At 61.8% G+C, this 55,534-nt stretch carries 53 protein-coding genes and 1 pseudogene (1 of these 54 cut by a window edge); 30 read left to right on the forward strand and 24 right to left on the reverse strand.

What is annotated here, in order from left to right:
• Window positions 1-94: 94 nt before the first annotated feature.
• From SOP85_RS20330 to SOP85_RS20345, 4 genes are all read left to right on the forward strand, one after another.
• A complete protein-coding gene (locus SOP85_RS20330) occupies window positions 95-1,543 on the forward strand; it encodes a HAMP domain-containing sensor histidine kinase (protein ID WP_323628037.1) in 1,449 nt (482 codons plus the stop codon).
• Window positions 1,544-1,728: 185 nt separating this feature from the next.
• Window positions 1,729-2,805: an SCO family protein gene (locus SOP85_RS20335; protein ID WP_323628038.1), complete on the forward strand. Its 1,077-nt coding sequence runs from the start codon at window positions 1,729-1,731 to the stop codon at window positions 2,803-2,805.
• A 100-nt stretch (window positions 2,806-2,905) separates the two neighbouring features.
• Window positions 2,906-4,387 (forward strand): sensor histidine kinase, encoded by a 1,482-nt coding sequence (locus SOP85_RS20340; RefSeq protein ID WP_323609232.1) that lies wholly within the window; start codon window positions 2,906-2,908, stop codon window positions 4,385-4,387.
• Entirely contained in the window at window positions 4,356-5,786 is a 1,431-nt protein-coding gene (locus SOP85_RS20345) for a sigma-54-dependent transcriptional regulator (RefSeq protein WP_274076857.1), read from the forward strand. Before SOP85_RS20340 ends, SOP85_RS20345 begins: the two co-directional genes overlap by 32 nt.
• A gap of 39 nt (window positions 5,787-5,825) precedes the next feature.
• On the opposite strand, the gene SOP85_RS20350 is transcribed toward SOP85_RS20345, so the two are convergent.
• The 4 genes from SOP85_RS20350 to SOP85_RS20365 form a co-directional block, all read right to left on the reverse strand.
• Window positions 5,826-6,206, reverse strand: a complete 381-nt coding sequence (locus tag SOP85_RS20350) for a hypothetical protein (RefSeq protein ID WP_323628039.1) — start codon at window positions 6,204-6,206, stop codon at window positions 5,826-5,828.
• Window positions 6,207-6,426: 220 nt separating this feature from the next.
• On the reverse strand, window positions 6,427-7,008 hold the full coding sequence (locus tag SOP85_RS20355; protein WP_323628040.1) for a hypothetical protein: 582 nt from the start codon (window positions 7,006-7,008) through the stop codon (window positions 6,427-6,429).
• A 114-nt stretch (window positions 7,009-7,122) separates the two neighbouring features.
• The gene (locus SOP85_RS20360; protein WP_274076860.1) at window positions 7,123-7,527 is read right to left on the reverse strand and encodes a hypothetical protein; all 405 of its coding nucleotides are present in this window, start codon (window positions 7,525-7,527) and stop codon (window positions 7,123-7,125) included.
• A gap of 83 nt (window positions 7,528-7,610) precedes the next feature.
• Window positions 7,611-8,663 carry an AraC family transcriptional regulator ligand-binding domain-containing protein gene (locus tag SOP85_RS20365; RefSeq protein WP_323628041.1) on the reverse strand — a complete coding sequence of 351 codons (1,053 nt, stop codon included), beginning with the start codon at window positions 8,661-8,663 and terminating at the stop codon, window positions 7,611-7,613.
• Window positions 8,664-8,734: 71 nt separating this feature from the next.
• Here SOP85_RS20365 and SOP85_RS20370 point away from each other — a divergent pair, with 71 nt between their 5' ends.
• Window positions 8,735-9,658 carry a LysR family transcriptional regulator gene (locus SOP85_RS20370; protein ID WP_323628042.1) on the forward strand — a complete coding sequence of 308 codons (924 nt, stop codon included), beginning with the start codon at window positions 8,735-8,737 and terminating at the stop codon, window positions 9,656-9,658.
• A gap of 6 nt (window positions 9,659-9,664) precedes the next feature.
• On the opposite strand, the gene SOP85_RS20375 is transcribed toward SOP85_RS20370, so the two are convergent.
• Window positions 9,665-10,588 carry a LysR family transcriptional regulator gene (locus tag SOP85_RS20375; RefSeq protein WP_323628043.1) on the reverse strand — a complete coding sequence of 308 codons (924 nt, stop codon included), beginning with the start codon at window positions 10,586-10,588 and terminating at the stop codon, window positions 9,665-9,667.
• Between the two features lie 97 nt (window positions 10,589-10,685).
• Here SOP85_RS20375 and SOP85_RS20380 point away from each other — a divergent pair, with 97 nt between their 5' ends.
• The 5 genes from SOP85_RS20380 to SOP85_RS20400 all read left to right on the forward strand — a co-directional run bounded on the left by SOP85_RS20380 (window position 10,686) and on the right by SOP85_RS20400 (window position 17,888).
• Window positions 10,686-11,525 carry an AraC family transcriptional regulator gene (locus SOP85_RS20380; protein ID WP_323628044.1) on the forward strand — a complete coding sequence of 280 codons (840 nt, stop codon included), beginning with the start codon at window positions 10,686-10,688 and terminating at the stop codon, window positions 11,523-11,525.
• A 300-nt stretch (window positions 11,526-11,825) separates the two neighbouring features.
• Window positions 11,826-13,652, forward strand: coding sequence for a DUF1302 domain-containing protein (locus tag SOP85_RS20385; RefSeq protein ID WP_323628045.1), 1,827 nt, complete (start codon window positions 11,826-11,828; stop codon window positions 13,650-13,652).
• An 11-nt stretch (window positions 13,653-13,663) separates the two neighbouring features.
• Window positions 13,664-15,001, forward strand: coding sequence for a DUF1329 domain-containing protein (locus tag SOP85_RS20390; RefSeq protein ID WP_274076866.1), 1,338 nt, complete (start codon window positions 13,664-13,666; stop codon window positions 14,999-15,001).
• 155 nt (window positions 15,002-15,156) lie between these two features.
• Complete coding sequence (locus SOP85_RS20395; RefSeq protein ID WP_323628046.1) at window positions 15,157-16,506, forward strand: DUF1254 domain-containing protein; 1,350 nt, start codon at window positions 15,157-15,159, stop codon at window positions 16,504-16,506.
• Window positions 16,503-17,888 carry a DUF1254 domain-containing protein gene (locus SOP85_RS20400; RefSeq protein WP_323628047.1) on the forward strand — a complete coding sequence of 462 codons (1,386 nt, stop codon included), beginning with the start codon at window positions 16,503-16,505 and terminating at the stop codon, window positions 17,886-17,888. The genes SOP85_RS20395 and SOP85_RS20400 overlap by 4 nt, the downstream gene beginning before the upstream one ends.
• Before the next feature lie 104 nt (window positions 17,889-17,992).
• Here the strand turns inward: SOP85_RS20400 and SOP85_RS31435 are convergent, their stop codons facing one another.
• Window positions 17,993-18,046, reverse strand: coding sequence for a hypothetical protein (locus SOP85_RS31435; protein ID WP_442967931.1), 54 nt, complete (start codon window positions 18,044-18,046; stop codon window positions 17,993-17,995).
• A 204-nt stretch (window positions 18,047-18,250) separates the two neighbouring features.
• Here SOP85_RS31435 and SOP85_RS20405 point away from each other — a divergent pair, with 204 nt between their 5' ends.
• From SOP85_RS20405 to SOP85_RS20435, 7 genes are all read left to right on the forward strand, one after another.
• Window positions 18,251-18,919: an ABC transporter ATP-binding protein gene (locus SOP85_RS20405; protein WP_274076872.1), complete on the forward strand. Its 669-nt coding sequence runs from the start codon at window positions 18,251-18,253 to the stop codon at window positions 18,917-18,919.
• A gap of 1 nt (window position 18,920) precedes the next feature.
• A complete protein-coding gene (locus tag SOP85_RS20410; protein ID WP_323628048.1) occupies window positions 18,921-21,392 on the forward strand; it encodes an ABC transporter permease in 2,472 nt (823 codons plus the stop codon).
• Window positions 21,382-22,455 carry a lipocalin-like domain-containing protein gene (locus SOP85_RS20415; protein WP_323628049.1) on the forward strand — a complete coding sequence of 358 codons (1,074 nt, stop codon included), beginning with the start codon at window positions 21,382-21,384 and terminating at the stop codon, window positions 22,453-22,455. Before SOP85_RS20410 ends, SOP85_RS20415 begins: the two co-directional genes overlap by 11 nt.
• 115 nt (window positions 22,456-22,570) lie before the next feature.
• Complete coding sequence (locus SOP85_RS20420; RefSeq protein WP_323609245.1) at window positions 22,571-22,813, forward strand: hypothetical protein; 243 nt, start codon at window positions 22,571-22,573, stop codon at window positions 22,811-22,813.
• Between the two features lie 10 nt (window positions 22,814-22,823).
• Window positions 22,824-22,991 carry a hypothetical protein gene (locus tag SOP85_RS20425; RefSeq protein WP_274076876.1) on the forward strand — a complete coding sequence of 56 codons (168 nt, stop codon included), beginning with the start codon at window positions 22,824-22,826 and terminating at the stop codon, window positions 22,989-22,991.
• A gap of 86 nt (window positions 22,992-23,077) precedes the next feature.
• Window positions 23,078-23,659, forward strand: coding sequence for a hypothetical protein (locus tag SOP85_RS20430; RefSeq protein WP_323628050.1), 582 nt, complete (start codon window positions 23,078-23,080; stop codon window positions 23,657-23,659).
• A 388-nt stretch (window positions 23,660-24,047) separates the two neighbouring features.
• The gene (locus tag SOP85_RS20435) at window positions 24,048-24,725 is read left to right on the forward strand and encodes a type 1 glutamine amidotransferase domain-containing protein (RefSeq protein ID WP_323628051.1); all 678 of its coding nucleotides are present in this window, start codon (window positions 24,048-24,050) and stop codon (window positions 24,723-24,725) included.
• A gap of 102 nt (window positions 24,726-24,827) precedes the next feature.
• On the opposite strand, the gene hglS is transcribed toward SOP85_RS20435, so the two are convergent.
• From hglS to SOP85_RS20450, 3 genes are all read right to left on the reverse strand, one after another.
• Window positions 24,828-26,207, reverse strand: coding sequence for a 2-oxoadipate dioxygenase/decarboxylase HglS (hglS, locus tag SOP85_RS20440; RefSeq protein ID WP_323628052.1), 1,380 nt, complete (start codon window positions 26,205-26,207; stop codon window positions 24,828-24,830).
• Between the two features lie 111 nt (window positions 26,208-26,318).
• Window positions 26,319-27,275, reverse strand: a complete 957-nt coding sequence (locus SOP85_RS20445) for an alpha/beta fold hydrolase (protein WP_274076880.1) — start codon at window positions 27,273-27,275, stop codon at window positions 26,319-26,321.
• 22 nt (window positions 27,276-27,297) lie between these two features.
• The gene (locus SOP85_RS20450; protein ID WP_323628053.1) at window positions 27,298-28,749 is read right to left on the reverse strand and encodes a flavin-containing monooxygenase; all 1,452 of its coding nucleotides are present in this window, start codon (window positions 28,747-28,749) and stop codon (window positions 27,298-27,300) included.
• Between the two features lie 192 nt (window positions 28,750-28,941).
• On the opposite strand from SOP85_RS20450, the gene SOP85_RS20455 reads away from it, so the two are divergent.
• Together SOP85_RS20455 and SOP85_RS20460 are read left to right on the forward strand one after the other, a co-directional pair.
• Window positions 28,942-30,015 (forward strand): diguanylate cyclase, encoded by a 1,074-nt coding sequence (locus SOP85_RS20455; protein ID WP_274076883.1) that lies wholly within the window; start codon window positions 28,942-28,944, stop codon window positions 30,013-30,015.
• A 149-nt stretch (window positions 30,016-30,164) separates the two neighbouring features.
• Window positions 30,165-31,400 (forward strand): M20/M25/M40 family metallo-hydrolase, encoded by a 1,236-nt coding sequence (locus SOP85_RS20460; RefSeq protein WP_323609250.1) that lies wholly within the window; start codon window positions 30,165-30,167, stop codon window positions 31,398-31,400.
• 522 nt (window positions 31,401-31,922) lie between these two features.
• Here the strand turns inward: SOP85_RS20460 and SOP85_RS20465 are convergent.
• From SOP85_RS20465 to SOP85_RS20475, 3 genes are all read right to left on the reverse strand, one after another.
• Complete coding sequence (locus SOP85_RS20465; protein ID WP_274076886.1) at window positions 31,923-32,792, reverse strand: isocitrate lyase/PEP mutase family protein; 870 nt, start codon at window positions 32,790-32,792, stop codon at window positions 31,923-31,925.
• 149 nt (window positions 32,793-32,941) lie between these two features.
• Entirely contained in the window at window positions 32,942-33,973 is a 1,032-nt protein-coding gene (astA, locus tag SOP85_RS20470) for an arginine N-succinyltransferase (RefSeq protein WP_323628054.1), read from the reverse strand.
• Window positions 33,974-34,034: 61 nt separating this feature from the next.
• Window positions 34,035-35,051, reverse strand: a complete 1,017-nt coding sequence (locus SOP85_RS20475) for an arginine N-succinyltransferase (RefSeq protein ID WP_274076888.1) — start codon at window positions 35,049-35,051, stop codon at window positions 34,035-34,037.
• A gap of 343 nt (window positions 35,052-35,394) precedes the next feature.
• On the opposite strand from SOP85_RS20475, the gene SOP85_RS20480 reads away from it, so the two are divergent.
• Entirely contained in the window at window positions 35,395-35,967 is a 573-nt protein-coding gene (locus tag SOP85_RS20480) for a histidine phosphatase family protein (RefSeq protein WP_323607991.1), read from the forward strand.
• On the forward strand, window positions 35,967-36,722 hold the full coding sequence (gene cobF, locus SOP85_RS20485) for a precorrin-6A synthase (deacetylating) (protein ID WP_323628055.1): 756 nt from the start codon (window positions 35,967-35,969) through the stop codon (window positions 36,720-36,722). Before SOP85_RS20480 ends, cobF begins: the two co-directional genes overlap by 1 nt.
• Here the strand turns inward: cobF and ftrA are convergent.
• Window positions 36,705-37,685 carry a transcriptional regulator FtrA gene (gene ftrA / locus SOP85_RS20490; RefSeq protein ID WP_323628056.1) on the reverse strand — a complete coding sequence of 327 codons (981 nt, stop codon included), beginning with the start codon at window positions 37,683-37,685 and terminating at the stop codon, window positions 36,705-36,707. The genes cobF and ftrA overlap by 18 nt on opposite strands.
• A 101-nt stretch (window positions 37,686-37,786) precedes the next feature.
• On the opposite strand from ftrA, the gene SOP85_RS20495 reads away from it, so the two are divergent.
• The 3 genes from SOP85_RS20495 to SOP85_RS20505 all read left to right on the forward strand — a co-directional run bounded on the left by SOP85_RS20495 (window position 37,787) and on the right by SOP85_RS20505 (window position 40,648).
• Window positions 37,787-38,206, forward strand: a complete 420-nt coding sequence (locus SOP85_RS20495; RefSeq protein ID WP_274076892.1) for a rhodanese-like domain-containing protein — start codon at window positions 37,787-37,789, stop codon at window positions 38,204-38,206.
• A gap of 360 nt (window positions 38,207-38,566) precedes the next feature.
• Window positions 38,567-39,346 (forward strand): ABC transporter substrate-binding protein, encoded by a 780-nt coding sequence (locus SOP85_RS20500; RefSeq protein ID WP_323628057.1) that lies wholly within the window; start codon window positions 38,567-38,569, stop codon window positions 39,344-39,346.
• 189 nt (window positions 39,347-39,535) lie between these two features.
• Window positions 39,536-40,648, forward strand: coding sequence for a succinylglutamate desuccinylase/aspartoacylase family protein (locus SOP85_RS20505; protein ID WP_323628058.1), 1,113 nt, complete (start codon window positions 39,536-39,538; stop codon window positions 40,646-40,648).
• Window positions 40,649-40,660: 12 nt separating this feature from the next.
• Here SOP85_RS20505 and SOP85_RS20510 read toward each other — a convergent pair whose 3' ends face one another.
• Complete coding sequence (locus SOP85_RS20510) at window positions 40,661-41,278, reverse strand: hypothetical protein (protein ID WP_323628059.1); 618 nt, start codon at window positions 41,276-41,278, stop codon at window positions 40,661-40,663.
• 30 nt (window positions 41,279-41,308) lie between these two features.
• On the opposite strand from SOP85_RS20510, the gene SOP85_RS31440 reads away from it, so the two are divergent.
• Together SOP85_RS31440 and SOP85_RS20520 are read left to right on the forward strand one after the other, a co-directional pair.
• Window positions 41,309-41,680, forward strand: a complete 372-nt coding sequence (locus tag SOP85_RS31440; RefSeq protein ID WP_442967930.1) for a DUF2515 family protein — start codon at window positions 41,309-41,311, stop codon at window positions 41,678-41,680.
• Between the two features lie 295 nt (window positions 41,681-41,975).
• Entirely contained in the window at window positions 41,976-42,692 is a 717-nt protein-coding gene (locus SOP85_RS20520) for an alpha/beta hydrolase (protein ID WP_323628060.1), read from the forward strand.
• Window positions 42,693-42,695: 3 nt separating this feature from the next.
• Here SOP85_RS20520 and SOP85_RS20525 read toward each other — a convergent pair whose 3' ends face one another.
• From SOP85_RS20525 to SOP85_RS20555, 7 genes and pseudogenes are all read right to left on the reverse strand, one after another.
• Window positions 42,696-43,268 (reverse strand): hypothetical protein, encoded by a 573-nt coding sequence (locus tag SOP85_RS20525; RefSeq protein WP_274076898.1) that lies wholly within the window; start codon window positions 43,266-43,268, stop codon window positions 42,696-42,698.
• A 100-nt stretch (window positions 43,269-43,368) separates the two neighbouring features.
• Window positions 43,369-43,638, reverse strand: a pseudogene (locus SOP85_RS20530) (type II toxin-antitoxin system RelE/ParE family toxin).
• Window positions 43,628-43,804 carry a type II toxin-antitoxin system RelB family antitoxin gene (gene relB / locus SOP85_RS20535; RefSeq protein ID WP_406592310.1) on the reverse strand — a complete coding sequence of 59 codons (177 nt, stop codon included), beginning with the start codon at window positions 43,802-43,804 and terminating at the stop codon, window positions 43,628-43,630. Before relB ends, SOP85_RS20530 begins: the two are co-directional and overlap by 11 nt.
• 73 nt (window positions 43,805-43,877) lie before the next feature.
• Entirely contained in the window at window positions 43,878-44,666 is a 789-nt protein-coding gene (locus tag SOP85_RS20540; protein WP_274076899.1) for a hypothetical protein, read from the reverse strand.
• A 336-nt stretch (window positions 44,667-45,002) separates the two neighbouring features.
• On the reverse strand, window positions 45,003-46,184 hold the full coding sequence (locus SOP85_RS20545; RefSeq protein ID WP_323628062.1) for an acetyl-CoA C-acetyltransferase: 1,182 nt from the start codon (window positions 46,182-46,184) through the stop codon (window positions 45,003-45,005).
• Window positions 46,185-46,195: 11 nt separating this feature from the next.
• The gene (locus tag SOP85_RS20550; RefSeq protein WP_027925229.1) at window positions 46,196-46,861 is read right to left on the reverse strand and encodes a CoA transferase subunit B; all 666 of its coding nucleotides are present in this window, start codon (window positions 46,859-46,861) and stop codon (window positions 46,196-46,198) included.
• A gap of 36 nt (window positions 46,862-46,897) precedes the next feature.
• The gene (locus SOP85_RS20555) at window positions 46,898-47,596 is read right to left on the reverse strand and encodes a CoA transferase subunit A (protein ID WP_274076901.1); all 699 of its coding nucleotides are present in this window, start codon (window positions 47,594-47,596) and stop codon (window positions 46,898-46,900) included.
• 175 nt (window positions 47,597-47,771) lie between these two features.
• Here SOP85_RS20555 and SOP85_RS20560 point away from each other — a divergent pair, with 175 nt between their 5' ends.
• A complete protein-coding gene (locus SOP85_RS20560) occupies window positions 47,772-48,674 on the forward strand; it encodes a LysR family transcriptional regulator (protein ID WP_274076902.1) in 903 nt (300 codons plus the stop codon).
• Between the two features lie 120 nt (window positions 48,675-48,794).
• Here the strand turns inward: SOP85_RS20560 and SOP85_RS20565 are convergent, their stop codons facing one another.
• On the reverse strand, window positions 48,795-49,637 hold the full coding sequence (locus SOP85_RS20565; RefSeq protein ID WP_274076945.1) for an NAD-dependent protein deacetylase: 843 nt from the start codon (window positions 49,635-49,637) through the stop codon (window positions 48,795-48,797).
• 130 nt (window positions 49,638-49,767) lie between these two features.
• Window positions 49,768-50,814, reverse strand: a complete 1,047-nt coding sequence (locus SOP85_RS20570) for a class I SAM-dependent methyltransferase (protein WP_274076903.1) — start codon at window positions 50,812-50,814, stop codon at window positions 49,768-49,770.
• 415 nt (window positions 50,815-51,229) lie between these two features.
• Here SOP85_RS20570 and SOP85_RS20575 point away from each other — a divergent pair, with 415 nt between their 5' ends.
• The 3 genes from SOP85_RS20575 (at window position 51,230) to SOP85_RS20585 (ending at window position 54,289) form a co-directional block, all read left to right on the forward strand.
• Entirely contained in the window at window positions 51,230-52,564 is a 1,335-nt protein-coding gene (locus SOP85_RS20575; RefSeq protein ID WP_323607978.1) for an acetamidase/formamidase family protein, read from the forward strand.
• 143 nt (window positions 52,565-52,707) lie between these two features.
• Window positions 52,708-53,547 carry an HvfB family MNIO-type RiPP peptide maturase gene (locus SOP85_RS20580; protein WP_323628064.1) on the forward strand — a complete coding sequence of 280 codons (840 nt, stop codon included), beginning with the start codon at window positions 52,708-52,710 and terminating at the stop codon, window positions 53,545-53,547.
• Window positions 53,540-54,289 carry an HvfC family RiPP maturation protein gene (locus SOP85_RS20585; RefSeq protein ID WP_323628066.1) on the forward strand — a complete coding sequence of 250 codons (750 nt, stop codon included), beginning with the start codon at window positions 53,540-53,542 and terminating at the stop codon, window positions 54,287-54,289. Before SOP85_RS20580 ends, SOP85_RS20585 begins: the two co-directional genes overlap by 8 nt.
• A 44-nt stretch (window positions 54,290-54,333) precedes the next feature.
• Here SOP85_RS20585 and SOP85_RS20590 read toward each other — a convergent pair whose 3' ends face one another.
• A protein-coding gene (locus SOP85_RS20590; RefSeq protein WP_274076907.1) for an ATP-binding protein crosses the window boundary here: on the reverse strand, window positions 54,334-55,534 show its 3' portion. 110 nt of this gene lie beyond the right edge of the window; only the last 1,201 of its 1,311 coding nucleotides appear in the window; the start codon falls outside the window, past its right edge; its stop codon occupies window positions 54,334-54,336.

Genomic DNA, 55,534 nt, shown 5'->3' on the forward strand with positions numbered 1-55,534 from the left:
GTGGTGGGGAATAGGGGGAGGGGCAGGACCCGGGAACGGGCAAACGGCGAGTAGTGCGCTATAAACCTATAGGGGTTTTGCGGGAACACTGTCCATGACCATGCTTGCAAAGACACTGGCGTCCGACCAGGGCGAGATTCGCTTGAGCTCACGCAAACAGCCGTTCAATCTGCTGCGCTGGTTTTCGCTCATCAGCATGGCGGTGATCGGCACGGTGGCGGTGGCGCTGGGCTCGGTGTCGACCAAATTCGTGATTACCGAAAGCGTGCAGCGCGATGCCCTGCTGACTTCGCAATTCATCCAGGCGATTGCCTCCGCCGAGGTGCGGCATGTGTCGATTCCCAATGTGCGGACCATGGGCGAGCTGCTCGACCCGCGCAAGGACCGGGAATTTCCCGACGTCGACCCGCTGGCGCGGGCCAACGCCCGGGGCGAGTTCCTCGATCACATCGAACATTTGCCGGATGTGATCCTGGCCAACATCTACGCCCCCGACCGCATGATCATCTGGTCGACCAACCCGGCCCTGATGGGCACCACGATTCACGCCGACGAAGACCTCGACCAGGCCTTCGCCTCGAAGACCCCCGTGTCGGCCAGCTATCACGATGTCGACCAGGCTCGCATGGAACAGAAGTTCATCACGCCGCCGGAATACATCTTCATCGAAAACTACATTCCGCTGTTCGATGCCGAAGGCAAGAACGTCACGGCGATGGTCGAGATCTACAAGGAACCCAAGGACCTGATCAACCGCATGGAACGCGGCCTGGTGCTGATATGGCTGGCCACGGCCCTGGGCGGCGGCCTGATCTACCTGGGGCTGTACTGGATCGTGCGGCGGGCGGCGAACCTGCTGGCGACGCAACAGAAGCAGCTGATCACCAACGAAACCTTCGTCGCCCTGGGCGAGATGTCGTCGGCCGTTGCCCACAGCCTGCGCAATCCCCTGGCGACCATTCGCTCGAGCGCCGAGCTGGCACTGGAGTTCGACAGTGGCCCGGCGCACAAGAACATCAACGACATCATCGGCCAGGTCGATCGCATGTCGAAGTGGGTGCGGGAGTTGCTGCAGTCCCTGCGGCCACTCAATGACGACGTCGAGCCGGTCAACCTGGTGTCGGCGCTATACGACAGCCTCGCTGCGTTCGAGCAACAGATCGTCAAGGCCCGGGTCAATGTGCTGTTCGAACCCATAGGCACGCCGATGGTGCTGAGCCAGCAGGTGCAGCTGACGCAGATCCTCAACAGTTTGCTGGCCAATGCCCTGGAGGCCATGGACGAAGGCGGAACCCTGACCATCGCCATGGCGCCCATCGATGCCCAGAATGTTCGCGTGGTGGTGAGCGATACCGGCAAAGGCATGACCGAGGAGCAGCGGCGCATGGCGTTCCGCCCGTTTTTCACTACCAAGCAAGGCGGGCTCGGTGTCGGGCTGGTGCTGGTCAAGCGCATCATGGAACGATTTGGCGGGACGGTGGCCCTGGACAGCCGCGAGGGCGAGGGCACCCGCGTCAGCCTGACGTTCAAACGCGTCCCCTGAAAATGGGTGTGAAATTTCCCCGCTAGCGGGTGCCATTCCCCAGTCGCCATTCCCATCGTGGCAAAGTGATGTCGATAAGCCATTGTTTTATAGAATGTTAATGCCTTTGTATAAAACAGTTACAAGTTTGGCCGGCTCTTTGCACTAGCCCCATCACCCCCTTCATACGTTAGAGGCGGCTGGTGATGGATACCGCACGTACGCAAGCCCTGGGCATGCACCTGGTGCTGATATTGGTGACGGGCCTGCTGGCCAGCCAGCTGCTGGTCGCCAGCCAGACACCGTCGACACCCGTTCCGGTAGCCGGCGAATCCACCACGCCGTGGGGTAGCGACTATTTCCCCAACACCCTGCTGACCGACCAGGACGGTCGGCAGGTGCATTTTTTCGATGACCTGATCAAGGGCAAGGTGGTGGTGATCAATTTCATCTTCACCTCGTGCAGCGACTCCTGTCCGCTGGAAACCGCGCGGCTGCGCCAGGTGCAGAAACTGCTCGGTGATCGGGTCGGCAAGGACATCTTCTTCTACTCCATCAGCATCGATCCCTTGAGCGACACCCCCGGGGTACTCAAGGCCTATGCGCAACGCTTCCAGGTCGGGCCGGGCTGGCAGTTCCTCACCGGCGAGTTCGGCGACGTCACCGAGTTGCGGCAAAAACTCGGGCTGTTCATCGAAGGCGTCGACAACGGCCGCAGCAAGGACCACAACCTGAGCCTGATCGTCGGTAACCAGCAAACCGGTCGCTGGATGAAAGCCTCGCCCTTCGAGAACCCGTGGATCCTGGCCGACCAATTGGCCAATACCTTGCATAACTGGAAACAACCGAGCATGGGCGAAAGCTACGCCAATGCGCCCGAGATTCGCCCGCCGAGCAACGGCGAAGAATTGTTCCGCACCCGTTGCGCGTCGTGCCACAGCCTCGGCCCGTTGGACGGGCAGGGTATCGGCATGCGCAGCATCGGTCCGGATCTGGTCGGCGTGACCCGCCAGCGCGATCCGGCCTGGCTGAGCCGCTGGATCCGCGAGCCCGACCGCATGCTGGCCGAAAAAGACCCGATTGCCATGGAGCTGTTCGAGCGCTTCGACAAGATCCCGATGCCCAACCTGCGCATGGATGAGCACTCGGCGCAGTCGATCATCGAGTTCCTGCAGGAAGAAACCGAGCGCCAGCAGCCGTTGCTCACACCTCTGGTCATCGACGCCGAGGAAGCGCAGCACCAGCACGCCGTCGCCGCGCCCGACATGGCGCGGGTGCAATAGTGGCGAAATAGCTTTATCGGGCAGTCTGTGACGGTCAATGCCACCTACACTGATCGGGAATGCGGCTGAAAACGCTTGTCTCAAGCTACCAGGACATCCCATGCAGATACTGCAATCAACGCCGGATACGCCGGCAGCAGAGGCCAAGGATTGGCGGCCGCCGTTCAATCTGGTGCGCTGGTTTTCCGTGGCGAGTTTTTTCATCATTGCCGGCGTGGCATTGGGCCTGGGCTACATTTCCACGCGTTTCGTGGTCGAGGAGAGTATCGAGCGCGACTCCATGCTGACCGCGCAATTCGTGCAAGCCATGGGCGCCGCCGAAATTCGCCATGCCGCGATTTCGCCGAACCGCACCATGGGCGAAATGCTCGACCCGCGCGCTGACGCCGCCTATCCGGACGTCGACTCGGGCGCCCGTACCGCTTCGCGCATCGAGTTTCTTGATCATGTCGAACACCTGCCAGACCTTCTGCTGGCCACGGTGTACGCCATGGATCGTACCGTGGTCTGGTCGACCAACCCCGAGCTGGTCGGTGTGCGCATCGACAATGACGAGGAACTGGACGAGTCCTTCGAAATGAAGGAAGCGGTGTCCACCAGCTACCACGAGATCGACGAGGAGCGTCCTGAGCAACGCTTGCTGCATGACCCCCAGTACCTGTTCGTCGAGAACTACATTCCAATGTTCAACGCCGACAAAAGCAAAGTGGTCGCCATGGTCGAGATCTACAAGGAACCGGTGGACCTGATAGCGCGCATCCAGCGCGGGTTCAAGGCGATCTGGCTGACCACATTGCTCGGCGGCGCGGTGATCTACCTGGGGTTGTTCTGGATCGTGCGCCGTGCGGCCCTGCTGTTGCATAGCCAGCAGAAACAGCTGGTCGCCAACGAAACCTTCGTCGCCCTGGGGGAAATGTCCTCGGCGGTCGCCCACAGCCTGCGCAATCCGCTGGCCAATATTCGTTCCAGCGCCGAAATGGCCCAGGAAATCGCCAGCCAGCCCGCGCAGAAGAACATCGGCGACATCATCGGCCAGGTCGATCGCATGTCACGCTGGGTCCGTGAGTTGCTGGTGTCCTTGCGCCCGGTCAACGACGATCAGGAAAGCGTCGACCTGGTGCTGGCCATCGACGACACCTTGAGCGCCTTCGCCCCACAGATCCAGCGCTCGAACGTCGAAGTGCGCTTCACGCCCAGGACGGTGCCACCGGTCGTCAGCCAACAGGTGTTGCTCACACAGATTCTCAATAGTCTGTTCGCCAACGCGCTGGAAGCCATGCCCAAGGGCGGCGTACTGAGTATCGACATTGAAACACCGGCCCCCGATCAGGTGTGCATGGTCCTCAACGACACCGGCAAGGGCATGACCAGGCAGCAACAGCAAATGGTCTTCAAGCCGTTCTTCACCACCAAACAGGGAGGGTTGGGCGTGGGCCTGGCCCTGGTCAAAAGAATAATGGAGCGCTTCGAAGGCTCGGTCGAACTGACCAGCCAAGAGCAGGAAGGAACCCGCGTCTGTCTCAATTTCAAAGTGGCAACGGGAGGGGAATATGGAGCACAGCATACTGCTGGTCGAGGATGATGAGCTGCTCGCGGAGAATATCCAGACTTACCTGGAGCGCAAGGACTTCGAAGTGACCGTCTGCCACTCGGCCGAAGACGCGCTGTCGCAGTTGAGCACCTTTCTTCCGGATGTGGTGCTGACCGACAACTCGTTGCCGGGCATGAGTGGTCACGACCTGATCCAGAAGCTGCGCATCAGCGCGCCGGATCTGAAAGTGATCATGATGACCGGCTACGGCAACGTCGAAGACGCCGTGGTGGCGATGAAAGAGGGCGCGTTTCACTACGTGACCAAACCGGTGGCGCTGCCGGAGCTCAAGCTGCTGCTGGACAAGGCCCTGGCCACCGACCGGATGGAGCGCACACTGTCGTTCTACCAGGAGCGCGAGGCGCAGAAATCAGGGGTGCAGGCATTGATCGGCGAATCGGCACCGATGGTCTACCTCAAGGGCACCATCGCCCAGTTGCTCGACGCTGAGCGGCGCATGGCCAACACCGATTTGCCGCCGGTGCTGGTTGAAGGCGAGACCGGTACCGGCAAGGAACTGGTGGCGCGGGCACTGCATTTCGACGGTCCGCGCAGCAAAGGCCCGTTCATCGAGTTCAACTGCGCCTCGATTCCTTCCAACCTGGTGGAGTCGGAGCTGTTCGGTCACGAGAAGGGCGCCTTCACCGATGCCAAGGACCGTCGCCTGGGGCTGGTGGAAGCGGCCGACGGCGGCACCCTGTTTCTCGATGAAATCGGCGAAATGGACCTGATTCTGCAGGCCAAGCTGCTCAAATTGCTGGAAGACCGGACCATCCGCCGGGTCGGTTCGGTGAAAGAGCGCAAGGTCGACCTGCGGGTGATCAGCGCCACCAACTGCAACCTCGAGCAAATGGTCCAGCAGGGCAAGTTCCGCCGCGACCTGTTCTTCCGCCTGCGCATCATTTCGATCAAGGTGCCGCGCCTGTATGCCCGTGGCGAAGATATCCTGCTGCTGGCCCGGCACTTCCTGGCGACCCATGGCAAACGCTACGGCAAGCCGCACCTGCGGTTCAGCGAGCAGGCCGAGGAACTGCTGCTCAACTACACCTGGCCGGGCAACGTGCGCGAACTGCGCAACATGCTCGAGCAGACCGTCTTGCTGGCGCAACACGACACCATTGCCGCCCACCAGTTGAACGTCTGCCTGAGCTTGGTGGACGAGCCGGCGATGTTTACCCATGAGCTGCCACCGAGCGAACCGCGCGCGGCCTATAACGGCAACGAATCGATGAACCTGCCGGAAGTGGAGCGCGACATGGTGCGCAAGATGCTCGACAAGACCGACTGGAACGTCACCAAGTCCGCGCGGCTTTTGGGCCTGAGCCGCGACATGCTGCGCTACCGGATCGAGAAGCTTGGCCTGGCGCGGCCGGACAAGCGTCAGTGGTAGAGGAGCAGCTGTCAGTTTGCAGTCTCAAGCTGCAAGTTGTTACAAGGCCGGGCTCGGGTTGCTGAGGCAGGCGAGCATGCAGGTCGGGTCGAGGACCTCCTGGTTCACGTAGACGCCGTGTACGGCGTCGTAGGTGCGAATGAACACGCGCACGGTGGTATCGGCGACCGTTGGCAATCGGGAATCGGAGAATACGTGCTCGCTCGACACCGGGGTGAAGGTCTGGGGCGATGTCGGGATGTACGATCCCGGCGGCACCGTGCTCAGGGTTGGAGGCGCCGGATGGGCAAAGGGCTGGTCGGCGCCGTAGTAGTTGAATTCACTGCTGGATTCTTCGGTTTGCATCGCACTGTCATCCGCCTGGGCGCTGCTGGCAGCCAGGCACAGGGCAAGTAACAGCGTGGGTACGGTTGTGTTCATGGCAGCACCTGCGGCATCGGTTTTCGCGCGTTTCCCCAAGGTCATTAACTATAGCGTTCCCGTGGGCGAACGTCGGTGGTGCGCGCTTTACAAAAACGCAACACGGCGGCGGTGGGGGCCTGACAGCCACCCCATCCCCCTGTAGGAGCTGCCGCAGGCTGCGATCTTTTGATCTTGCTGTTAAAAAGCAAAGTCAAAAGATCGCAGCCTGCGGCAGCTCCTACGTCAGCTCCAGCCGGTCCAACGCGTAATCCTTCCCGGCCAGGGTCAGTTCAAAAGTGGTGGTGCCGAACGTACCCCGTGTCACTTTTTGCCTCACAAGACCTTTGACCTGGAGTTGCTTTAGACCGGTTTCAACTTCCGACGTACTGAGTGAGACAAGTTTGCAAACCGAGCTCAGGTTCGCAATTTTTCTGAAGCTCGCGTGATAGGCCAAAGCTTCCATCAGAATCGTTTGGTCATCTGTCAACTGGGGGAACTGAGGGTTGTTCTTTTTGTAAATTCTTCGCTCTAACTCGTGTAACTCACCGTAAGCTCCATCAGTGATGCGGGCGTAGTAAATCGCAACAGACAGCGTGCTGATCAAAATCGCGATAATCATCAGCAGCGACCAGTTCGGTATTGGCGTTTCCAGCCATAGCCATTCCCAAAGAACTGGCAGCCAGCCCGTGGTATCGGCCAGCAACGTCAGGTCGAAGTGAGTGTCGAGCAGCTTCATGGCGGCCCAGGCGACAAGGAAAACTCCGGCCGAGCCGGCCATGACCTTGAACGTGAACGGGGAAGGCTTCCCTTGTGCTGCCATGCTGCTCGTCTCAAGTGCAGAAACAGGTGCTATCAGCATAGCAGCGGAAAGTGGCCCTCTCAGGGGCCCGCAAGGGAGAAACAGGAGAAATGTCGTCTGGTGTGTTTGCAGTCCTTAAAATAGCCGGGTGATCTCATTCAAGATCCGATCCTGGGTTTGAGTACTTGGCCTTTGGCGGTACGCCACTGCAAAAAAAGCAACGCCTTCGTAGTCGCAGCGAATCGAAAAAGTCATGCCTTCACGCAACCCGTAGACTGATCTTTCTCCTGCTTCAACAAAATATCTCGCTTTTGCAAGCGCCGCCCTGGCGTGCTGCAGACAGCCAGCTTGAGTCAGTGAATGTTGTAGCCAGCTGGTCGTGACTCGCACAGACGAAGTCTCGCTGTCATCGATAGGGGGGCGAGTAATTTCTTTAGGTGCATTGTACTTCTCGTCGCTGGTACAAGCGGTCAGCCCCATTGTGATAACGCACAGTAAAAAGCCATAACGAACGCTCGAATGCTGCAGTGGATTTCGCATCGTGGGGCGCACCTGTGACGATCTGCAATGAATGAAGTGGCTACTAACGTAATAGCGGGTTTCTGATCTTTTGCTAGTTACGCTCAGTCATTGCGACACAACCCCAGCCGCCCGCGATAGACCCCAGGCGCACACCCCAGCCACCGCAAGCACGCCCGGTTGAAGCTCTGCACGTCGCTGTAGCCCAACCGGTCGGAAATCTCGACCAGTTCCAGGTCCGCCTCCTGTAGGAAATCTTCGGCGCGGTAGCGGCGGTACTCGTCCAGCAACTCGGAAAAACTCCAGCCCAGGGACTTCAAGCGCCGGGCCGCGGTGCGTTCGAGCATGTGCTGGCGGGTGCAGAACTGCTGCCAGTGGGCGACGGCGAGTTCAGCGATCACGTAGTCGCTGACCTGCTCGAGCAGGGTCGGCTCACTGTTGCGCCGGGTTTGCTCCAGCAATTCCACGAGGGTCTGTTCCAGCTCATGGTTACCGGGGGTGAGCGCGGTGACGAACAGCTGTGGATCGAGGTGAATCGCATACTGTGCCATCCCCCAGCGTACCGCTACCCGGAACGCTTGCTCGTGGTCCTGGGCGTTGGCCGGACAGGCGCCGACCAGGCTGACCGCGAGGATCGGGTCACGCGCCAGGCCGCTGGCGAGGAATTTTCGACGCAGCATGCTGCACAAGCTGATGAGGATGTAGTCTGCGGTCGCCGCACTGGCCTTGACGCTGCCGGCATCGAGCAGGCGCAGCTCGACGCCGTCCTTGTCGCGTACCACCTGTGCCTGGAAATGCCCGTTGAAAAACGGAAAGAACCGCACGAAATATTGGCAAGCGCTGTCCAGGGACGCCGCGACGTCGAACAGGTAAGTCAGGCCGTTGGTGGCGGTGGACACGAAGCGTCGACCCGCCGCCAGGCCGATCAGCGGGTCGCCGGTCTGCTCCAGCGCAAACGCCCAGAAGCGCCGCGACAGGAACAGCGGCACTCGCATGAACGGCGTGCGCAACTCGAACAGGCTGCGCCGGAACAGGCCTTCGATAGCCTCCCGGGCAACGCCGCGTGCCAGCAGTTCTTCGATGGCTGGCAGCAGGGTCGGGGCATAGAACGCATTGGGCAAAGACTGAGGCTGCAATGGCTGATCGCTTTTTGTCATGTAGGGCTCACAGCTTGAATCAAGTCACTGGTTAGGCTGCCTGACGTTAAGCGATTTGCCGGAGCAAGACCATGCTTGATTTACGCCAGCTCGACCTGAACCTGCTGCTCGCCTTCGATGCGATCTACCAGCAGCGCAGTGTCACCCGTGCCGCCGAGGTGATGTGCCTGTCGCAACCGGCCATGAGCAACGCACTGCGCCGCCTGCGTGAGTTGTGTGGCGATCCGCTGTTCATCAAGAGCCGCCTGGGCGTGACCCCGACGCTGGTCGCGCACCGCCTGGCCGACTTCGTGCGCGCCGCCCTGGAGTCCTTGCGCGAGGGCTTGCGCATGATCCCCGCGGCGCGGCAAAACAATCCGCTGCTGCGCATCAGCTGCCTCGATTGCCTGCAACCGGTGCTGCTCGATGCACTGCTCGAGTCGCCCCATGCCGATTGGCAAGTACGGTACTTCCAGCCGCGGCGGCGCGATGCCTTGCAGGAGCTGGCGAGCGGCAAGCTCGACATCCTGATCGACCTCGACCAACCGCTGGCCGGGCTGGCCGGCCTGTACAAGCAAGTGCTGCCCGCCGATCATTATGTGTTCGCCTTTGGCGCCGCCCTCAAGGATCCGCCGCGCACCCTCGAGGCCTATCTCCAACAACCGCAGATCCAGGTGTCCAGCCGCCGCGACGGCCTCAGCCCGGTGGACCTGCGGCTGGGCTTGAAAGGTATGCGCCGGACCCTGGCGATGAGTACGCAAAGTACCCTGGCCGCGCGCCTGATAACCGATCGCCAGCCGTTCGGCATGAGTCTGCCGAGCCGGGTTGCCAGTGCACTGGGCTTGCAGCAAGTGCCGTTGCCGCTGGAGGAACCGGTGGAGCTGAAACTGGCGTTGTACATCGAATCGCGCTATCGCTTCGAACGCAGTCGCGAGGAGGCGGTGCATTGCCTGCTGCGGGCCTTGGGTGAGCCGCGGGCGTTGCAGGCGCAGCCGGCGTTGTCGCGCCGTGCCTGATGCGATTTACCCCGAAACCGCCACCAGCAAATGCTCGTCGACCTGCATGATCGCCTCGACCATCGCCCGCGCCGCCGGCGTCAGGGAATAGCCGACGCGACTGACGATGCCGTAATGCAGGAGCAACCCGGGGTCGTCGCTGGGCACGTCGACAAAGTCCAGCAGCCGAATGAGCCCCTGGTCGACCTGTTCGGCGAGGGCTTCCATGGTGGCGATGCCCACCGCGTCGGAGCGCCTGACCACGCGGCAGATGGCGTCGAATTGCGCGCATTCGACGCTGGGGTTGAAGTCGGGTTCGCCCTGCACGTCGGCGAGGATCTTGCGGATCATCGGCGGGATGCGCGTACCGACCACGGCATAGTCGAGCAGGGCACGCAGCGACAGGTTCTGGCGGTTGGCCAGAGGGTGATCGATGCGACAAAAAAAGCGTCCGCGCCGTGGCCGCAGCAGCTGGACCTGGTATTGCGGGTCACCGGTGAAGTAGCGCGAATCGGCGACCAGGAACTCGATCTGCTGCTCGCGCAACCACAGCGCCAATTGCTCCCAGTCGCCGAGATGAAAACGGGTGCGGATCGCCGGGTGCGCCTGGATGAATTGAGCCAGGGCTTCGGGCACCAGCAGTTGCGCCGGGTAAGGGCCACTGCCGAAGTGCAGTTCGCCGCCGGTCAAACCGTTGTATTGGGTCAGTTCGTTGTGCAACGCCTGGCTACCGGCAAGCAGACGCCGTGCGTGCTGCAGCACCAGTTGGCCCTGGCCGGTCAGGCGAAATTCGCGACTGCTGCGCTCCACCAGTGCGCAATCGAGGTCCCGTTCCAGAGTCTGGATGCTGCGGCTGAAGGCCGGCTGGCTGAGGTTGATCGCTTCGGCGGCGCGACCAAAACTGCGGTAGTCGGCCAGTGCGACGAGGTGGCGAAGTTGTCGAAGGTCCATCATGCGTCTCCTGCATTCAGCGGATACTTTTAATGCATTGGATCGATATCACAGAGACTGGCATAAGTACACGCCTGCCTTCCAGACGCCGTGCGCCATGACCACTGAAACCTTCGCCTCCAGTGCATTCACCCGCACCATTCTCAGCCATGCCCAGCGTTCCGGCCTGTGCCAGGAACAGCTGCTGCAACGGGCCGGGATCTGTCTGTCGCTGCTGGAGGGGCAAGGCTTGCGCGTTCCCGCGCACCTGGTCGAACAGCTGTGGCACGAATGCGAGCGCCAGGGCGCCGGGGCCACTTTTGGCTGCGAACTGGTCAACGGCATGGCCACCACCAGCCTGCAAGGCTTGAACATACTGCTCGATTCCGCCACGACCCTGCGCGCCAGCCTCGCCTGCTTCACCGAGTTCCTGCCCCGTGTGACCAACTACGTGCAGGCGCAACTGGAGGAGGTTGACGGAAAGGCTCGCTTGCACCTGCGCGCTGCTCAGCAATTGCCGCATTTTTTCGGACTGGATGCGGCCACCTTGACCCTCGTGCGCAACATCGCCCGCCGACTCGGGCGGGCACCGGGCGAGGTGTTCCTGGGTGTGACCTTGACCCCGCAGCAGGCGGCCGGTGAGTGGTTGCGCAGTGTCGGCATCGAAGTCTCACAGGGATCGCATCCGCGCCTTGATGTTCCGCTGGCCATTCTCGACGAACCCCTGCTAGGCGCCAATCCGTTCCTGCACCAGAGCATGTTGCGACACTGGCAGACTGAAGCCGCGCAACATGTCCGCAGCGACAGTCTGGAGCTGGCGCGGCATTGGCTGACGGCGGGGGATCAGCCCATAGAGCGGATTGCCGAACGCCTTGGCTATCGGCAGCCAAGTAATTTCATCCGGGCGTTCCGCAAGCAGTTCGGGATTACGCCGAAGCAGTTTCGGTTGGGGTTGTAGGAGCGAGCTTGCTCGCGAAAAACCTGAGAGCACCGCGGGGTGTCAGGTTCCCCGCGTCATCGTTGACCTCCATCGTCGGAACGCCGCCCGGAGCAATCGAGCGTCGACCGGCTGCTCCTACAGTGGATCGGATGCGGCCTTGGGGCATGCGGCGGTTGTGAGGCCGTCATCGCCGGCAGGCCGGCTCCCACAGTAAATCGGATACAGCCGATGATTGCTTTTTGTCAGTCATCGCTTGCGTGTGGACGATAAGGCTCAGGCACCGTGACCAGGCTGAGTAATCCTGACCGGAGCCTAATAATGATAAGAAAACGCTCGGCCACAGCCACAGTCCGCCAACGACTGAACCGGCCTGGCCACCCCCGCCCGCAACCCCTTGCGCTGGCTATCCTTGCCTTACTGGCGGGGCCTGCATCCGCGACCACCTTCGAGATCAACGAAGACTGGAGCCTGTCGACCAAGACTGCCCTGAGCCTGGGCAGCAGCTGGTCGACGCAAAACCCCGACAAGAGCCTCATGACCCGCGCCAACGCCTTTCAGGCCCAGGGGGTGCAGGCCAACGGCACCAGCGTCAGCGCCGACGATAACCGGCTGAACTTCGAGAAGGGCGACCCCATCTCGCAGGTCTTCAAGGGCCTGACCGATTTCAGTCTCGATGGCCAGGGCCAGGGCGCGTTCCTGCGCTTCAAATACTGGTACGACCACGCCTACGAAACCCGCCAGGCGCGGTTCAAGGATTTTGACGATTCAGGTTGGGACGACCTGTCGAAGTTCAAGGGCTTCGAAATGCTCGACGCCTATGTCTGGAAAGACTTCCAGGTGGCCGAGCACCCCCTGAGCGTGAAGGTCGGCAACCAGGTGTTGTCCTGGGGCGAGTCGCTGCTGATCCAGAACGGCATCAATGTGATCAACCCGCTGGACATCTCGGCCTTCAACCGCCCCGGCGTGGAAATCAAGGAAGGCCAGTTGCCGGTGGAAATGGTCTCCTTCAGTTTCGGCCTGACCGATACCACCAACCTCGAAGGCTTCTACCAGTACAACTGGAGGCCCAGCGTGCTCGATGGTTGCGGCACGTTTTTCGCTGCCAGCGACGTGATCCAGAAGGGCTGCGGGCCGTTGTACCTGAGCCAGACCCTGACCGACCAGCAGATGCAGGCCGCCGGTTTGTACGCCACCTCCCGGGGCAATGAATCACCGTCGGACAACGGCCAGTTCGGTTTCGCCCTGCGCCAGATGATCCCGGCGCTGAACGATGCCGAAGCGGCGATCTACTTCATCAATTACCACTCGCGGCTGCCGTACTTCACCCTCGATGCGAAGAACATCGGAGCGCGGGGGACATTCCCCGGCGGCATCCAGGCGCCGAGTTATGCGGCGGCGTTTCCGGAGGACATTCGCCTGTACGGCATCAGCCTCAACGGCGTCGAACCGATCAGCGGGATTTCCCTGGCCGGCGAGGTGAGCTATCGGCCGAACATGCCGCTGTCGATCAACGCGCCGGACGTCAATGTCGCGGTGATTTCCGGTGCGGCAGGCAGTTCCTGGGTGGAGTTGCCAGCCGGGTTCAACGTCAACCGAGGCGACCGTTTTGACGCGTGGGAGCGCAAAGGCGTGTGGCAGATGACCGCTTCGGCGACCCAGGCTATCGATAACGTGCTGGGTGCCACGCGCCTGAACCTGTTCGGCGAGGCCGGTGTGGTGCACATCGACGACCTCGGTGATGAGCGCCTGGGTCGCAGCGCCGCGTTCGGTCGCAGCTCGACGCGCAACGGCACACCGTGCAACACCGTGGCCTCGGGTGTGACCAACCAGTACTGCACCGACAAGGGCTTTGCCACCGACTGGTCGTGGGGCTATCGCCTGCGCGCGAGCCTGGAATACAGCGACGTGCTGCCCGGCATCAACCTGATCCCGGCACTCAACTGGCGGCATGACGTCGAGGGGTATTCCTACGATCCCCAAGGGCCGTTCCAGGAAGGTCAGCAAGCCCTGGGCGTGAGCCTGACCGGCGTCTACATGAACGATTACAGCGTGGAACTGGCCTACAACGCCTTCTTCGGTTCCAACGACTACAGCACCCTCGACGACCGCGACTTCGCATCCGTCAGCTTCAAGGCAGACTTCTAAGGAGAACCGTTATGCGTATGCAATTGTGCGTGCTGGCCCTGGCCTGCAGCGTCGGCCTGGCCCAGGCCAAAGGCACCGATTCGGCTGCCCTGGGCAAAAACCTGACGCCCATGGGCTCGGAAATGGCGGCCAATGCCGACGGCAGTATTCCGGCCTGGAGCGGTGGCCTGGCGAGCAACGCCGGGACGGTCGACAGCAAGGGCGGCTACAGCGATCCCTATGCTGCCGAAAAACCGTTGTTCACCATCACCGCGCAGAACCTGGCGCAGTACCAGAAGTTTCTCAGCCCCGGGCAAATCGCTTTGTTCAAGCGCTTTCCCGACAGCTACAAGATGAACATCTACCCCAGCCATCGCAGCGCCAACCTGCCCAAGGAAGTGCTGGCGGCGAGCCGCGACAACGTCGCCAAAACCAGCATGGCCGACGGCGGCAATGGCTTGCACGACTATGCGCGGGGCATTCCGTTTCCGCTGCCCACCGAAGGCCTGGAGGTGATGTGGAACCACATGACCCGTTATCGCGGCGGCAGCTACGAGCGCATCAGCAGCGCCGCACTGGTGCGTGAAAACGGCGCCACCAGCTACGTGCGCAACCAGTCGCTGATCAACTTCGCCGACACCGTGGGGGGGCTGGAATCGGGCTCGAACATTCTGTTCATGTTCAAGAGCCGGGTGCTGGAACCGGCGCGCCTGTCCGGTGAAGCGGTGCTGGTGCATGAACCGATCGACCAGGTCGCCGAGCCGCGTTCGGCCTGGCAGTACCTGCCGGGCCAGCGCCGTGTGCGTCGCGCGCCGATGATCGCCTACGACAACAGTGCCCGCTACAGCAACGGCCTGATCACCGCCGACAACATCGACGGCTACAACGGCGCGCCGGATCGTTTCGACTGGAAGCTGGTGGGCAAGCAGGAGCTGTTTATCCCTTACAACAGCTACAAGATCGGCAGCCGTGACCTCAAGTACGACGACGTGATCAAGCCCAACCACGTCAACCAGGACCTGGCCCGCTACGAGAAGCATCGGGTGTGGGTGGTGGAGGCCACGCTCAAGCCGGGCGCCCGGCACATCTACGCCAAGCGCCGGTTCTACGTGGACGAGGACAGTTGGCAGATCGCCCAGTCGGACCAGTACGACAGTCGCGGCGAGCTGTGGCGCAGCGGTGAGCTGCATGCGATCCAGCAGTACGACCACGGCTTCACCTACAACGTGCTGGAAACTTCCTATGACCTGATCTCCGGGCGCTATTACGCCGGTGGCCTGGCCAACGAAGAAACCGAACCGATGCGCGTCGGCTTCGCCGCCAAGACCGACGACTACACCCCGTCGGATCTGCGGCGCTGGGCCAAATAACCCGAAGTCACCGCAAACCCAATGTGGGAGCGGACTTGCTCGCGAAGAGGGAGTGTCAGTCGACTGCGATGTTGTCTGACACACCGATTTCGCGAGCAAGCCCGCTCCCACAAGGGAATGGTGTTTGCTGTCGTTTATCTGCAAGGAGACCTACCGTGCGCCACTGGATATCCGCACTCGCCCTGGGCGCAAGCCTGGGCACCGTTCACGCTGCGACCCTCGATCAACCGCAGGCCAAGGCGCTGGCGCAGGAGGCTTATGTGTTTGCCTTCGCCACCGTCGAGCACGACAAGGTGCTCAGCGCCATCGCTGCCAAACTGCCGTTCAACCGACTCTACAGCGAGCCACGCCTGCTCGGCCCGCAGGACAACAAAGTGGTGTCGCCCAACAACGACACCTTCTATTCCCGCGCCTTGCTCGACCTGCGCGACGAACCGCAGGTGCTGCAAGTGCCGGCCGTGCAAGGACGCTACTACAGTTTTCAGTTGATCGACATGCGCACCGACAACCTCGACTACATCGGCACGCGCGCCACCGGCAACCAGGCCGGGCGCTACCTGATCGCGGGGCCGGACTGGCAGGGCGATGTGCCGACCGGTTTCAGCGGCGTGATTCGCTCGCCGAGTCGACTGGTGTTTTTGCTCGGGCGCACCGAAGTCAAGGGCGAGGCCGACCAGCAAGAGGCAGCAAAAGTGCTGACCGGTTATGCCTTGCAGCCGCTTTCAAAAGTGATCGCCGCAAACGCTCCCGAGGTGCTGCCAGCGCTGCAACTGCCGGCTTATCAGGACAGCAAGCAAGGTCCGGCCGCTGCTCTGTTCAACACCTTCAATGCCCTGGCGCCATTGCACCGATGGACCGCCCGCGAACAGGAAAAACTCGCTCGCTTTGCCGCCATCGGCATCGTGCCCGGTGCGGCGTTCGAGGCGCCGGCAGGACTCGGCGCAGCGATCGCCCAAGGCGCCGAAGCCGGCCGCGAACAGGTGCGCGCCGCGTCCAGCCAGCTCTCGGTAGAGCAACAAGGCTGGTTTCGCTCACCGACCAACGTCGGCAAATTCGGTGACGACGACCTGACCCGGGCGGCGGTGGCCTGGCGCTACATCTACGCCAACGATGCCGTGGAAGCGGTGTACCCGATGGCGCTGCACGATGTGCAAGGCCAGGTACTGGACGGCCGCCATGTCTATCGCCTGCATTTCCCGGCCGGGCAATTGCCGCCGGTGAATGCCTTCTGGTCGCTGACCTTGTATGACGGCAAGACCCAGTTGCTCGCAGCCAATGCGATCCAGCGTTACGCCCTGGGCGATCGCAGCCCCGACCTGCGCCATGACGCCGATGGCGGATTGACCCTGCTCCTGCAAACCCACGCACCTGAGGCGGCGCAACAGGGCAACTGGCTGCCGACGCCGGAAGGTCCGTTCAATTTACTGTTGCGCCTGTACCTGCCCAAGGCCGGAGCGCTCGATGGCAGTTATCACTTACCCACCATCGTGAGGGTCGAGCCATGAACGGGATCTTCACCCGTCGCCGTTTGTTGGGCTGCATGGGCGTACTGGGCGGCAGCCTGATGTTGCCACGGGGACTGTTCGCCGCCGATTCCAAGGACCTGCGGGGCATTGCCCGGGAGGCGTGGATCTACGCCTACCCGATGCTCATGCACTACCAGACGCTGGAAAAACAACTGCTAAACCCCGCGGCGCCGGAGTTCGTCGGCGGCTTCAATCGCTTCCGTCACTACAGTGAGTTGTACACGCCGAACAACCGCGAAATCGTCACCCCGAACAACGACACGCCTTATTCCTGGGCCTGGCTCGACCTGCGTAGCGAACCGCAGGTGTTGAGCGTGCCGGCGGTCGCCGACAACCGCTACTACGTGCATCAGTTGGTCGACCAGTACACCCACAATTTTGCCTATGTCGGCGTGCTCAGCACCGGTCGCGGGGCAGGGGACTACCTGATCGCCGGGCCGGATTGGCAGGGGCCGACACCGGCCGGGATCAAGGCGGTGCTACGCAGCGAAACCGCGATCGTCATGGTGCTCGGGCGCACCGGGCTGCGAAGCGCCGACGACTTGCCCGAGGTGCGGGCGTTGCAACAGCAGTATCGATTGCGCGCCTTGCACGAATACACCGGCGGACCCTCGCCCGCTGTGGCGCCGGCGATTGTCTGGCCGGAGTGGGACAGTAAAACCGGGTTGGGACCGGACTTTATCGCGGTGCTCAATCACCTCCTTACGCTGTGCCCGACGCAACCGTCCGAACAGGCTTTGCGCGCACGTTTCGCGCGGATCGGCATCGTGCCCGGCCAGGGTTTTGATCTCTCGGTCTTAGCCGCGGATGAGCGTCAGGCACTGATCGCCGGCATCCAGGATGCCCAGGCGCAACTGCAAGCGGCAGTGGCGCGGGTGCGTAGCACTGTCGGCCTGTTTGGCAACCGCGAGGCGATGCAGGGCAATTACCTCAACCGCGCCGTCGCGGCCCATGTCGGCATCTACGGCAACAGTGTCGAAGAGGCGTTCTACACCGGCACCCGCCAGGACAGTCAGGGGCAGCCATTGCAGGGTGGGCGGCGTTATCGACTGCGTTTCGCGCCGGGGCAACTGCCACCGGCCAGCGAGTTCTGGTCGTTGACGTTGTACGACTTGCCGGACCGGCAGTTGGTGGCTAATCCGATCGATCGTTATTGCTTGAGCAGTCGGGATCGCTTGCAGGTGGATGGCGATGGTGGGTTGACGTTGTTGATGCAGACCTCAGCCCCGCAGGAACAGAGCAACTGGTTGCCGACGCCGGCGACTGGAGCGTTTACCCTGGTGCTGCGGTTGTACGGGCCTGAGCGGCAGGTGATCGAGCAGCAGTGGCAGATGCCTGTGGTTGAAGCGGTTTCTGTGTAATCCGATAGACCGCTTTCGCGAGCAAGCCCGCTCCCACATTGGACCTGTGTCATACACCGGATCGAGTGTGGGAGCGGGCTTGCTCGCGAAGGGCGCGACGCGGTTTACGGCGTAACGATATTGAACTGCGGCCCAAAGGTGTCGAGGCTGCCCTTCAACTCCCCAAGCTTCTTCCCGTTCCCTTGCAGCTTGACGGCGAATCGCCAGGAAATCGAAGCACATCTCCGGGCTCATCGCCCGCACCATGTCCACCGACACCGAGGTGCCGGCATGGCGGTGGCCGGGCAGTGCCACAATCGGCGACGGACAAAAACCATTCCGGGCCGCTATTCTTGGCCCACGCTCATCGAACGGGTTCTCCCATGCTTGAAGTCCAGGGTGTCTTCAAAAGCTACGCCACCCCGCAAGGCCCCTTGCCGGTGTTGCAAGGTGTCGACCTGACCCTCAAACCCGGCAGCAGCCTGGCGTTGATGGGCGAGTCAGGCAGTGGCAAAAGCACCTTGCTGCACCTGATCGCCGGGCTGGACAAGGTCGATCGCGGCAGCATCCGCAGCGGTGAACACCGGCTGGAGCAGATGAACGAAGGGCAACTGGCGAGCTGGCGACGCAGCGAAATCGGCCTGGTGTTCCAGCAGTTCAACCTGATCGGCAGCTTGCGGGTGGAGGACAACCTGGCGTTTCAGGCGCGCCTTGCCGGCCGCCATGATCCGCGCTGGCAGGCGCATCTGGTGCAGCGCCTGGGCTTGGGCGATTTGCTGCGGCGCTATCCCGAACAGCTCTCCGGCGGCCAGCAACAACGGGTCGCCTTGGGCCGGGCCCTGGCCTCGCAACCGAAGTTGCTGTTGGCCGACGAGCCCACCGGCAGCCTCGATGAAGGCACCAGCGACGAAGTGCTGAAGTTGCTCCTGGAGCTGCTCGACGACAGTCCGACGACCCTGCTGATGGTCACTCACAGCCCCAGCGTGGCGGCGCGAATGGCCGAAAAGGTGGTGCTGCACGGCGGTCGGCTGGCGACTGTGGACGAACGCTGAGATGCGCATTTTTCGCGAAACCCTGCGCGCGCTGCTCAGTCATTGGCGACAGCACCCGGTGCAGTTTTTCAGCGTGCTGACCGGGCTGTGGCTGGCCACCAGCCTGCTCACCGGGGTGCAAGCGTTGAACAGCCAGGCGCGGGACAGCTATGCCCGGGCCAGTCAGCTGATCGGCGGCGAACCCCAGGCCAGCCTGAGTGCGCCCGCTGGCGGGACTTTCCCGCAGCAGTGGTTTGTCGACCTGCGCCGCGCCGGTTGGCCGGTGTCGCCGGTGTTGCAGGGGCGAGTCACGCTCAAGGGCCATGAGGACCAGCGCCTGCAACTGATGGGCATCGAGCCCGTTTCGCTGCCGGCCGGGGCCGAGGTGGCGGGGCGGGCATTGGCCATCGAGCAGGTTGTCGAGTTTTTCACGGCGCCGGGCAGCGCCTGGATTTCACCGCAGACCTTGCAGAGTCTGGGGCTGACGGAAGGGGAGCGGCCGTTGGCCTTGAACGGCCAGGCCCTGCCGCCGCTGCACGCTCAAGCGGATATGGCGCCGGGGGTGTTGCTGGTGGACATCGGGTTTGCCCAGCAGATTCTCGGTTTGCCGGATCAGTTGTCGCGTCTACTGTTGCCCAAGGATTTCACCGCGACGCTGCCCGATCCGTTCAAGGGGCAACTTCAGCTAAAGAGCAGCGGCGAAGAAAACAATCTGGCGCGCCTCACCGAGAGCTTTCACCTGAACCTTGACGCCTTGGGGTTCCTGTCGTTCGTGGTCGGTCTGTTTATCGTGCATGCCGCGATAGGGCTGGCGCTGGAACAGCGTCGCGGTTTGCTGCGGACCCTGCGCGCCTGCGGGGTCAGCGCGCGGATGCTGATAACCTGCCTCACCGTCGAACTGGGCGGCCTGGCCCTGATCGGCGGTGTGGCCGGGGTCGTCAGCGGTTATCTGCTGGCCAGCGTGCTGCTGCCGGATGTCGCCGCCAGCCTGCGCGGCTTGTACGGCGCCGAAGTGGCGGGGCAGTTGAGCCTGAGCCCGTTGTGGTGGCTCAGCGGCGTCGGCCTGAGCCTGTTCGGCGCGGCACTCGCCGGTGCCAACAGTCTGTGGCGTGCAGCGCGCTTGCCGTTGCTTGCCCTGGCCGATCCGCAGGCCTGGCATCAGGCCCATGCGCGCTGGTTGCGTCGTCAGGGCTGGGTGGCGGCGCTGGCCTTGGCCATTGCGTTGCTGGCCTTGCTGCGCGGAGACAGCCTGGCCAGCGGTTTTGTGCTCATGGCCGCGTTATTGCTGGGGGCCGCGCTGGCGTTGCCGGTGGTCCTCAATGCCGTGCTCAATGGGCTGACCCACCGCAGTTCTTCGGTGCTCGGCCAGTGGTTCGTCGCCGATTGCCGGCAGCAACTGCCGGCCTTGAGCCTGGCGCTGATGGCGCTATTACTGGCCCTGGCGGCCAACATCGGCGCCGGCAGCATGACCGCCGGTTTCCGCCAGACCTTCAGCAACTGGCTCGAACAACGGCTGACCGCCGAGCTCTACCTCAATCCCCAAAACCCGGCCCAGGCTCGGGAGATGTACGACTGGCTCAAGCAACAACCGCAGCCGACGGCGGTGTTGCCCAACTGGCAGGTCTCGATTCAACTGCAAGGCTGGCCGGCGGATGTCTTTGGCGTGATCGATCACCCGACCTATCGCCAGCACTGGCCGTTGCTTGAAGCCCTGGACGACAAGCCCTGGGATCGCCTGGCAGCGGACGATACGCTGATGCTCAGCGAGCAACTGGCGCGGCGCTTGAAGGTCAAGCTCGGCGATCACCTGACGATCGCCACGCCCAACGGTCCCTGGTCGCCGCGCATCGTCGGCATCTACGCCGACTACGGCAATCCCAAGGGCCACCTGCTGGTCAACGTCGATCACTTGTTGCGCGGCTGGCCGCAACTGACGCCGAACCGCTTCAACCTGCGCATCGAGCCGGCATTGATAACGCCGTTCGTGACCGCGCTGCAGGCGCGCTTCGCTCTGGAGGACAGTCGCATCGTCGATCAGGCCCGGCTCAAGGGCTGGTCGACGCAAGTGTTCGAGCGCACCTTCGCCGCCACCGCCGCGCTCAATAGCCTGACCCTTTGCGTGGCCGGCGTGGCGCTGTTCATCAGCCTGCTGACGCAAAGCCAGAGCCGTCTCGGGCAACTGGCGCCGCTGTGGGCGCTGGGCGTGACGCGTCGGCAACTGATGCTGCTCAACCTGGGGCAAACCTGGCTGCTGGCGCTGCTGACCCTGGTGCTTGCGTTGCCCTTGGGCATCGCGCTGGCCTGGTGCCTGGACGCGGTGATCAACGTCCAGGCCTTCGGTTGGCGCCTGCCGCTGCAGGTGTTTCCCCTGCAATTGCTGCAGTTGATGGCGCTGGCGTTGCTGGCGACCTTGCTGGCGTCGGCGTGGCCGCTGTATTCGCTGTATCGCACGCAACCGGCGGACCTGCTGAGGACCTTTGCCCATGAGGATTAAGCTCGGGCTCTGCCTGGCCGCAGCGCTGCTCGCCGGTTGCGATCAGCCGGCGCCAGATGAAAAGGGCTTCGCCGGCCTCGGCAATCAAGCGGCCGCGTTTACGCCCGTCGTGCCCGGTCGGGTGTTCAGCTTCCCGGCGGATCATGGCCCGCACGACGGTTTTCGCATCGAATGGTGGTACGTCACCGCCAACCTCAAGGATGAGCAGGGCCGCGAGTTCGGCGCGCAGTGGACGCTGTTTCGCAGTGCCTTGAAAGCCACGCCCGAGGCGTCCGGTTGGAGCAACCAGACGTTATGGCTGGGCCACGCGGCGGTGACCTCGGCCTCGGTGCATCACGCCGCCGAGCGTTATGCCCGTGGCGGCGTTGGACAGGCCGGGGTGAGCCTGACGCCGTTCAACGCGTGGATCGACGACTGGCGCTTCAGCAGTCAGGCAACGGGCGCCGATCCCCTGGCGGATCTGCAACTCAGCGCCCGCGACAAGGCATTCAGCTATCAACTGCGGCTGACCGCGAACCGACCGCTGGTGCTCCAGGGCGACAAGGGTTTCAGTCAGAAATCCGAACAGGGCCAGGCGTCCTATTACTACAGCCAGCCGTTTTTCCAGGCCAGCGGCACCCTCGAGATCGACGGCCAGCGCTTTCAGGTCAGCGGCCCCGCATGGCTCGACCGGGAATGGAGCAGCCAGCCCCTGACCGCCGACCAAAGCGGTTGGGACTGGTTTTCCCTGCACCTGGACAGCGGCGAGCAGGTGATGCTCTATCGCATGCGGCAAAAGCACGGCGAACCGTACCTGACCGGCACCTGGATCGACGCTCGGGGCCAGACCGAAATGCTCAATGCCGACGAGATCCGCCTCACTCCGCAGGACACCGCCCAGGTGGCCGGGCGTTCGATGCCCGTGCGCTGGTCGATCCAGATCCCCGGCAAACACCTCGACATCGTCATCAGTGCGCTGAATCCCAATGCCTGGATGGATTTGCGTATTCCCTACTGGGAAGGGCCGGTGCGTTTGAGCGGCAGCCATGGCGGGCAGGGGTATCTGGAAATGACCGGTTATTAGAATCAAAAGATCGCAGCCTGCGGCAGCTCCTACATCTTTCGTCTTCTCCCAATCAACCGGAACTCCACGCGGCGTCCACCCCTCTACCGTACGAATGCCTCTGCTGGAGTCCGCCATGCGCGAAGACCTCACACCGCCCGACCTTGACGCGTGGCAGCGCCTGTTCGAAGACGAGGCGTACTGGCAACAGTCCCCCGACTCCTATTACATGGATTTGCAGCGTCTGGCCGACGATCTGTTGGGGCAGGGCGCCATCGATCTCGAACAATGGCAGGCGCTCAAAGCCCGGGCGGAGCACTCCCACAAAGACTCCCCGGCGATCAACGTTGCCCGGGAGCTCGACGATCCCGAAGCCTGAGGAGCACCCCATGAAACCCACCCCTGATAGCGAAAACCCCGACGAGCCACGGCCACCCGGAGAAACCGAGCGCGACAATGACGCCCTGCGCCCCACCGATCCGACCCGGCGCAAGGAAAGCGGCAAAGGGACGACCAGCGGCGAATCCACCGCGCAAGAAACTGCGAAGAATCCCTGATCAGCGTCTATGCTCATCCCTCAAACGGCGTTGAACCTTCGCTTCAACGCCGTTTGTCATCCTCCATCACAGGGAATGTTCTGCCTATGAAACTCAACGCACTGACCAAAGCCATCACCCTCGCCACCTTGCTGTCTGCCGCCAGCTTTAGCGCTGTTGCAGAAGACATTCCGTTGTCCGCCGTTGTGGAAGCTGATCAGATCAGCACCAAAGTCGTTTCGGTCGAAGCCGCCAAACATCAAGTGGTGCTTGAAGGGCCGGAAGGTCGTCAGGTCCATGTGCAACTGACCGACAAGGCGAAAAACCTCGACAACCTCAAGGCCGGCGACCAGGTCGACATCAAGGTCACCCGCTCAGTCGCGGCCTACCTCGATACCGACGTCGACAAAGGCTTGCCGGGCAGCTCGGAGCGAGCCGGTGAAGCCCGCAACGCTCCCGGGAACGTCCCTGGCGGCGAAGCTTATCGCCAAGTGCAAGTCCAACTGCAAATCACCGACATCGACCTGAAGAAAAACCAGGTGTCCTTCAAAAACCCGCAGGGGCAGACCAAGACCATCACGGTCGAAGATCCGAAAGTTCAAGCCAAGCTCAAGGACCTGAAAGTGGGGCAAAGTGTCTTCGTGACATACACCGACGTTCTGCAAGTGACCACCAAAGCCAAAAGTTGAGTGTTCTATCCATTGATTGTTCCTGTACAACTTTTGTATAGGAACAATCAACTACTTTGGTCGAACTGGTGGGTTTAAGTTGTTGGTTCCGAATTGTATTTCAGGTGAAATACTATAAAAGTTCGTATCATTAAATTTCATGTTTCAGGCACGGACATATCCATAAACATCTATTAAAATACACCCCGTTCGCCCAGTGTCAGGGTTCTTTACCAGTGCATGGATTGCCGAGGCCATAGCACTGGGCGAACTCTTTTCTCGACAGACGACTGCATTTTCAAGCGAATGAAAGGCGCAGTTGTTGTGCTCTGCAATATTCCCCCCGGGTTTAAACTTGTAACTGATAGTTATCTGTTTGCCTGCAGCCCCGAGATGGAGTGACGACGACATGAAAATCCTGATGGTTTTAACGTCCCACGATCAATTGGGTAACACCGGCAAGAAAACCGGCTTCTGGCTGGAAGAATTCGCTGCACCCTATTACGCCTTCAAGGATGCCGGCGCACAACTGACCCTGGCCTCGCCCAAGGGCGGCCAGCCACCGCTGGACCCCAAGAGCGACGAGCCGGACGCGCAAACCGAGGCCACCGAACGCTTTCGCCAGGACCCTGCGGCGCAATCCGCATTGGCTTCGACCGTCGTGCTGGGTACGGTGAAGGACGGAGACTTTGATGCGATCTTCTATCCAGGTGGCCATGGACCGCTCTGGGACCTGGCTGAAGACCGTCATTCGATTGCGCTTATCGAAGCCTTCTACAACGCCGGCAAACCGGTCGCCGCCGTTTGCCATGCGCCGGGTGTGCTGCGTCATGCCAAGGGCGCCGACGGCCAGCCATTGGTCAAGGGCAAGCAGGTGACGGGGTTCACCAACAGCGAAGAAGAAGCGGTGCAACTGACCAAGGTCGTGCCGTTCCTGGTGGAGGACGAGCTCCAGGCCAAGGGCGGGATTTTTTCCAAGGGGCCTGATTGGGCGAGCTACGTGCGAACCGATGGGCTGCTGCTGACGGGGCAGAATCCGGCGTCTTCACAGGCCACGGCTGAAGCGCTGTTGGCAAAATTGAAATGATCACTTTGTAGGAGCCGGCTTGCCGGCGAAGGCGTCTTCGAACATTGCGTAAGTCTCGCGGACGCATTCGCCGGCAAGCCGGCTCCTACAGGGGGGTGTTGTTCAATTAACCAATGTGGCAAGACACTGCTCGATCGAGCGCTGTTGGGTTTGTGCGTACAACTGCAGTTCGTCAATGGTCGAACGCCCCAGGGCTTTTTCGAACGCCTGCTGGTTGGAGTGCTCGCCATAGTGGCTTTGCGCGGCATCCCCCAGGTTTGACTGGAAAATCCCCGCCGCACTGACCGGCAGGAAGTCCTCGTACACCAACGGCTCAACTCGCAGATACCCGCCGCTGACCAGGTCTTCGAGGCTCAAGGTTTTCAGGTCAGCCGCAGCCAGCCCTTTTTCCGTCACAAAGTAGCGAAAGAACGCCAGTTCCTGTTGGCGCATGCCCTCATGGGTGTCAGGAAATTCGCTGAAGTGCTGGGCCATCAATTCGTTGTAGCGGGTGGCGTTGGCTTCGTTGGGGAAGTCCTTGAGTTCGTCCCGGGCGGCATTGAGCAAACGGTCGTACAGCGCCCGGCCCTTGGGTGTCAGGGCCGCGCCGCGTTGTTCGATTTCCCCGAACCGGGCGCTGTGGCTGCCGCGCGTGTCGGATTGATCGGTGAACGCGATCGGCTCGTCCAGTGCCTTGAAACTGGTCTGGCGCAGCAGGATAGGGCACTGACGGCGGGGCGGACCTTCGATCACCGCTTTGGGGGTGATGCCGTGCGCCGGCATTTGCGCCTGCACGATGTCGATGTCCAGGGTGCGCGGCGTCAGGTGATTGATGTGCGGTCCCTTGAACGCCACCACATCGGCAATCAGCCGATGCTGGGCGCTGAGTTGCTGGTATTGCCCGGCGGTGACAGTGGCGCTGTGGTGCCAGCGGAAGGTTTCCAGGGCCTGTTCGACGAACTCGTCGGCCTCTTTTTCGGTCAGGCCTCCCTGGGTATCGGCGCGGTCGATGAGGGCGAGGGCAGTGGGGGTGAAGATCGAACGCTTGTCCAGCACCGACTGGGCAAAGGCCCGCAGTTCGAGGTCTTCGATCAGCTCCAGGCGCAACAGCGAGGTGAACACCCGGAACGGGCTGACCTGCAGCGACGCCTCATGCACCGCACGGAAAGCGGTGGAGTGCACCGGCACCCCGGCCGGGGTCAGGTCGTAATAACCCACCGGCTGCATGCCCATGACCGCGAACAGGCGAGCGAGGGTGGCCAGCTCAGCGGCGGTACCGACCCGGATAGCCCCGTGGCGCTCAAGGTCGAGGCGCTCGATTTCCCCGGTGCTGTTCAGCTGTCGGGCCACTTGCGGGTCGTTGTCCAGCACGTGGCGGTTGGTCTGTTCCACCAGTTCCATCAGCGCGCCGTACAGCGGCACTTCTTCGCGGTACATGTCGGACATCGCTTTGGAAAAGCGTTGGCGGATCAGGTCGGGGCTGACGAAGCTCGGGTGGCTCATGAATACAATTCCTGGCGCGTGGACGTGAAGGATGTGAGAAAAGATCGCAGCCTTCAGCGACGCCGGCAAACGAAGTTTCTGACGAACTTCATTCTGCAAAGGACTGCCAGGTCAGTGCAGTCGTTGATCCTGCGGGCTTTCCGAGCGCAGCGATGCCAAAAACTCCCGATACAGGTGGGCCGAACCGGCAGGCGCTTCGACCATCGGCATGTGCCCGATGCCTTCCCATATTTCCACCCGCAGATCCGCCAGACCTTTGCTCCAGATGGCCACGCTGCTGACATCGATCAAGCGATCCTTGCGCCCCCACAGCAACAGCGCTGGCGCCTTGATCGCCGGCAGTTTCGGTTCCATGGGCGGGCTGGCGCGAAAATCGCGAAAGATTTCTTCCAGTTCGTCGCGCGACTGTTGATAGCGATGGGCGATGGCGTCGAGTACCACGCGCGGCACCCACGGTGGTTCGGCCATGGTCATGCCATAGAAATACTTGAACTCTTCCCGCGAGTGAATCAGGAACGGGTTGTGGCCCTTCGCCAGATGCCGCTCCAGGTCACTGGGTTCCGGCGAGGTCACACCGGCAGGGTCGAACAGGGCGAGCGAGGCAATGCGTTCCGGATAATTGGCCGCCAGCCAGGCGGCGATGTAGCCGCCCATCGAGTTGCCGATGACATGCACCTTGTCGACCCCGCAGACGTCGAGCAACTGGATCATCCGCTTGGCCTGCAGCGGGATGTCATAGCCGCCACCGGCCTTGAAGCCGGTTTCGCCATGCCCGGCGATGTCGGGAATGATCACCCGGTAGTTGCCGACAAAGTGCCGGGCAAAACGCAGCCACAGGTTCTTGTCGGCACTGAAGCCGTGCAGCATCAACACATTGCTGGACGCCTCATACGGCCCGCCTTGCCAGGTCGAGACAGTCATCTCGGGGATGGGCACGACGATCTTGTGCAGTTTGTACAACTTGGCCTCGACGGCCACGCTCAAGTCATACAGCCAGTACCCGATGGCCGGGTAGCTCAGCCAGCTCCAGGCGGCGAACACCGCGATAGCGACAACCAGTAAAAGCATCAGGCGCCTTCCTTCTATCTGATCAGGACACGATGTGATCGGCCGGTTTCAGGGTTCGGGTCAAACGGTGAAAGCTGAAACTGAACCCTGGAAACATGGCAATCACATGACCGCTCTTGCTTTGATACCAACTGTGGCAGCCTCCGGACTTCCACACCGTGCGCTGCATTTCTCTATGGATCATTTCAGTGTAGGTACGTTCTGCCTCGGGGCGTACTTCTATGCTGCGCAAACCGCGTGCTTTTAACGTGCGAATGCAATCGAGGATGTAATTCATCTGCGATTCGATGATGAACAGCGCCGATGTGTGGCCGATACCGGTGTTCGGGCCGGTGACGATAAACAGGTTGGGAAAGGCCGGCAGGCTGGTGCCGAGGTAGGCTCTGGGGTACTGCGCCCAGACGTCTCTGAGACGGACGCCGTTTTTTCCGCTGACGGGGTAGGAAATCACCCCGTCGGTGGCATCGTAACCGGTGGACCACACGATCAGGTCCAGGTCGATGTGCTGGCCGTCCTGCATGACGATGCCGCTTTCATCGATGGCTTTGATGCCCTGTTCGCGGCTGTGCAATGTCACGTTAGGGCGGCCCAGCGCAGGATAAAGCGTACTCGACAGAATCACCCGCTTACAGCCAATGGTGTAGTCCGGAGTCAGTTTTCGCCGCAGTTCGGCATCCGGCACCTGGCGCTTGAGGAAGCGCAGGGCCTGATGTTGCACCACGCGGATGGCCGGTTTCGAGTATTTGAAGGCAATTACCCGGGTTTCAAATTGCCAGTAGATCAGCCAGCGCAGCAGCTTGTAGGCCGGTTTGAATCCGAGCAGCCAGCGCTGGAAGCGGCCGAAGGTGCGGTCGGCCCGTGGCAGCACCCAATGCGGCGTGCGCTGGAACACATGCAGGTGCGAGACGTGCGGGGCTATCGCCGGTATCACCTGGGCCGCACTGGCGCCACTGCCGACGATGGCCACGCGCTTTTGCCGGTAATCGTAGGAATGATCCCAGTTGTTGGTGTGAAAGCTCTTGCCCTGAAAGCGTTCCCGGCCTTCGAAGTGCGGGACCACCGGTTGGCTCAGGGGCCCGGTGGCATTGATCAGGAATTGCGCATGAAAGGTGCCCTTGGCGCTGTGCACCGCCCATTGTTTATGCACGTCGTCCCATTCGACGCGCTCGACATTGGCTTGCAGTTCCACCCGGTCCCGCAGGTCGAAGTGCTCCATCACGTAGCGGGTGTAGCGGTGCAGTTCAGCCTGTTCGGCGAACATCTGCGTCCAGCGGTAAGGAGCGAACGACAGCGAATAGAGCGGCGAGGGCACGTCGACCGCGGCGCCCGGGTAGGTGTTCTGGCACCAGGTGCCGCCGAAGAAATCCCTTCGTTCCAGTAGGCGAAAGTCGGTGATGCCGGCCTTGAGCAAATTGACCGCCGCGCACTGGCCGCCAAAACCGCTGCCGATGATCAGTACTTGAAAGGTCTGCATGGGCCTCCTGTTCAGCGTCGTGAATCAATCCTTATCTTCATGTATAGCCGTTTCTGCAGGCGTAACGAATTTGCAGGAGAGGGGAGTTCGCCCCGCCAGCCGGTGATGGCTATTTGACGTTGCCCTGTTAGACTTCGGGCACACCTGCTATCCCGGTGTGAACAGGTTTCGTTCTGTGGTGCAGAGGTCCCAATGGGAAAGAAGGGAGGAAAAGGACTTTCACTGGCCAGGAGGCTCTACACATCGCGCGTCCTCGGCCTGGTATTGGGGCTGATATGCGTGGCTGTGGCGATGTACCCGCTGAACCCGGCAACCTGGGTATGGGGGCTCATGTTATTCAACGGCCTGCTCTGGCCGCACCTGGCCTATCAATGGGCGCGTCGGCGCGAGAGGCCCTACCACGCCGAACACCGCAACCTGCTGGTCGACGCGTTCATGGGCGGCTTCTGGGTCGCCGCGATGCAGTTCAATCCGCTGCCCAGTGCAACGACCATTTCCATGATGGCGATGAACAACGTGGCCATCGGCGGACTGCGTTTTCTGCTGGCGGGCACGGTCGCGCAGGTGCTCGGGATTGGTGTCGGCTGGTTGATCTTCACGCCGCTGTTCATCCCTGAAACATCCCAGCTGCAGCTCTACGCCTGCTTGCCCCTGATGTGTTTTTACCCGCTGGCGCTGGGCCTGATCTGCTTTCGCCAGGCGCATACCCTCGGCCAGCAAAAGCGTGAACTGCTGGCCCTGAGCCGCACCGACAGCCTGACCGGCCTGCTCAATCACGGCGCCTGGAAGGATCAGCTGGAAATCGAGTTCCAGCGCTGCCAACGTCAGCATCAGGGCGGCGCTATCGCGCTGATCGACATCGACCACTTCAAGAGCATCAATGACACCTACGGCCACGTGGCCGGTGACCTCGTGCTGCGCCAGCTGAGCAAGATGCTCAAGCAGAACCTGCGGGCTACCGATGTGGCCGGGCGTTATGGCGGCGACGAGTTCTGCGTGATCCTTCCCGACCTGCCCCTGAACAGCGCTGCCGCGGCCATGGACGCCCTGCGTGACCGCTTCGCAACCCTGGGCTACGAGCAGAACCCGGCCCTGAAAGTCAGCCTGAGCATCGGCCTGGCGGCCTTCAATACCCGCCACAGCGACGCGACCCTGTGGCTCAACGACGCTGACCAGGCGCTGTACGAGGCCAAGACCACGGGGCGAAATCGGGTTATCTGCTGCAGCAATGACCGACCTCAGCACGAATTGCTCGACTCGGTCTGACCGACACCGCAATCTCTGTGGGAGCCTGCTCGCGAAGGGGCCGTAGCATTCAGTATCGATACCCAGGCTCATGTGTGTTCCTTTCGGGATGGAGCTGTGGCGCCTGGTCAGGTAGGGTTCCTGTCCCGACACGCATCAAGGACCCGATCATGACGCTCAAACTGTCTCGTTCGCTGCTGGCCGCCAGCCTGGCCCTGGCCCTCGGTACCTTCGCCCCCGGCGTATTCGCCGAGCCTCATGCACAAGTCCTGGCCCACGCCGAGCAATACAAGGGGGAAGCCTTGAAGCTGCTGGAACGGTTGGTGAATATCGACTCCGGTTCCGGCTACGAACCCGGCTTGACCCAGGTCGGCGACATCGCCATCGAAGAGTTGAAAAAGCTCGGCGCGACCATTGAGCGAGTACCCAATACCCCGGACAAAAGCAGCCATGTCATCGCGACCCTCAAAGGTACCGGCAAGGCGAAAATCCTGCTGATGGCGCACATGGACACCGTGTTCAAGCAAGGCTCCGCTGCCGAACGTCCGTTTCATATCAAGGACGGTCGCGCCTACGGGCCGGGCGTGATGGATGACAAGGGCGGCATCGTAGCCGGCATCTATGCGCTGAAAGTGCTGAAAAATATCGATTTCAAGGACTATGCGCAGATCACATTCCTGCTCGACGCCAGCGAAGAAACCGGCTCGGACATCGCCACTGATCTGATCAAGAAAACGGCCAAGGCCCACGACGTAACCCTCAACCTCGAACCCGGTCGCCCGGCGGACGGTCTTGTGGTGTGGCGCAAAGGCAGTGCCACGGCGTTGGTCGAAGTCAAAGGCAAGGCCTCTCATGCCGGTGTTGCGCCGGAACTGGGGCGCAACGCGGCCATGGAAGTGGCGCACCAGATCCTGCAGCTGGGCAAACTGGGCGATGAAGCGAAGAAAACCACCATCAACTTCACCGTGCTCAATGCCGGCGACCGCAAGAACGTGATTCCTGATCAGGCAACGGCCGCGGCGGACGTGCGCGCAGCAGTGCCGGAGGAATTCGACCGGATCGAGAAAGATCTGGCACGGGTTTCCCAGGACAAGCTGATTGCCGATACCGAGGTCACCACGACGCTAAAGCGTGGATTGCCACCGATGCCACAAACCGCCGAATCCGATCGACTGATGGCCATGGCCCAAGGCATCTACGGTGAAATCGGCCGCAAGTTGACGGAGGAGGGCAGCGGAGGCGCGGCTGATGCCAGTCTCTCGGCCAGCGTCGGCACGCCGACGCTGGATGGCTTCGGAATTGTCGGCGGCAATATTCATACGCCAGAGGAATACGCCGAAATCGACAGCGTCGCGCCACGGATCTATTTGCTGTCGCGGATGATTATGGAGTTGGCCAGCAAATAGGCGTCTTCGCGACAGTTGTTGTGCTGGCTTGCCAGCGAAGACGGTGAGTCAGGCGACGGAGGTGTTGGCTGTGCTGGCGTCATCGCTGGCAAGCCAGCTCCTACAGGTTTTTTGGGTGCTGCCGGGATTTGTGCCTGGCGGTGATCCCTTGTAGGAGCTGGCTTGCCAGCGAAGGCGGTGAGTCAGGCGACGGAGGTGTTGGCTGTGCTGGCGTCTCGCTGGCAAGCCAGCTCCTACAGGTTTTTTGGGTGTTGCCGGGATTTGTGCCTGGCGGTGATCCCTTGTAGGAGCTGGCTTGCCAGCGAAGGCGGTGAGTCAGGCGACGAAGGTGTTGGCTGTGCTGGCGTCATCGCTGGCAAGCCAGCTCCTACAGGTTTTTTGGGTGTTGCCGGGATTTGTGTCTGGCGGTGATCCCTTGTAGGAGCTGGCTTGCCAGCGAAGGCGGTGAGTCAGGCGACGCAGGTGTTGGCTGTGCTGGCGTCATCGCTGGCAAGCCAGCTCCTACAGGTTTTTTGGGTGCGATTACTCTTTGACGTGCATGAACTCTTCCGCCCAACGGATGTATTCCTCCGGCTGGGTGTAGGTATGCGTCAGTTCAGTCGCGCTCAGGTCCGATGCCTGGGTAAAGATCTGACGCTGTTCGCGCAGGCTGTCGTACGTCGCCTTGATGGCGGCGAAGTAGGCACCGTGGCCGTCGATGACGACGCGCACGCCCAGTTCGGCCAGGCGTTTGTCGTCACGCAGCAATGGATTGCCGTAGGTCACCAGCATCAGCGGCACGCTCAGGTGCTCGGCGATTTGTTCCAGATGGTCGAAATCCTTCACCCCCACCATGCAGATGCCATCCGCACCGGCGGCCTGGTACTGCTTGGTGCGGCTGATGATCTCCTGGACCGGCAGAATGCCCGCGTGGGTGCGGGCGATGATGGCCATTTCCCGGTCACACCGGGCTTCCAGTGCCGCACGAATCTTGCCGACACCTTCGGCGACCGTGATCAGGTCCGTGGACTTGCGGCCAAATTGGGCTGGCAACAGGGTGTCTTCGATGGTCAGGGCGGCCACGCCGGCCCGCTCCAGCTCGACGATGGTGCGCATGACGTTGAGTGCGTTGCCGTAGCCGTGGTCGGCGTCGGCGATCACCGGCAATTGGGCGACGCGGCCGATACGGGTGGCCTGTTCGGCGAACTCGCTGAGGGTGATCAGGGCAAAATCCGGGGCGCCCAGTACCTGCAATGACGCGACCGAGCCACCGAGGATCCCCACCTCGAACCCGAGGTCTGCGGCGATGCGTGCCGACATCGGGTCGAAGACCGACGCGGTGTGGTAGCAGGTGTTGGACGCGAACAGTTGACGAAAATTGCGGCGCAAATCTTGATGAGAAAGCCTGGACATATGAGTTCCACCAATGGAAATGGAAGGGCTTGAGCAAAAGTGTCAACGCCGAAGATGTGAAAGGCTATCACGGGGGCAGGTCAGGAATGATGACGAATTTAGCGGTTTTCCGGCCACAGGCGTCAATCTTGTGGCGAGGCAGGGCGCCTTTACGCCGCCACGGCCTGCTGCTGTCGGTTGGGCAGCGCCACTGCTCGCACCGAGTCGCCGGGTTGCAGCTGCAGGCGTTTGGCGGTGAGGCGGTCGACCAGCAGGATGTCGCCCCTCAATTGCGCCGGGGCGGCGGTGATGCGACAGTTTTCCAGGCGACGATTGTGGATCAGCCAGGTCGGTGCCTGGTCGTCCGGGGGGCCGATCGCCAATGCCAGGAGTCGGCTGTCGCGCACGGTGCGAATGGCCGAAACCGGCGCTTCGATGACCGGGCCCGCGTCGAAGATGTCGATGAAGCCCTGGTGGGAGAATCCTTCGGCCGTGAGGATTCTCAGTGCCGGCTCGGCATCGTGATGCGGCTTGCCGATCACGGCTTGGGCCCGTTCGGTGAGCAGGCAGGTGTAGAGCGGTTGCCGTGGCATCAGCTCGGCGATGAACGATTTGTTGCCCAGCCCCGACAAATGCTCGGCATGACTGAAATCCATCTTGAAAAAGTGCCGGCCCACACTGTCCCAGAACGGTGAACAACCTTTTTCGTCGGCACTTCCGCGCAGCTCGGCGATCATTTTCTCGCCGAACAGGTGCGGGAACTCCGCCGCCAGCAACAGGCGTCCCAGCGTGAGTAGGCGGCCGTTGCTGCCCCGGCGCTGGTTGGGGCGCAGGAACAGCGAGCAAAGTACCGATTGACCGGTCATTTCATTATTGAGGAACAGGGTCGGGATTTGCCGCGAAATACCCAACGCGGGTGAAGAACTGACCGTCAGCCCGAGCCGATAGTTGTACCAAGGCTCGCGCAGGCCAACCGCGCCGGTCATGGCGCTGACGCCGAGCACCTGCTGGTCGTCGTCTTCAAGGACAAACAGGTAATCGGCGTCGGCGCGTTCGACCTGCTCGGCGAAGGTTCTTTGGACCCAGCGCAAGCGGTGGGTCAGGCGCTCTTCATTGACCAGGGGCGTCAAGTCGCGACCGGCCAGGCGGCTCAGCGCCAGCAGGGCGGGCAGGTCGGTCACCTGGACCGGGCGCAGGATCATGCGGGCGTGCCTTGTGCAAGCCCGTTCGGGTGTTGTCGACGGGAATCCTGGCGTTTGTTACTCACAGCGCGATCAGCCGGACGTTGCTGCCTTCAGTCACCTGCAGCGCCTGGCACATCTCGCAGTCCAGCCCCACGGGTTGACCGGCGCGGTAGTCGAGATCGGCGACGATGGCGCGATAGTGCCCAAGCGCATCGTTGCTGACCAGATACCGGCCGCGGGCATCGATGGATGAAACGGGCGAGACCAGCGCGGTCTGGCTCTGCGCAATCGAGCGAATGTCGCCGGTGCGTGCCTGCAGGGTCGGGCCGCCATCGAACAGGTCGACGTAGCTGGTGGTCTCGAACCCTTCGCGTTCAAGGATATCGAAGGCTTCCTGGCCATCGGGGTGGATGCGCCCGATGCAGTCTTGCGCGGCCTGGGGCAGCATCGGCACGTAGATCGGGTATTGCGGCATCAGATGGGCGAGGAACGACCGGCTTTCCAGGCCGCAGAGCCGCTCGGCCTCGACGTAGGGCAGGTCGAAGAAGTGCTTGCCCACGGCATCCCAGAAGGGTGACTGGCCGTCATCGCTGCTGAAGCCGACGATTTCGCTGATCACCGCGTCGGCAAAGCGTTGTGCATGGGCCGCAATGAACAGCAGGCGTGCCCGCGACAACAGTTCGGAGTGGGGCGTGCGCACCAGCGCCGAATCGATATGGAAGCCGCGCAGCAAGGTGTGGCCGTTGAGGTCGTGGCACAGCGACAGGGCAGGCACGCCGTGCTCGATGTTCAGCTCGCGCGAGGCGCTGGTGAAAGGGCGGTTGCGCAGGCTGTAGAAGGGTTCGCTGAAACCGGCCGTGGCGACGATTTCCGAGCAGCCCACCAGGCGCCCGTCCGCCTGGTTTTCCAGGACAAAAAAGTAATTTTGCGGGCCGGGACACTCGGCGTTTTGATCCAGCGATGTGCAGGCGTCGACAATCCTGTCACGCAATCGGGCGCTGTCATCGGGCAAGGACGTGACGCCCACCAGGCTTTCGCGGGCCAAGCGCTGCAATTGGGGCAGGTCGGTGGGTTGCACGGTGCGCAAGACCAGCATGGGTGCACTCCTGTATCAAAGAGCTCGGCGACCGGCCTTCGCATGAGGGCATCCCGGCTCCTGCTGGATGAGGTGTTTCGTTAATCCGTTGAAAACAGTATTTGTATAGAGCGCACTACATGTCTAGTTAATTTTGACGGGACTTTTCCAAGGTCGAACAGGCGGGAAATAGCTGTCAGCGGCGGATGAAGGGGATGTTGAAGAATCGTGTAGGGCGTCGCCCTTGAAGCGTGTTCGAATCGTTGAAATGACAACCCCTGACGAACTTTCTTACGGCACAATTGGGCAATGACTTACGGCCAGGTGCCGATTTTCCTTTCTATCCAACAGAGTGATTTTTTTCGTGCAGGCGACCCGATTGACCCTGATCTGCCACGCTCGAACCCTTGCACAGAAACAGGCACGCTTTCCCGTGGACGAACCCCTGGAGATGGATTGGCAAGCGGCGCGGGGTTCCCGAGGGGCACGCTTCAAGGAGGCCTCGCGCTTGTTGTGCGGGCCGGAGTTGCGCACCCGACAGACTGCCGAGCTGTTCGGCAAACCAGTGGAAGTCGTCGCAGACCTGCGCGATTGTGACTTCGGCGATTGGCGCGGTAAACGCATCAACGACCTGCAGAAAAACCAGGCCGAATCACTAAAGGACTGGCTCGCCGACCCGCGCTCAGCGCCCCACGGCGGCGAGTCGGTGGTGCAAGTCGGCGAGCGCGTCGCCGCCTGGTTGAAAACCCTGGAAGCGTTGCCCGGCCATGTGCTTGCCGTGACCCATCCATTCATCCTGCGTGCCGCGTTGATGCATGTGCTGCAGGGGGCGGCCTTCAACCTGATCGATGTCGAGCCGCTGTCGACGATAGATCTGCAGTTTCATGGTTGCTGGCGGCTGCGGCTGCCGTGCAGCGATAACGAGGGCATGTCCTGATGAAAACACTATTGGTCATCGGCATCGGTGCCGGCAACCCCGACTACATCACCCTGCAGGCCGTGAAGGCGCTGAATCGGGTCGATGTGTTTTTCCTCATGGACAAGGGCCAGGACAAGGACAAGTTGATCGACCTGCGCCGCGAGCTATGCGAGCGCCACATCACCGATCCGCACTACCGCTTTGTCGAGGCCCGGAGCCCGGAGCGCGAGCGTGGCGAGGTGGACTACAAGACCAGCGTCGATGAGTTGAACCTGGCCAAGCAGCAGACCTTCGAGCGCCTGATCAATGAGGAGCTGGCGGATGACCAGTGCGGCGGTTTCCTGGTGTGGGGCGACCCGGCGCTGTACGACAGCACCATTCGTATCCTGCAGGCGATCCTGGCTTCAGGCACCTGTACTTTCGAGTTCGAGGTGATCCCCGGCATCACCAGCGTCCAGGCCCTGGCCGCGCAGCACAAGGTGCCCCTCAATCAGATCGGCCGTTCGGTCGAGATCACCACCGGCCGGCGCTTGGCAGCGGGGCAGGTGAGCGATGCCGACACCCTGGTGGTGATGCTCGATGCCCAGGATGCCTACCAGCATGTGGCGGACCAGCAGACGCAGATCTACTGGGGCGCCTATCTGGGCACGCCGGATGAAATCCTCATCAGCGGCAAGCTCGGGGAGGTGGCGCAGCAGATCGAGCGGGTGCGCAAGGCGGCCCGGCAGGCCAATGGCTGGATCATGGACACTTATCTATTGCGCAAGCCCTGAAGCACGGGTGCGCCCAAACCGTTCCCGGTACACCGACGGCGGCACGCCGACCACGTTGCGAAAGGCCACGCGGAAGCTTTCCACCGACCGATAACCGCAGTGATGGGCGATCTGCTCGGTGTGCTGGTCGGTGCTTTCCAGCAATTCCCGGGCGCGGCCCAGGCGTTCATGTTGCAACCAGGTCTTGGGCGACTGGCCGCTGGCTTCGGTGAAACGGCGCAGGAAGGTGCGCTCGCTCATGGCGGCTTCGCTGGCCAGGTCGCGAACCTCCAGCGGTTCGTGCAATCGCTCCCGAGCCCACTGCATGACACGCGAAAGATCACTGCGTGGCGTCGGGCTGACCGGCGTCGGAATGAACTGCGCCTGGCCCCCGGTGCGTTGCGGTGACATCACCAGGCGCCGCGCCACCGAGTTGGCGACTTGGGTGCCGAAGTCCCGCGCCACCAGATGCAGGCAGGCGTCGATGCCGGCTGCGCTGCCGGCCGAGGTGATCAATTGGCCCGAATCGACATAGAGCACGTCCGGGTCCACCAGGATGTTCGGGAAGCGTTCGGCCAGTTCCGTTGTGTAGCGCCAGTGCGTGGTGGCGCCGCGACCGTCGAGCAAACCGGTGGCGGCCAGCACGAACACCCCCGAGCAGATCGACAGCAACCGCGCGCCCCGGGCATGGGCCTGGCGCAGGGCGGTCAGCAGCTCCTCGGGTACTGCAGCCTGGCGATCGCGCCAGCCGGGAATGATGATGGTCCGCGCCTCTTGCAGCAGTTCCAGGCCGCCATCGGCCAGTACCTGGATGCCACCCATGGCGCGCATCGGGCCTTGATCGACGGCCGCGATCTGATGGCTGTACCAAGGGAAGTCGAACTCCGGCCGGGCCAGGCCAAAGATCTCCACGGCGATGCCGAATTCGAAGGTACACAGGCCATCGTAGGCGAGGATCGCGACCAGTCCTGGAGAAAAATGCATTTGGCGGAAAGTTCCCGGTGAGTGTCTTGTGCGCCACTTTAGCCGTTGATGGTGGGCAGATAAAGTCTGTTCACACCCACCGACATCCCGGAGCCTTGCCCATGACCAGCCTCGTTCGCGAAATTCCCGCCGCCCCTTCGGCCATTGCCTTGATGCATTTCAGCAACCGCCTGACATTCGAAACCGATTGTTCCGATGTTTACGCCAGCCAACAGGCTGGGGAAGTCGATTTCATTCTGGTGGATGTGCGGGGGCCGTTGGCCTTTGATCGGGGGCATGTGCCGGGTGCGATCAACATTCCGGGGCGACTGCTGACTGCCGAGGGCTTGCGCGGTTACCCGAAAACCAGTCTGTTTGTGGTCTATTGCGCAGGTCCCCACTGTAATGGCGCGAACAAGGCGGCGGTGAAGCTGGCGGCGCTGGGTTACCCGGTGAAGGAAATGATTGGCGGCGTGACCGGGTGGCTGGATGAAGGGTTCGAGTTGAGTGCGGCGAATGCCGCTATTGGCTGCGCCTGCTGACCCCCCTGTAAACGCTGGCCTGTCGGGTCGGCGCATCGCAGCGCTGGCGGCGAAACGGCCACCATCGCATCGCCAGCAAGCCGGCTCCTACAGATTCGCGTAACGCCACAGATTCAACATAAGCCCACAAATCCCGTAGGAGCCGGCTTGCTGGCGATGAGGCCCGAAAGTCCAACGCAATGTTCAAGTCCGCCTTCGCCGGCATGTCTGCCGCTTGCCGGCCACTTTCTATAACTATTTGTCGCCTCGAAATAATTTACCCTGTGATAGCCGCTCTAGACTGCCGGCCACTTCGGTCCCCCGGCCACAAGCCAACGACCGAAAGCTGCCAATAAAAGTCTCCGCACACAGGAGTTATAAATGAAGAAGCTAGTGATGTTCGGTGCCCTGGCACTGTCGATGTTGTCCCTGACCGCCGTGGCCGCGGATGCCAAGCCGATCCGCATCGGTATCGAAGCCGGTTACCCGCCATTCTCGATGAAAACCCCTGACGGCAAGCTCACCGGTTTTGACGTGGACATCGGTGACGCCCTGTGCGAGCAGATGCAGGTCAAGTGTACCTGGGTCGAGCAAGAGTTCGACGGCCTGATTCCGGCACTGAAGGTCAAGAAGATCGACGCCATCCTGTCGTCCATGACCATCACCGACGATCGCAAGAAGAACGTTGATTTCACCATCAAGTACTACCACACCCCGGCACGTTTCGTGATGAAGGAAGGTTCCGACGTCAAGGACCCGTTGACCGAACTCAAGGGTAAGAAAGTCGGTGTACTGCGCGCCAGCACCCATGACCGTTTTGCCACCGAAGTGCTGCAACCGGCGGGGATTGTCCTGGTGCGCTACGGCTCCCAGCAGGAAGCCAACCTGGACATGGTGTCCGGTCGCGTTGACGCGCTGCTGGCCGACTCGGTCAACCTGGACGACGGTTTCCTCAAGACCGACGCCGGTAAGGGTTTCGCGTTCGTGGGGCCTGAATACAACGATCCGAAATACTTCGGCGGTGGTGCCGGGATTGCCGTGCGCAAGGGCGATACCGCCCTGGCCGAGCAATTCAACAAAGCCATTACCGAAATCCGCGCCAACGGCAAGTACAAGCAGGTGCAGGACAAGTACTTCAAGTTTGACGTCTACGGCGAGTAATCGAGCCGTTCAAAAAAGTGGCCCCGTTGACGCGGTGGCCATTTTTTTTCGCTCATGATTTATCCTGCAATCACATTTCCCCCCTGTAGGAGCTGCCGCAGGCTGCGATCTTTTGATCTTTCTTTTAAAAAATCAAAATCAAAAGATCGCAGCCTGCGGCAGCTCCTACAGAGAAATCGGAGTTCTGCCATGCAACGCATCGACCATTTGCTGCCCTGGAGCCACCTGGGAACCGAGCGCACCCTCAGCGTATTCCGTTATGGCGCGGGCACTCGCAAGGTCTACATCCAGGCCAGCCTGCACGCCGACGAGCTGCCGGGCATGCGCACCGCCTGGGAGCTCAAGCAGCGCCTGGCTGAACTCGAAAGCCAGGGCCAATTGCAAGGCGTGATCGAACTGGTGCCAGTGGCCAACCCCATCGGTCTCGACCAGCACCTGCAGGGCAGCCACATGGGCCGCTTCGAACTGGGCAGCGGCAAGAACTTCAACCGCTCGTTCGTCGAACTGAGCGCTCCGGTCGCCCAGCGGGTGGGTGATCGTCTGGGCAGCGATGCCGAGGCCAACATCGCCCTGATTCGCCAGGCCATGGGCCAGGTGCTCGACGACCTGCCGGCCCCGGCGTCGCAGCTGGAAGCGATGCATCGCCTGTTGCTGCGTCACGCCTGCGACGCCGACATCACCCTCGACCTGCATTGCGACTTCGACGCGGCGATTCACCTCTACGCCTTGCCGCAGCACTGGCCGCAGTGGCAATCGCTGGCGGCGCGCTTGAAAGCCGGGGTGGCGTTGCTGTGCGAGGATTCCGGTGGCAGCTCCTTCGACGAATCCTGCTCCTCGCCCTGGTTGCGCCTGGCCCGGGCTTTCCCCGAAGCCAACATTCCACCGGCCAACCTGGCGACCACACTTGAGCTTGGCAGCATGGGCGACACCCGGGTCGATCAGGCCCGGGCCAATTGCGAGGCGATCCTGGGCTTTCTCGCCGAACAGGGTTTCATCAAGGGCACCTGGCCGGCGGCACCGAGTGAGTGCTGCGAGGGAATGCCGTTCGAAGGCACCCAATACCTGTTCGCACCGCATCACGGCGTGGTCAGCTTCCTGCGCGAGGCCGGTGCATGGGTGGAGCAGGGCGATGCGCTGTTCGAAGTGGTCGACCCGTTGAACGACAAGGTCACCACCGTGCGCGCGGGCACCAGTGGCGTGCTGTTCGCGCTTGATCGCGGGCGCTACACGCAACCGGGCACCTGGCAGGCGAAAGTGGCCGGGCGCGAGCCGATTCGGGTTGGGAAGTTGATTAACGATTGAGGAGGGGGAGGGTCATTGCACCCCCCGTGATCGGTGGATGCCTAATGTGATGAGGTAGCGCTCTTCCGTGGGGCGTTTTACATCCTTGAAACGGCTAACTACCAGCATCAGTTGGTACTTGTCACCTGCACGCCAGTAAGCTTTTCCAACGTTGTTTACATCTCGCAATTGGGCACGCCATTGCGGGGTGTCGGCGAACGATGGGAAGTCTTGGACCCGGATGGGTACCCAGCCAGCGTTGCGCCATTGCTCCTGCAGATCGAGTACGACCTTGAGGGTGTCGTCGAGCAATAGTGGCTCGACTTGTGGGGACATGCGGACACCGTCGATCCGTTCATTACGTCCAAAACCCACTGTGAAGAAGCGGGCCAGTGGAGTCACAAAACCATACTCAGGATCTGCAAAACGCAGTCGGGCATCAGACTTGGGAACATTGAACCAGGAGTGCCCTGGTATCACGGGATCGATTCTTGCGCTGGAGCGCTGGCGCATGGCTTCGTACGGCTCGCCAATTACCAGCGAAATTTCCGGTTCATCCGATAGCGCCTCAATCGCTGTCCACGTAAGGAAGGCAGCGACCGCCAGTGCCAACACGCCGCGTCGCCGCCCGATGCGATGCATCAGCCTCATCGGACGCCTCCACCCCAGGCGATATCCCGAATGGATCGCTCAATCTGCTCGCGCTGGTCGCCGTGCAGCAGATCATCAAATTGCTTCGCCGCCCTGAGCACGAAGGGCATGCGTTGGTTGATATCGGCCAAGTTGGCAACGGGGTTGTTGCCAAAACCAATAGTGCGTCCGTCATCGACGGAGCTCCTGCTGGCCTTTGAGGCGATTGAGGCGGGTAGCATCGCCGAAAGTGTTGAGCATCTGGCCAAACACGAGCAGCGAAATATTCTGCAATCCGCCATGTATGACAACTGGGGGCTGAAATGGCTGCTGCGCGGTAACCATGCCTCATACGTCACCAACCTGCCCTCCGGTGCTGCCCAAGCCATCGAACTGACCATCATGGTCAATTCCGAATTTTAGTGTTTCCTCTCCGATCGGCCACAGCACCGGATGCTGACCACTCCCATAAATATTCTTTCTTGAAGCCAGGCAATCCTTCAGCGCCTCCAACCCCCGTTCCCTGTAGAACACATGCAGCGGATACACATCCGCATGGCAAAATGCCGCGCTCAGGGTTCTATGCGAGGGCGTCAGGCGTAAATAAGACCTTTCCTTGTCTGCTGTAGGCTGATTCCGTAATCGGGCCGGTGGTGGGAGTCGCTGGGACGAAGGTGTTAGGCTCTATCCGAATCCTGCGCACGGTGAAGGAAGGTTTATGCTGAAGTTTCTCGCTCTGTTCACGTTGCTGGCATCCGCCACTGTCCACGCTCAATCCCCCCTGCAAACCGACCTGCCGCTCAAGTACCTGGAGCAGGCCAACGCCGATTCCCGCGAGCAGCCGCTGGTGATTTTTCTCCACGGCTACGGCAGTAACGAGCAGGATCTGTTCGGCATCAAGGATGAGTTGCCCGGCGCGTACAACTACCTGTCTGTGCGGGCGCCGATGGTGATGCAAGAGGGGAGTTACCAGTGGTTTCGCAAAAAAGGCGAGGGTGCCTACAACGGCGAAACCGATGACCTGAAGTCCAGCGGCCAGTTGTTGCTGGATTTCGTCGTACAGGCGACGAAGAAATATCACACACAACCGGAGAAGGTGTTCCTGGTGGGTTTCAGCCAGGGGGCGATTATGTCCTACGAAGTCGCCCTGCGCCATCCCGAGGCGGTGGGCGGGATAGCCGCGTTGAGCGGGCGGATTCTGCCGGTGCTCAAGTCTGAGTTGAAACCGGATGAAAAACGCCAGTCGCTGGCGATTTTCATCGGCCATGGCACGGCGGACCAGCGTCTTCCCTTCAGCGATGGCACCGAGGCCAACAGCCTGTTGCAGAGCGTGTCACTGGAACCCGAGTTCCACGCTTACCAGGGTGTCGGCCACAGCATCAGTGCCGAAGAATTGCAGGATTTGAGCGCCTGGTTGCAGCGTCGTAACCCCTGAGGCTCATTTGCCGCTGACTATCTGCTTGATCAGGGTTTCGTGGGCAGCCATGTCGCCGGGGCGGGAAATGACCTGAATCACCGTCATGTGGTTGCCCGAAGCCGCCATCAACGTGGTGTTGAGGGTCATGCCACCGCCCTGGGTGGCGGTGCTGTCGACCTGGCGCACGCCCAGGCCCGTTTTCTTCAGGGTCAGGCTTTTTTCGCTGAGCTTGTTGTAGTCCGCCAGGGCCTTGTGTTGCGCCGCGTCGAAGTCGGCCGCCGTGCCGTCGAGGAACTCGCCGTCGTTGTCCTTGACCTTGACCCCTTCGGGCAGGTTGTTCTGCGCGGCGATCACCACAGTCTTGGTGGTTTCGTTGGAATACATGGTGCCGCTCGCACCGGTGGGGCTGGCGGGCAACGGGTTGGCCACAAAACCCTTGGGCAGGGTGAAAGTGAACTTGCCGTCGAGCATCGAGACTTTCTGACCCTGCACCGTCTCCTTTGCAGGGGCCTTGGCCGCCTGCACATTCAAAGCCCCCAGGCTGGCAGCCGCCGCCAGCAACAGGACAACGGCTTTTTTACTCAACAGTGACATCAAAATCTCCAGGGTTGGTCGCGCGGTGGGGCGTGATCATCCCATGGGGGCTGCGAGATGTTCCAGCATGGGCTAACGGACGGTCGTTGATGCTTCGGAATCAGGGGTATTCCTGCCGGGCATGTAACACACTCAGGATCTGGATTTGATCCGTCACTTGATAGACCACCAGGTAATTGGGATGCACAACAATTTCTCGTGTACCGGGAAGTCGGCCACATCGATAGAGGTAGGGATATTCGGGGAGGGCTTATGTAACCGTTTCTATAGCCTGATGGAGCTCCAGAGCCGCTACGAGGTTATGGTCGCCAAGATAATTCAGGATTTTCGATAGATCGGACCGTGCCTCCGGATGCCACTCAACCCGCATCGCGCTGGTTGCGCTTTGACTGCAGGAGGGCGCGCATTTCGGCCATCACTTGATCATGCGGGATGTTTGGGCGCGGATCATCCAGGGCTGCCTGTACCTTGGCTCGGAACCAGCGGTTGTCTGGATGAAGTACATCCCTTCCAATGGCGCCGGGTGTTGACTTCATCGATAAATCGTAACCACTTGACGTCTGACGGCCAACCGGAAAAACATGTAGGAAATAGGCTCGATTTCTTGCGCTACTCGTTCGAAATAGTTGAACGTGTTGCCTGGGGCGCGGGTTTTGCCAGCAACCGCCGGGTGACGCCGAGCATGGCCACCGAGACGGCGACGCCAACCCCGAACCCCATCAGGCCCAGGCTGGGCACGGTCAGCGTGACGACCAGGCAAAAGGCCGAAAATGAATACATCCCGGTGGCCGTCGCCCGCAGCAACGCCGCGGTAAACGCCGGGCCCCGGGTTTGCTGGGAGAACACCGCCATCACGCTACCAAGCACCGGGAACACGGCGAGCAGGCCGCTCCAGCGATCGCCGACGGTGCTGGCGAGCCAAGTGACGGCGAGGGTCAGCAAGGCGCCGGCGACCATACGCAGCAGCAGTTTGTCGGACTTTGGCGCCGGGCCTGAAACGATGGGCTGCACAGCCGGGAACAGGTACGGCGCGGCCAGCAGTGCGATGGCGGCGGCGATCACCGAGATCGGCAGCGACGGCGGGAGCAAGGACAGGATCACGGCGAGCAGGGCCCAGACCAGCAACGAGATCGTCAGTGCCAGTGGCCATTTTGCCCGTTGCGCGACCTGGGCATAGGTCACGCAGAAGGCAATCATGGCGAACATCGCCGACAGCGCGGCCATGGCCGATTGGGCGGCGAATGCCTGGCCCTGTTCGATGGCGAGGAAAAACAGAATCGGCCCGACCACCACCGGCAACCCCGACAACCATCCCGCCACGCTTGGCCCCCAGCGTTTGCCGGCCAGGGAAATCAGCAGCAGAAAGCCTGGAATCACCAGCAGTTTAAGCATCAACACGCGCACTTCTCCGTCCTGTGAGTGGCAGCAACGGTAGCATTTTGCGGGATGATTTGCTCTATAGATGGGCGGGTTTTGTATACAAAACCCGGCATTCGATGCGAGGCGCCAATGAGGGCGACATATACCTTGTAGGAGCGAGCTTGCTCGCGAAGGTCGTCAACGATTACGTGGAAGTTCTGACACCCCGCAGCGTTTTCAGATTTTTTCGCGAGCAAGCTCGCTCCTACAGGGACCAAAAAAAAGAACCCGGTACGACGTGAATCGTACCGGGTGTTTTGCCAGGCGTGCACGGATCTTCGTGGGTCCCCGCGCCGTCTGTTAAACGCTGTTGGCTTAAGCGCGTTCGAGCGCCAATGCCACGCCCTGGCCACCACCGATGCACAGGGTGGCGAGGCCTTTTTTGGCGTCACGCTTGATCATTTCATGCAGCAGGGTCACCAGCACGCGGCAGCCCGAGGCACCGATCGGGTGGCCGAGGGCGATGGCGCCGCCGTTGACGTTGACCTTGTCCAGGTCCCATTCCAGGTCCTTGGCCACGGCCAGCGATTGTGCGGCGAAAGCTTCGTTGGCTTCGATCAGGTCAAGCTGGTCGATGGACCAGCCGGCCTTGTCCAGGCAGCGGCGAGTAGCCGACACCGGGCCGATGCCCATGATCGCCGGGTCGACACCGGCGTTGGCGTAGGCAGCGATTTTTGCCAGTACCGGCAGGCCCAGGGCCTTGGCTTTTTCGGCGCTCATCAGGATCACGGCGGCGGCGCCATCGTTCAGCGACGAAGCGTTACCCGCGGTCACCGAACCGTCCTTCTTGAAGGCCGGCTTGAGCTTGCCCAGGGATTCGGCGGTGGTACCGGCCCGTGGCTGCTCGTCGGTGGCGAAGGACAGTGGATCGCCCTTGCGCTGTGGGATCAGGATCGGCGTGATTTCATCGACAAAACGCCCGGCTTCGATGGCCGACACGGCTTTCTGCTGCGAGGCGGCGGCGAAAGCGTCCTGTTGCTCACGGGTCAGGTTGTACTTCTCGACCAGGTTCTCGGCGGTGATGCCCATGTGGTAATCGTTGAACGCGTCCCACAGGCCGTCGCTGATCATGGTGTCGACGATTTGCGCATTACCCATGCGCAGGCCGGTGCGGGCACCCGGCATGACGTAGTTGGACAGGCTCATGTTTTCCTGGCCGCCGGCGATGATCACCTCGGCGTCGCCGCAACGGATCGCCTGGGCGCCCAAGTGCAGGGCCTTGAGGCCCGAACCGCAGACCTTGTTCAGGGTCATGGCCGGCACGGCGAACGGCAAGCCGGCCTTGATCGACGCCTGGCGCGCAGGGTTTTGCCCGGCGCCGGCGGTCAGCACCTGGCCCATGATCACTTCATCGACTTCGGCCGGGTCCAGGCCGGTTTGCGCCAGCAACTGACGGATCACCGTCGCGCCCAGGTCAACGGCGGAGACGTTTGCCAGGGAACCCTGGAAACTGCCGATCGCGGTGCGCGTGGCGGCAACAATGACGACTTCTTGCATGGAATGATTCCTCACTGGTCGGCGAATTGCATTTCTGGAACGTGGTCCGGCACGATCAGTTTACCAGCGGTTTTGGCGACGATTTCCTCGACGCTGACACCCGGTGCACGCTCTTTCAAAATGAACGCACCGTTTTCGATTTCCAGGTAAGCCAGGTCGGTCAGTACGCGCTTGATGCAACCGGCACCGGTCAGCGGCAGGCTGCAGTGGTCCAGCAGCTTGGACTCACCGTCCTTGGAGGCGTGGGTCATGATGACGATGATGTTGTCTGCACCGGCCACCAGGTCCATGGCGCCGCCCATGCCCTTGACCAGTTTGCCGGGGATCATCCACGAGGCGATGTTGCCTTGCACGTCGACTTCAAAGGCGCCCAGAACGGTGAGGTCGACATGGCCACCGCGGATCATCGCGAAGGACTCGGCCGAGGAAAAGATCGACGCGCCGGTACGAGCGGTCACGGTCTGTTTGCCGGCGTTGATCATGTCGGCATCGATGGTTTCTTCGGTCGGGAACGGACCCATGCCCAGCAGGCCGTTTTCCGACTGCAGCATGACTTCCATGCCTTCGGGAATGTAGTTGGCGACCAGGGTCGGAATGCCGATGCCCAGGTTCACGTAGAAGCCGTCCTGCATTTCGCGGGCGACGCGTTGAGCCATTTGTTCGCGGGAAAGTGCCATTGTTGTTATTCCTTCATTCGGTCCGGGGGCAGGGGATCACTTACGTACGGTGCGCTGTTCGATGCGCTTCTCGAACGTGCCGCAGATGATCCGGTCGACGTAGATGCCAGGGGTGTGGATCTGCGCCGGGTCCAGCTCGCCGGGTTCGACGATTTCTTCGACTTCGACCACGGTGATCTTGCCGGCGGTGGCGGCCAGCGGGTTGAAGTTCTGGGCGGTGTGGCGATAGATCACGTTACCGAAATGGTCGGCTTTCCAGCCTTTGACGATGGCGAAGTCGCCGGTGATGGATTCTTCCATCAGGTACTTGCGGCCATGGAATTCGCGCACTTCCTTGCCATCGGCAACCGGGGTGCCAACGCCGGTGGCGGTGAAGAAGGCCGGGATGCCGGCGCCGCCTGCGCGCATTTTTTCGGCGAGGGTGCCTTGCGGAGTCAGCACGACTTCGATTTCGCCCTTGAGCAGTTGCTCTTCGAACAGCTTGTTTTCGCCGACGTAGGAGGCCACCACTTTGCTGATCTGGCGGTCGGTCAGCAGAACGCCAAGGCCGAAACCGTCGACGCCGCAGTTGTTGGAAACCACGGTGAGGTCGCGGGTGCCCTTGCGCTTGATCTCGTTGATCAGGTTTTCCGGGATACCGCACAGGCCGAAGCCGCCAGCGATCACGGTCATGCCGTCTTCAAGACCGGCCAGGGCTTCCTCGTAGGAACTCACGCGCTTGTCGAAACCTGCCATATGCACCTCTTTTATTCTTTGTGGGCGGCTGGCTAGCCGAATGGGATTGAGTGTCGCGCCACGAGATTCATTTGTTAAGTTGTTTTTTTGGCTTGATTGATTGATAAAGCTCATTAAACCGCTGCTTCAATCTTGCCGCTTGAAGCTTGCAGCTTATAACTGGAGCAAAGCGACCATGACCATCAAGCAGATCCGCGCCTTCCTGGCCGTGGCCCAGAGCCTGAGTTTCGCGGTGGCCTGCGAGCGCCTGCACCTGTCGCAATCGGCCCTGAGCCTGACCATCAAGGCCCTGGAAGAAAGCCTGGGCGGGCGCCTGTTCACTCGCAACACACGCAATGTGGCGTTGACTGCCGAAGGCGAAGCCCTGGTGCCGCTGGCGCGCCGCCTGATCGCCGATTGGGACAATGCCGAGGATGATCTGCGCCAGCGTTTCACCCTGCAGCGCGGGCGCGTGACCCTGGCGGCCATGCCATCGTTCGCCGGCAACCTGCTGCCGCCGATCCTCAAGACCTTCCGCGCGCGGTATCCAAAAGTCAACGTCACGGTCAACGACGTGATCAACGAGCAAGTGCTGGAAATGGTCCGTGACCGCCAGGTGGAACTGGGCGTGGCGTTCGAGCCGACCCAGAGCTCGTCGCTGCAATTCACGCCGTTGTACATCGATCGCTTCGTGGCGGTGGTGCCCGCTGATTCGCCGTTGGTCGAACTGGAGGTAGTCGACTGGCCGACCTTGCTCAAGGAACCGTTCATCACCTTGCAGCGACCGTCGACGGTGCGAGTGATGCTGGAGGAACACTTGCAAGCCCGGGGCATGAAGTTGCCGGTGGAGTTCGAAAGCCATCAACTGGCGACGGTGGGGCGGATGGTTGCCAGCGGGCTGGGCGTGAGCGCCGTTCCGGCACTGTGCGCCGGGCAGATGCGTGAACTGGGGGCGCGCTGCATCACCTTGCGTGATCCGGTGGTGGAACGGGCGCTTGGGGTACTGACGTTGCCGGGCGGGGAGTTGTCGGCGGCGGCGCAGGCGTTGTTTGATGTGCTCAAAGAAGAAAACCTCGGCGAGCGAGTTTTCATGAGCTGATCACAAGTCCCCCCTGTGGGAGCCAGCCTGCTGGCGATGGCGGTGTATCAGGCGCGGGAGATGTTGAATGTGTCGGCCTCATCGCCAGCAGGCTGGCTCCCACAGAGGGATTGGGTTGTGTCAGGTGTTCAGGCGCTGTGCCAATAATGGCAATAGCTGTTCGCAGGACATTTCTATCTTCAAATCCAGGATTTCATCCGCCCGGGTCTTGCCCAGATTGATCGCCAGCAACGGCTTGCCCTGATCCACCACCGCCCGGCACAGGCGAAACGCCGAGTACGCCATCAGCGACGAGCCAACCACGAGCAACCCGGCCGCCTTTTCCACCGTGGCCATTGCTTTTGCCGCAGTTGCCTGTGCGACGTTCTCGCCAAAGAACACCACGTCCGGTTTCATCCTCTCACCCGCGCAATGCGGGCAACGCGGGACCTGGAAGCGTGCTTCGAAGGCTGCATCCAGCAGGGTATCGCCGTCCGGGGCCTGCACCGCGTCGACGCCGGCCAAATATGGGTTTTGCGTTTCCATCAGTTGCTGGATCGAATCGCGCTCACTGCGTTTTCCGCAGTCCAGGCACAGCACCCGGTGCAGGCTGCCATGCAGTTCGATCACGTCATGACTGCCGGCCTGGTCGTGCAGGGTATCGACGTTCTGGGTGATCAAGCCGCTGATCCACCGGGTGCTCTGCAAGCGGGCGAGGGTGTCGTGGGCCACGTTCGGTTGTGCCTGACGCACCCGCGGCCAGCCCAGCATCGCTCGCGCCCAGTAACGCCGCCGGGATTCGGGCGCCGAGAGAAATTCCTGGTACATCATCGGCTGGCGGCCGCGCCGCACGCCCTGGTTGTCGCGATAGTCGGGAATGCCCGACGGCGTGCTGATGCCGGCGCCGGTCAGGACCGCGAACGGCTCGTCGGCCATCAGGTGCTGGAGGCGATCGAGTTGTTCGTGGATCTGGTGGTCGAGCATCTTCAACACTCCGGGGGCCACGGACGAACGCATGTAGGAGCTGCCGCAGGCTGCGGTCTTTTGATCTTGCTTTTTAACATCAAAATCAAAAGATCGCAGCCTGCGGCAGCTCCTACAGGGTGCGGGCGGGTTACTTGCGTGCTTCAAGGATCAGGTTGAACGGCGTTTCCGTGGCCCGGCGGAAACTCGAGAACCCGGCCTCGCTGAACACCTTGCGCAACCGCGCCTCGCCTGCCTGGGCGCCGAGGCCGAGGCCGACTTCCTGGGACAGCGAGTTGGGCGTGCAGATGAAGGTCGAGGCGGCGTAGAACAGCCGGCCGACCGGGGTGATGTTGTCGTCCAGCGAGTCGTTGGCGAAAGGTTCCACCAGCAATACCGTGCCGTCCGGCTTCAACGACTCGTAGGCGTGTTTGGCCGCGCCCACCGGGTCGCCCATGTCGTGCAGGCAGTCGAAATAGCAGACCAGGTCATAGTCGTCGCCGGGGTAGTTCTTGGCCGTGCCCTGGAAGAACTGCGCGCGGCTGGACACGCCACCTTCTTCGGCGCGCTGGGTGGCGACCGTGACGGACGGCGCGTGGTAGTCGAAGCCGACGAACCGCGAGTTCGGGTACGCCTGGGCCATGATCACCGTCGACGCGCCATGGCCGCAGCCGATGTCGGCGACCTTGGCGCCTTCCTCCAGCTTGGCCACCACGCCGTCCAGGGCCGGCAACCATTCGGCGATCAGGTGCGCCTTGTAGCCGGGCCGGAAGAAGCGTTCGGTGCCGCTGAACATGCACGGATGGTGATCGCCCCACGCCAGGGCGCCGTCGCCGCGCATGGCCTTGACCAGTTTGTCCTTGTCATGGAAAAACGATGCAACCACACCGATGCCACCGGCGATGTAGACCGGAGAGTCTTCGATGGCCAGCGCCAGGGCTTGCTCTTCGGGCAGGCGGAACTGGCCGTCGCGGTGTTCCATGTAGCCGGAGGCGGCGTGGGCGCTCAGCCATTCGCGCACCAGGCGGGGGTTGCAGCCGGTCTTGTCGGCGAGCGCTTGGGGGCTGATCGGCTGGCTGTCGGCCATGGCCCGGTACAGGCCGAGTTCTTCGCCGAGGATGACGTTGGCCAGCATCGCCGCGCCGCCCATGTCGCCCACCAGTTTGCCCATGAAATCGTTGAGTCTGGCCTCGTCCATCACGTGTGCTCCTTTGCAAGGATCACGGTCCGGAGGCTTTGTCTGTCCGGGCGGTGGTCGTGGGAATGAACAGGACGCTGAGCAGCTCCTGTGTGCATTAAGTTTAGTTTGCATACCGTGCAGAGTGGCCTGGAGCGACGAAAGTCCCCTGACCGATACCGACCCCCTGTGGGAGCGGGCTTGCTCGCGAAAACGGTGGACCAGTCACAGCCTTTTTGACTGAAAGACCGCTTTCGCGAGCAAGCCCGCTCCCACAGGGATTGTGGTCATCCGCAAATGTGTGTGTATCCCACTGTATCTAACTGGCCCCTCGATACAGTCCCGCTCTATTGCTGGTTATTGCCGAACACAGACCAGATACAAACCTGCGCTGAACTGTGAGGACTATTCGCGCCTGACACCGTAGAGGATCACCATGACAACGCTTGTGCCTCAACCCACTCTCAATGCCACGCCGGTCAATCGCCTGCGGGTCGATCGCTACACCAACGGCATCATCGGCCCGAGCCAGCCGATGCTCGGCCCGCTGGCCGACGGCGGCACGCTGATCACCGGGACGCCGCCAGGTTGCTGGGGGCCGATGATCACGCCAGCGTTCGAGGGCGGCCATGAAGTGACGCAGCCGGTGGCCATCGCCGGGGCGCAGATCGGCGATGCCGTGGCGATCACCATCAAAAGCATGCGCGTCACGTCGCTGGCCACTTCGTCCGGGGTCATGAGCTTCGTCGAGGGGCGCTACAACGGCGATCCGTTCGTCGCCAAATTCTGCTCCAAGTGCGGCACCGAGCATCCGGCCAGCCATGTCGAAGGCATTGGCGAGGACGCGATCCGCTGTAACCACTGCGGCGCCGAGGTCAGCGCCTTTCGCTTCAGCCACGGCTATGTGATTGTGTTCGACGCGCAGAATCAGGTCAGCCTGACGGTCAACCAGGACATCGCCAATCAGCTGGCCGGCAAGGCCTCCGAGATGTCGGCGCTGCCGGAGTTCGCCGCGCAGCATTCGATCCTGTCCCTGGCCCGCGCCGACATCCCCGGCGTCGCCGCGCACATGCGCCCGTTCCTCGGCAACATCGGCACCCTGCCGTCCCGGGATATTCCCGACTCGCACAACTGCGCCGACTTCGGCCAGTACCTGATCAACGCCCCGCACCGTTTCGGCATGAGCCGCGAGGAGCTGCACGCGGCCAAGACCGACGGCCACATGGACACCAATTCGATCCGCGAAGGCTGTGTGCTGATCTGCCCGGTGAAAGTGCCGGGGGCCGGGGTGTACATGGGTGACATGCATGCGCAGCAAGGCAACGGCGAGATCGCCGGCCACGCCACCGATTGCTCCGGGGAAACCGAGGTGGTGGTGCAAGTGGTGAAAAACCTGACGCTGGAAGGGCCGATCCTCCTGCAAAACCTCGATGACCTGCCACCGATGGCGCGGCCGATGAATGCCGGGCAGCGCGCGAAAGTCCGTGAGCTGGGCGAGCGTTGGGGGCAACACGAGATCGAACAGAGCGGCCCGATCACCTTCATCGGCAGCGGCGAGAACCTCAACCTGGCGGTGGAGAACGGCTTGACCCGCGCCGCCGCGGTCACCGGCCTGCCCTATGACGAAGTGCTCAATCGCGCCACCATCACCGGCTCCATCGACATCAGTCGCCTGCCCGGTACCGTGCGCGTGACCTTCCTGTGCCCGATGGACGTGCTCGACTCCATGGGCATCGGTGATCTGGTGCGCGAGAAATACGACCTGGCGTAAAGCCGGGCAGCGGGTCTGTATCAGAGTGTATACAGACCCACTGCCGATACACGCTTTGCGGTTTTCTGTCAGCACGCCACACAGACCCGATACATCCCTTCGATTAACTGTGATGACGTTCTGACAACCTTGGAATCGACATCATGCACACCTCCATCACATCAACCAGGGCCAGCGCCGGGCTCGGCCTGCGTCGCGGCTTGATCAAGGACCTGCTGGCCGCCCCGGCCGGCCATTTCGACTTTCTCGAAGTCGCACCGGAGAACTGGATCGGCATCGGCGGCGCCCACGGCGCGGCGCTGCGGACCCTGGCCGAGCGCTATCCGTTGTCCTGTCATGGCTTGTCCCTGTCCCTGGGCGGCCCCTCGCCACTGGACGTCGAATTCCTGCGGGAGGTGCGGGTCTTCCTCGATCACCACCAGGTGCCCCTGTACAGCGAGCACCTCAGTTACTGCAGCGATGACGGCCACCTGTATGACCTGTTGCCATTGCCCTTCACCGAAGAAGCGGTGCATCACGTCGCCGCGCGCATCCGCCAGGCCCAGGACATTCTCGGCCGTCGCCTGGCGGTGGAAAACGTCTCTTACTACGCCGCCCCGCAGCAGGACATGGACGAGGTGACGTTCACCAACGCCGTGCTGCGCGAAGCCGATTGCGACCTGTTGCTGGACGTCAACAACGTGTACGTCAACTCGATCAACCACGGGTTCGATCCGCGTACCTTCCTGGCCGGGATCGACGCGAACCGGGTGGTGGCCATGCACATCGCCGGGCACTTCGATGAGTCCGATACCCTGAAAATCGACACCCATGGCGCCTCGGTCAAACCCGCGGTTTGGTCGCTGCTGGCCGACGCCTACGGCCGATTCGGCGCGCAACCGACCTTGCTGGAAAGGGATTTCAACTTTCCGGCGTTTTCCGAACTGGTCACCGAGTTGCAGACCATTCGCCGCTTGCAGACCGAGGAGGTGAACCGTGGCTAAGCGCACGCTGCACGACCAGCAAAACAGCATGGGCCTGTACTTGCGCGATCCCGAGCGCTACGCGCCGCCGGCGGAAATGGACCCGGCGCGGGCCGGGGTGTATCGCGACCTGGTGTTCGCCAACCTGTCGTCGTTGATCAGCGGCACCTTTCCGGTACTGGTGAAGATTCTCGGTGATGAGCACTGGCGGATATTGGTGCGAATCTTCCTGCGCGACTACCGCGCCCATACTCCGAAATTCGGTGAAATCGCCGAGGAGTTTCTCGAGTTTCTGGCTTCCGGGCCTGAGGCGTTGATCGATGGACCCTGGCCGCCGTTCATGGTCGAGCTGGCGCATTACGAATGGGTGGAAATGGCCCTGCAACAATCCGAGGCCGAGCCTTTGTCCGGCGGCGATGCCGATGGCTTGCTGGATCGACCTTTACAGGTTTCGCCATTGGCCTGGCCCTTGGCGTATGCCTGGCCAGTGCAACTGGTCGGACCCCAGTATCAGCCTGATACACCGCCGGATCAGCCGACGCTGTTGCTGGTGCGCCGGGACCTGGATTTCAGCGTGAAGTTTTCCGAGTTGAGCCCGTTGGCGTTTCGGTTGTTGCAGCGCATCGAGGAATTTCCCGGGCAGACCGGACGTGCACATCTGCAGGGGTTGGCGGCGGAGGCGGGGATGACGGAGTCTGTGGAGTTTATTGAAAGCGGTCTGGGGTTGTTGCGGCAGATGCAGGGGGAGGGCGTCATTGCTTGAACGAACATGGATCGTTCCCACGCGCGTGGGAACGATCAACAGTATCACCCGCGCAATTTCAGCTCCGCACACAACCCACCACCCTCACGATTGCTCAATGTCAACGATCCCCCGATCGCCAACGCCAGCTGCTGCGCAATCGCCAGTCCCAACCCGGTGCCACCCGTGCTGCGGTTACGTGAATTTTCCACGCGGTAGAACGGTTGCATGACCTGGCTCAGTTCCGCTTCGGCAATCCCCGGGCCGCGGTCCATGACCTTCACCGACACGCTGCCATCGGTTTGCTTTTCCACCAGCAGTTCCGCTGCTCCGGCGAACTTGAGGGCGTTGTCCGTCAGGTTCACCAGCACTCGCCGCAAGGCGTGGGGGCGGGTGTCGATGACGGTGGTGCTTTTGCCGCTCAACTGCACTTGCTTGCCCATGTCCTGATAATCGAACACCAGGCTGTCGAGGAACGAGTCCAGGTCGGTGCGCCGGCTTTCTTCAGTGGCGCCATGGACGCTGCGGGCATACGCCACGCCTTCGCGCACCAGGTGTTCCATCTCGCCGAGGTCGTTCCACAGCTTGTCTTTCTCCACCGAGTCGTCCATGAATTCGGCGCGCAGTTTCATCCGCGTGATCGGCGTTTGCAGGTCATGGGAGATCGCCGCCAGCAATTGCATGCGTTCCTTCAGGTAGGCGGCGATGCGCGCCTGCATGGCGTTGAAGGCCTTGGCGGCGTGGGCCACTTCGGTCGGGCCTTTTTCGTCCAGCAGCACCGGGTGGGTGTTGGGGTCGAGGCTGTCCACGGCTTCGGCGAGGCGGGTCAGGGGGCGGATGGCGATTCGCACGGCCAGCCAGGTGCAGGCAATCATCAGCGCCAGTTGCCCGAGCAGCATGAAGGGCAGCCAGGGCGACAGCGGCACCATCGAAGGCCGCACGTCGATGGTCAGCGGGCTACCGTCCGCCAGTTTCAGGTGCACCTGGAAGTGTTTCACCGGCCCTGGAATGTCGGTGAAGGTCATCGGGTAGTCCTTGCCGATGGAATTCTTGATCGAGGTCATGGCAATCGGTGCTTCGGGCATGTCCGTGTCCATGGAGGTACCGGGCGAGCCTTCACTCAACAGATAGCGATAATTGCGCCGGTCCAGTTGTTGCAGCCAACTGGCGCGTTCTTCGGCCGGCAGGCGATCGAGGATGGCGATGGAGGTCGAGACGTCGGTTTCCAGGTTGCCGAGCATGGTGTTTTTCGAGATTTCATAGCGC

It is taken from the genome of Pseudomonas sp. YuFO20 (genome assembly GCF_035064975.1).
In the GTDB taxonomy this organism is placed as follows: Bacteria; Pseudomonadota; Gammaproteobacteria; order Pseudomonadales; family Pseudomonadaceae; genus Aquipseudomonas; species Aquipseudomonas putida_AE.

Excerpts from the sequence above, each read along its gene's own strand:
- SOP85_RS20330 (WP_323628037.1), top strand. The coding sequence starts at position 95 with ATGACCATGCTTGCAAAGACACTGGCGTCCGACCAGGGCGAGATTCGC.
- SOP85_RS20335 (WP_323628038.1), top strand. The coding sequence starts at position 1,729 with ATGGATACCGCACGTACGCAAGCCCTGGGCATGCACCTGGTGCTGATA.
- SOP85_RS20340 (WP_323609232.1), top strand. The coding sequence starts at position 2,906 with ATGCAGATACTGCAATCAACGCCGGATACGCCGGCAGCAGAGGCCAAG.
- SOP85_RS20345 (WP_274076857.1), top strand. The coding sequence starts at position 4,356 with ATGGAGCACAGCATACTGCTGGTCGAGGATGATGAGCTGCTCGCGGAG.
- SOP85_RS20350 (WP_323628039.1), bottom strand. The coding sequence starts at position 6,206 with ATGAACACAACCGTACCCACGCTGTTACTTGCCCTGTGCCTGGCTGCC.
- SOP85_RS20355 (WP_323628040.1), bottom strand. The coding sequence starts at position 7,008 with ATGGCAGCACAAGGGAAGCCTTCCCCGTTCACGTTCAAGGTCATGGCC.
- SOP85_RS20360 (WP_274076860.1), bottom strand. The coding sequence starts at position 7,527 with ATGCGAAATCCACTGCAGCATTCGAGCGTTCGTTATGGCTTTTTACTG.
- SOP85_RS20365 (WP_323628041.1), bottom strand. The coding sequence starts at position 8,663 with ATGACAAAAAGCGATCAGCCATTGCAGCCTCAGTCTTTGCCCAATGCG.
- SOP85_RS20370 (WP_323628042.1), top strand. The coding sequence starts at position 8,735 with ATGCTTGATTTACGCCAGCTCGACCTGAACCTGCTGCTCGCCTTCGAT.
- SOP85_RS20375 (WP_323628043.1), bottom strand. The coding sequence starts at position 10,588 with ATGGACCTTCGACAACTTCGCCACCTCGTCGCACTGGCCGACTACCGC.
- SOP85_RS20380 (WP_323628044.1), top strand. The coding sequence starts at position 10,686 with ATGACCACTGAAACCTTCGCCTCCAGTGCATTCACCCGCACCATTCTC.
- SOP85_RS20385 (WP_323628045.1), top strand. The coding sequence starts at position 11,826 with ATGATAAGAAAACGCTCGGCCACAGCCACAGTCCGCCAACGACTGAAC.
- SOP85_RS20390 (WP_274076866.1), top strand. The coding sequence starts at position 13,664 with ATGCGTATGCAATTGTGCGTGCTGGCCCTGGCCTGCAGCGTCGGCCTG.
- SOP85_RS20400 (WP_323628047.1), top strand. The coding sequence starts at position 16,503 with ATGAACGGGATCTTCACCCGTCGCCGTTTGTTGGGCTGCATGGGCGTA.
- SOP85_RS20405 (WP_274076872.1), top strand. The coding sequence starts at position 18,251 with ATGCTTGAAGTCCAGGGTGTCTTCAAAAGCTACGCCACCCCGCAAGGC.
- SOP85_RS20410 (WP_323628048.1), top strand. The coding sequence starts at position 18,921 with ATGCGCATTTTTCGCGAAACCCTGCGCGCGCTGCTCAGTCATTGGCGA.
- SOP85_RS20415 (WP_323628049.1), top strand. The coding sequence starts at position 21,382 with ATGAGGATTAAGCTCGGGCTCTGCCTGGCCGCAGCGCTGCTCGCCGGT.
- SOP85_RS20420 (WP_323609245.1), top strand. The coding sequence starts at position 22,571 with ATGCGCGAAGACCTCACACCGCCCGACCTTGACGCGTGGCAGCGCCTG.
- SOP85_RS20425 (WP_274076876.1), top strand. The coding sequence starts at position 22,824 with ATGAAACCCACCCCTGATAGCGAAAACCCCGACGAGCCACGGCCACCC.
- SOP85_RS20430 (WP_323628050.1), top strand. The coding sequence starts at position 23,078 with ATGAAACTCAACGCACTGACCAAAGCCATCACCCTCGCCACCTTGCTG.
- SOP85_RS20435 (WP_323628051.1), top strand. The coding sequence starts at position 24,048 with ATGAAAATCCTGATGGTTTTAACGTCCCACGATCAATTGGGTAACACC.
- hglS (WP_323628052.1), bottom strand. The coding sequence starts at position 26,207 with ATGAGCCACCCGAGCTTCGTCAGCCCCGACCTGATCCGCCAACGCTTT.
- SOP85_RS20445 (WP_274076880.1), bottom strand. The coding sequence starts at position 27,275 with ATGCTTTTACTGGTTGTCGCTATCGCGGTGTTCGCCGCCTGGAGCTGG.
- SOP85_RS20450 (WP_323628053.1), bottom strand. The coding sequence starts at position 28,749 with ATGCAGACCTTTCAAGTACTGATCATCGGCAGCGGTTTTGGCGGCCAG.
- SOP85_RS20455 (WP_274076883.1), top strand. The coding sequence starts at position 28,942 with ATGGGAAAGAAGGGAGGAAAAGGACTTTCACTGGCCAGGAGGCTCTAC.
- SOP85_RS20460 (WP_323609250.1), top strand. The coding sequence starts at position 30,165 with ATGACGCTCAAACTGTCTCGTTCGCTGCTGGCCGCCAGCCTGGCCCTG.
- SOP85_RS20465 (WP_274076886.1), bottom strand. The coding sequence starts at position 32,792 with ATGTCCAGGCTTTCTCATCAAGATTTGCGCCGCAATTTTCGTCAACTG.
- astA (WP_323628054.1), bottom strand. The coding sequence starts at position 33,973 with ATGATCCTGCGCCCGGTCCAGGTGACCGACCTGCCCGCCCTGCTGGCG.
- SOP85_RS20475 (WP_274076888.1), bottom strand. The coding sequence starts at position 35,051 with ATGCTGGTCTTGCGCACCGTGCAACCCACCGACCTGCCCCAATTGCAG.
- cobF (WP_323628055.1), top strand. The coding sequence starts at position 35,967 with ATGAAAACACTATTGGTCATCGGCATCGGTGCCGGCAACCCCGACTAC.
- ftrA (WP_323628056.1), bottom strand. The coding sequence starts at position 37,685 with ATGCATTTTTCTCCAGGACTGGTCGCGATCCTCGCCTACGATGGCCTG.
- SOP85_RS20495 (WP_274076892.1), top strand. The coding sequence starts at position 37,787 with ATGACCAGCCTCGTTCGCGAAATTCCCGCCGCCCCTTCGGCCATTGCC.
- SOP85_RS20500 (WP_323628057.1), top strand. The coding sequence starts at position 38,567 with ATGAAGAAGCTAGTGATGTTCGGTGCCCTGGCACTGTCGATGTTGTCC.
- SOP85_RS20505 (WP_323628058.1), top strand. The coding sequence starts at position 39,536 with ATGCAACGCATCGACCATTTGCTGCCCTGGAGCCACCTGGGAACCGAG.
- SOP85_RS20510 (WP_323628059.1), bottom strand. The coding sequence starts at position 41,278 with ATGAGGCTGATGCATCGCATCGGGCGGCGACGCGGCGTGTTGGCACTG.
- SOP85_RS31440 (WP_442967930.1), top strand. The coding sequence starts at position 41,309 with ATGGATCGCTCAATCTGCTCGCGCTGGTCGCCGTGCAGCAGATCATCA.
- SOP85_RS20520 (WP_323628060.1), top strand. The coding sequence starts at position 41,976 with ATGCTGAAGTTTCTCGCTCTGTTCACGTTGCTGGCATCCGCCACTGTC.
- SOP85_RS20525 (WP_274076898.1), bottom strand. The coding sequence starts at position 43,268 with ATGTCACTGTTGAGTAAAAAAGCCGTTGTCCTGTTGCTGGCGGCGGCT.
- relB (WP_406592310.1), bottom strand. The coding sequence starts at position 43,804 with ATGAAGTCAACACCCGGCGCCATTGGAAGGGATGTACTTCATCCAGAC.
- SOP85_RS20545 (WP_323628062.1), bottom strand. The coding sequence starts at position 46,184 with ATGCAAGAAGTCGTCATTGTTGCCGCCACGCGCACCGCGATCGGCAGT.
- SOP85_RS20550 (WP_027925229.1), bottom strand. The coding sequence starts at position 46,861 with ATGGCACTTTCCCGCGAACAAATGGCTCAACGCGTCGCCCGCGAAATG.
- SOP85_RS20555 (WP_274076901.1), bottom strand. The coding sequence starts at position 47,596 with ATGGCAGGTTTCGACAAGCGCGTGAGTTCCTACGAGGAAGCCCTGGCC.
- SOP85_RS20560 (WP_274076902.1), top strand. The coding sequence starts at position 47,772 with ATGACCATCAAGCAGATCCGCGCCTTCCTGGCCGTGGCCCAGAGCCTG.
- SOP85_RS20565 (WP_274076945.1), bottom strand. The coding sequence starts at position 49,637 with ATGCTCGACCACCAGATCCACGAACAACTCGATCGCCTCCAGCACCTG.
- SOP85_RS20570 (WP_274076903.1), bottom strand. The coding sequence starts at position 50,814 with ATGGACGAGGCCAGACTCAACGATTTCATGGGCAAACTGGTGGGCGAC.
- SOP85_RS20575 (WP_323607978.1), top strand. The coding sequence starts at position 51,230 with ATGACAACGCTTGTGCCTCAACCCACTCTCAATGCCACGCCGGTCAAT.
- SOP85_RS20580 (WP_323628064.1), top strand. The coding sequence starts at position 52,708 with ATGCACACCTCCATCACATCAACCAGGGCCAGCGCCGGGCTCGGCCTG.